The organism is Candidatus Enterococcus ikei (assembly GCF_017316105.1).
Classification (GTDB): Bacteria; Bacillota; Bacilli; order Lactobacillales; family Enterococcaceae; genus Enterococcus_L; species Enterococcus_L ikei.
The window spans coordinates 1-57,671 of the sequence record NZ_JAFLWD010000020.1 but is presented as its reverse complement, the minus strand read 5'-3'; the positions used below and the strand labels follow the sequence as shown (position 1 = coordinate 57,671).

Here is a 57,671-nt window from a genome sequence, read left to right as displayed (position 1 = left end):
TGCTACCTCTAATAAGGACACAGTCTTTGTTTCCCCCCTTTGCCTCCCAATTCAATTAGGAGGCATTTTTTGCATACAAAAAAAGGAATCTCAACTAGAAAATTCCTTTTGATTATTCGTCAATATAGTAATTGTTTGGTGTTTGTGGTTCTTCAGCTGCAGGTATTTCTTTACGCTTTCTTTGATAGATATAAACGGCTGCAGCAATAAATACTAGTACAAGCCCTGCCATCATAGGATATTTGCTGATTAATTCACCAGTAGACGGTAAATAAGTTGTCGGATCTGTTGGATTAAATGGTGCCGGATCTTTAGGTGCTGGTTTTTCTGGTACTGGTACTTTATTCACTCGTTTCTCTGTAATCTGTTTACCTTCAATCCCTTCAGTATCAGCATATTCTTGACTAGCTGTATTGATAATATCCTTACCTACTGCAACATCAGCTTTAACCGTCATAGGTGCGTCAATCTTATAGCGTTGTCCTAGCGGAATTTTTTCAGTATCAACGATTGATACCTCTTCCCCTTTTGAATTTTTCGCCTTTTTAAAGACATTAGCTGATATTGTAAGTGTGCTTTCACTATCTTCAATCTTAAAGTTGCTTGTTACGTCCTCACCTTTAGCGTTCCAAATTTTGACGTTTTTAGTATCTAAAGTCAAAGAAGCCGTATCATATTTATCAACCATGCGCAAATACGTTAGCTTGCTTGTCTCGTCAAATGGTGTAGTATCTAACCAAAGTTGATAATAAAGCACTTGTCCTGGCTTAACGTCAGCTGTGTTGATATTTTCTTTTTCATTGTTTCCTGTCTTGTCAGCATACGGATCCTTATTAGAATCAGCGTAACGATCATTCATTTCATTATCGTCGTCTAACAATTTTTCACCTGTCAGATCATAACCTGGAACCGATAAGTCAAATTTATGCGGTTGTGGTGTAGGAGTTTTTGTGTGTACTTCATTTGATTTTTCAGTGTGATCATTCGTAATTTCATCAAATGTATTCACCACTTTGTCAGAAGCTGCAAATCGATTAAAACTAGCGTAAATGTAAACTCCGACTTGTTTATCTTTGTTAGCATTTAGTAGATCTAAGAGTTCCTGTTGAGTTGTAAAAATCAAGTGACCGTCTTTCTCTTCGGCTTTAAAAAACTCTGAAGGTAACTTATCACCTTTCTTGTATTTATCAAAATCAACAGAAGCATAAACTGTATAGGATCCATTGTATTTGTCATGTGTTTCATCAAAATCATCGTCATAGATCCATTGATTAATTGTTTCTCTTCCTGGTTCTTTGATCGCTGGTTTTAATACATAATAAAAGTCTGAAGCCAACGCTACGTCTTTTCCGTTGATTGATTCGCCACCGTCAGTTTTCGCAACGTCTTTCGTTGGTTTCCCTGGCTCTTCCGGTACTTTTGGAATGGGTGGGTTGTCATTCAATCGAATGGTTGAAAGGCTAATTGTCGGAACCTCGCTTGTAACTTCGCCTACAGTTCCCTCACTATTTGGATTTTCTTCTGAAGAACTATCACGTAAGCTGAATGTTCTTGATGAAAACGGATCTTTAAAATCGGCATGACGGCTCGCACTGATTGTTACCTGATCCTTTTCAAAATCCGTTGTCATATGAATATAAATCGGCTTAACGTCTTCATAGCCTGGTATACCTTTGGTTTCTTCAAGGATCCAATCACCATAAATCAACTCTCCTGTAGCAAAGCCATCATCTCCGGTAACTGGGTTAACGCCCGTTTTAAAGAGAACCAGCTCTGCTGTTGTTCCTTCTAAAGGCGTTGCGGTGAACTCAATAAAATTGAATCCAGAGCCGCCCTGGTTATCAGGAAGAGTTAAGCTTTTATCAAGCGTAATTTTTGCTTTAATTCCTTGCTCTTCAGATCGAGAATCTTTCGTAACAATAGTTGCGGTTTTGTCGTCTACTTTTTTGATTTCAAACGTATGCTTTGTTGGATCTACTGTATATCCTTCTCCAGAATCGACCTCTAACCAAAAATATTTTCCAGCTGCAAGGTTACCAACACCAACCTTCAACGTTTCATCGTCAACGTCTAGCACCACGGAATCGCCAAATTTAAATAGTTTTCCGCCGATCAATGCTTCTGTAACCTTTTCACCAGTCAATAATTTAGGTGCTGGGGTGTCTGTCCATTTTACTGAATCGCCATTTTTATGTGGACTGGATCCCGTAGAATCATCAGCATAAAAAAGCTGATATTTAGCGTCTTTCATTACAGCTTTACCATTTTGTTCTAGCTCTGTTTCTGTATCAACCTTCTGCAGCGTATTTTCGCCTTTAACTTCTTGGTTCGTTCCTGCAGCTTCTCCAAAGACAACCTCAGTCTTGTTATCCTTGTATGAAAGAGTGACTTCTGTTTTCTTAAATGTGTTTACAAACCCTTCAGAAGCTTCAGTTTCTTCAATTGTATACACACCTAAAGGTAAATTTTTAGCAACAGCTGTACCCGTTTTATCTGTTGTCACAGTATACGTTTTACCATCAGTTTTAGAAATCAATGTAAATTTGTTTCCGGCTAAAGTATAGTTACTATTCCAAACGTCTTTTCCTGATTCAACCCCTGTTTTCTTGATCGTGATTTCACCAGTAACAGCCGTATTTTTCAATTCAATGGTTGTTGTTTGCCCAGCTTCCACTTTTACAGTCTGATCCGGACGAATGGTTTGACCACTGCTTGCCCAATTATAGGATTTTTCTTTTAAAACATAGTCGCCTAAAGGTAAATATTTACTCTTTCCTTTTCCGTTCTTGTCTAATTTGATTGTATCTACAACTTTTCCTTGCTTGTTAAGTACGTCAAATTCTAGCTTGTCAAATGAGTAAAGATCGTTCCAATGATTTTTTCCATACTGAATTGTTGACTTATCGATTTCTAAATAACCGCCAACTTTCCAACTAGGAAGTACACCAAAGATTCCTGTTATAATATCTAAGTGATTGTTTAAACCATCTGTATATTTGTAGCCAACTGTATTAGTATTCCACTTTTTGAACACTAAATATGAATTAGGTGATAATTGTGTTGTATCATTGTTAATGGCTCCACCGGGGGCTGAGACCATTCCATTTCCACTAATAGATAGTTTAGTATCAGGAGATACTATATAACCCAAGGCACCCTCACCGTCCATCGTGGCACGCTGTGACGCATCAATATCACTCATTTTAATTGGCATTAAAGTGTCATTTGGCAAAGGTTTTCCCGTATTGGAATCAATCAACATTACTTTATAGTTGATATTGTCTAAGAACATTAAAGACGATCCATCTGAAGAACCACCACCTTCAACGCCTCCACCTTCGCCTTGTCCGCCACCTTCTGTTCCACCCTGAGATAAAGTACCCCAGCCTAGAGTTAATACCCCACTTTGATTTTTAGCCACTAATAAGGCTTCATCAAACGCTGTCAAAGGGGAGTTTGCAGAACCGAAGCCTTCAGCTCCTTCAAGCTTTACTTCCATTGATAATGGAACTTCTTTACCTGTACTACTTTGAATCGCTATACCAACATTTTGAATATAAGCAGATTGTCCAACTTTCAAATTAATCCCTTTATCAGTAGGTAAATATCCATCACCACCGAATATCGTTGTTGGTGCACTTCCAAAGGAAGACAAGTCTTTTCCATTATATAAAACCGTATCTGATCCCCAAGTTACTTGTTTAATAATGTAGCTTGGTGTACCAATATCTTCAAAAAGACTTTGGGTTAATTCCTGAAACCAGAGATCGTCCATATCATTTGTAGGTGCTTTCAGAACTGGTGCATTGTTAATTTTACCTATCTCAGTTACACCACTAGGAAGTGTTAATGCTTCAGCTTCCTGCAATTTTGGTACTAATGGAATCACTGCAGCTAAGCCTAAAACAATCAATATACCTAACGAGGATAGCCTTTGTTTCCACTTTCTTTTCCATTCATTTTTATGCATAAAATGTTCTCTCCTATAATTTTTTGGCTATTTTAAATTCTAATTTTTAAGAAGGCGAACGTATACTGTGCATTTGAGCAACTCCTTTACAAACAAAAAAAGCAATCAGTTTGTATGAATAAACTGATTGCTTCTGTCATCTATTATATTTGGGGAAGACTAATTTACATCTATTTGTTAAACCATGGGCTATTTGGATCTTTTGTTGGATCTGTTTGTTCTCTTGCTGATTCGTCTAATTGATCTTGGGTCATACCTCCTGAACCTGCTCCACCTCCGCCACCATTGGAAGGTTGACTAGGCTGTGCTGGTTGTGACGGTGCTGCTGGGGCTTGGTTTTGTGGTTCTTGGTAGTCATTAGGATAATAGCTGCCTCCTCCAGTTCCAGGATCCGCTGTACCACCTGAACCAGCATATGCTCCTTCTGCAGCTGGTGCTGCTGTTTCAGTATTTACAGCTGTTTGGGCTGCTGCTGACGCTTGTTGAGCCTGGGCTGCTTCTTTAGCTGCAGCATCAGCTTTGGCTTTCTCTTCCGCTGCTTTCTTTTCCTGATCTGCTTTTGCTTTCTGATCAGAAATAGACTTTTTAATCTTACCTAATCGTTCCTGGTGAGCTTTTTTATCTTTTTCTAAGTAGTCGTCTTTTTCTCCATCGATGGCTGTTTGAGCTGCTTTCACATCATCGTCTTTCTTGCTTTTTTCAGCTGTATCAATTAGTTTAGTTGTTTCCTTAATCTGAGAAAGAAACGCTTTTAGTTTTGCAAGTTCAAGTTTAAACTCCTTTTGGTCCTTTTCTTTTAACTTGTCAATCGCTTCTTGAGCTTTGGTGATATTTTCATCTTTTCGTGTCTCAAACGCCTTATCTATAGCAGATTTAGCGTCTTTCTTTAATTGTTCATAGGCGGCTTTAGATTCTTTCTTTTTCTCAGCTGCTTGCTGCGCATAAACCTGATTATTGTGAATAACCATACCTGTTCCCCCGCCAATAGCAAGAACCCCGATAATACTTGCTGCAATAATTGTTTTCTTTGTTAGTTTCATGATTTCCTCCTGAAATAATATTCTATATAATACTAAAATAATAATTTTATCTATAAATCGTTTATCTTCTTCACTAAATCTGCATATACTGGTAAATATTTTGTCACAACTTTTCCGGCTTCAGCTTCTTCCTTTTCACCTAAGGGTATAGAATCTTTTAAGAAAGTAAACTCTGTCGTATCTTTTAATAACGTATAGTCTTTGTCAAAAACTAATCCTCCTATAACAGAAGTCTCTTGATCAGACCCAGTTGGTTTGTTCATAACATACATGACCATAAATAACTGTTTATTTTGTAAAAAATCCGTAATTAAATGAAACGTGGTTGAATATAACAGAGAATCACTTTCATCGGTTATAGGAAATGCTGGAGCAACAGTTAAGGTGATTTCTGAAGATGAATTTTTCTTTTGTTTAGCTAATAATTTTTCAAAATCATGGTCAACCTCTGTATAAAAGATAATATCTTTTTCATTTGAGGCATAAAAGCTTTTGTTTCCTACAGGAAAGCCTTGATAAAATTCTAATTTCAACTTGGGAATATCTCTAACAGTTAATCGATCTGTTAGGTTGGGAATGTCTAAAGTTTCTTCTGAAAAACCGAAATCCAATGCTAATGGTTGATAGTAACTTTGTTCATTTTTCAAATTATTTTGCTTATTCTGAGTTATTGTAAAACTCCATACCTGATAACACAAACCTAGCACAGTCAAACATGAACCTATTATCGCTACTACTACACCGATTGTCAGCGAACTATTTTTTGCCATAAACTCTATAAACTCCATTTCTTTACCTCCATTTTATCATTTATTATTAAGTTTGACTATTCCTTTTAGAAAACTATATCGAACATATGCCTATGTATATCCCTCTGTTACGTTATTATCTTTATCACCCAAACATAGATATACAAAATCGTGTGTATAATTCTTACACACGTTTCTAAGATCCTGATTGAATCAGCGATCTATAGAAATCTTCATCTGTTAACTCCTTTTCAACTAATTCATAATTTTCTATCAGCTCTTGATCATCAAACCCTAAGCCGGAAAACTCGCTATTTGGAAAACGCATTTTATGAGTTTTTTTTGTCTCTTCAAATTCCAAAATAATCTGATTTAATGTCGCAGAATCTTTGAATGACATAGCGTCTAACAGCTTAGTTGTTGTTCCTGCATCAAAATCATCTGAATGTTCATACGTCCACGGGAAATAAGCTCCTGTTTCTTTATGTTGAAATACTTTTATTTTCTTCATTAACTTTCCCTCGTTTCTTTTTTCCTTCAGCAATAAGTTTCCACAATTTACGCAACAAAGGTTCTCTCTTTTTGTTTAACCATTCATAATAAATCGTTGGATCTGTTATCAATTGAAGACTACAAACTTCCTTTTCAAACTTCTGCAGCCAAAACAACTCTTCTCTTAGTTCATTATAGGGTACGATAAATAGATTTTTACCTACCTCAACTGTTCCATGTATTAGTAAAAAATCTTCAAGAGACCTTTTCCTAATTTCCAAACCATTTGAAATTACTGGAACTTTTCTGTAACCACCTCTAATTATATTTTTCATTATTCATTCACTCCCATAAATAAGTTTCCTCTTCTTTTGTTTACTGATTTTTCTGTTTATTTTTACAGTCAAAGTTTTGATTGTAAGGTTTATAGCAACCGGAACCTCAAACTCTCCTTATCTTTTGGGTCTGTCCGACCACGGATAAATGTTTCAAAACTGCTGAAACAAGTGATAAGGTGCACGCAGCAGACGCTTTATCAGCGTAATTTACCTTTCCCCCTTTAGTAGCTGCACTGATAGAAAAAGGTTGTTGACTAAACAATTTAATTTTCAAGGATCAAACTTACTGAAAATCAGCAAGCAAAAAAAGAGGAATATTCTACAATTATTTTTCTAGCTCTTTCATGCATTCCTGGTATTCACGATCTGTAATTTCATTTCGTTTGAGTAATACCTGCAGCTTTAATTCTTGTGTATAGCCATGTTTGCTGATATGATCTTGTAGCTTTCTAGCCTCTCGTATCTTCCGCTGTTTCTTCTTGATTTTACTTTTTTTACGTCCCATTGCTTCCACCTGCCCCATCATTTTTAGAAATATCAGTGCTGCTTTCTTCACTTTCTATCGATAAATAAAGTAACATGCCTATACCAGCGACACATATAACTGTTAAAATAATCAAAACAGGTAACGATAGGCTATTAAGATATACTAGTTTTTCTAAAGGTTTACCTAGATAGAGAAGCAGACTTGTAATCACACCATTAAGCCAATCAAGAAAACCTATTAAGTAAGTTAAAATAGTATGCATTCTGTTCACTCCTTTTACTATGATTTTTTAAATCTTTAAGCCAATGTTCCATGAATAACTGTAAGGTTCATCACATAACTTATCTACAAGAAACAATACGTAATGATCTAGTTTATACAGTAATGTTCCTTTAAATCCACAATTCAAAAAATATCTATATAAATTTGTCTCAACTTCCCTTATTTTTTTATTCGATAACTTAAAATCATCATATTCTATACAAGCTAATTCAAATAAATCACGATACGAAATTTCAACTACTCCATGCTCTATATTTTCTTCTTTCTTAGCTTGATTCAAAATGAAATCATTGATCTTATTGATATTCTCGTCAAACAACTTATTGATCAACTCATTTTCTTTGTCATATTTGGCTTTTCTATACTCGCTAACATTCAACTCAACATCAGTTTTTAACTTGTTCATGTTGCCCTCCTGCTTTACAGACTTTTTGTACCTTTCTAAAATAACCTTTACCAGTAGAAAGCAAGGCGCTTCCTGCTGTTTTTCGTTCAGCAATCTTTATGCCGTGGCGATCAAAGACGTACTTCACCTGATCATAAACAACGTATAACGGTTCGTGGGTTGTTCGCTTATTCTTAGTTTTTTTGCCGTTCGTATCTATTTGTTTCCTGTATGAAACTAAATGGTTTACGACAATTCCTTGTTCACCTGTATAAAGCCGGACTTTTTTTCCGTATTTTTGAATATCCCTAATTGATACGGGCAATCCTTTTGTCACACCTTTTCCCTCCATTCTTGAAATGCTGTAACCATTTCTCCTAAAGTTGTTCCAATCTCAACAGTTTCTTTATACTGGATCCACCGGATCACTTCTTCACGATTTGTTTCTATGTCCATAAATTTCAATGTTTGGATCTCAAATTCCAGCATTTCCTCTTCAGTTAATTTTCGTTCTTCAGCTGACCAATCCGGCATTACTTCTTTTCGGATTATCTTTCGATTTCCCTTCGTACTAATTTTTCTTTCATGCTCCTTCAGCTGAGAAAATGCTTGTTCTGCGGTCATAATCTTTTTTTGTTCCCAGTCTCTTGTAGTAGTAAAAAATGTCTTGCCGCTGTGTAAATAATGTCTATTACGAACTAGCAAAATGTAATAGATTAAAACGTTGATTACTGGCTTCTGAAGTTTTGTTTCTTGTAATCGTTGCTGTAGAAAATGATCTTCTTCTGAATTTCCTGAAATCCCCTTTAGTCGCTGAACCTCTTTTAACCAATCACTACAATTTAATTCCTCACATCGCTGTAAGTAATGAATTTCTTCAGCTGAAAGTCCTATCTCTTGTATGCGTCGTTCTTTTTCTTTTAATTGTTTATCAGTTGATTCAGAAAGTTTCTGATCTATCAGACGTACTACGCTTTCAACTGTTTCAAATGTACAATGACATTTTTCACATCGATAACAGCGAATGATCTCATTTTTTAGCGTATTATTCATTTTGTACGTTGAGCAGCTGCTAGAATGACAAGCAACACATTCCATCATTTTCTCACTCCTTCTCTTAATTCATGGACGGAGGGACACAGTCCCCCGCCACCCCCGGTTACACAATATCTTATTTTTAACTGTTTATTTCGTTCAGCTATCGTTCGGCACAATCGTCAAAAATCATGTTCTGGTGGAAGGAAAGGGCGAGCTTGCTCGTGCATTTTACCCTTTCTTTCCTCCAGGTTATGATTTAGATTGTAGTAGCCGAATGATTGCTGAACAAAACTGTTGACAAGATCCCTGAGCTCCTATATTTCGGTAGCAGGAATGTTTGGCTGGGGTTTTAGGGGCAAAGCCCCTATCTCTAATTGTGCGCAGCACACCTTTTTCTTTAGATCAGTGGGCTTGCCCACTCCTTTTTAGCCGCCGGAACGGTGGGCAGGGCTCGCCCTACGCAAGTTGCAAAAAAATCAAACAAGCTGAGCTTGCAGGTTCTAACTTCCGTTTTACTTCTCTCACCCTAACCCTTGAGAAAACCTCATAGAGGCAGCTTTGCGAATACTTTCTTAAAAGGGTGTATTGTTCTCCACTCAACCCCACAAAGCGAACAGAAGCACGCACAGGGCTTCCACCACCGACCTTTTGAGCTTGGTAGTCGTCACCTATTTTACAAGGTACAGATCGCTGATCTTCTGCCCTCGGTACATTTTGGGGAGCTCCCGAAATGGCTGTACGAACCTGTCTACTTGATTCCTGTGACACTCACAAAGTTTTTCTTTATGGCAACCGGCTGAGTTAGCAACTTGTCTCTTGCTACTGTATTGTCTATTAATTTCAACAAAACAGTAAGCAAAAAAGCCATAAGATAGACTTCTTATGACTTCATTTCCATTCATGTTATTTAATCATTGTATTTAATTTCAAAGTGTTCGCATGAATTAAAATGTTCTCATTTTAATTCCAAAAACCTTCCACTACGTCAATAAACTATGGTTTTCTTTCAAATTATGTTATCATTACATTGTCAGATGAATTTAACCTACGGGAGGTCAAAATATGTTATTAAAATCCGTTGTTATCAAAAAGAAAAATCTTACAACTGTCAATGAATCTTGCACATTGGAAGAGGCTTTGAAAATCCTTGAAGATTCAGGTTATCGTTGTGTACCGATCTTAGATGAATCGGAAAAGATTTTCAGAGGAAATATCTATAAAATGCACATCTACCGCCACAAAGCAAACGGTGGAGACATGAGTTTACCAGTGACTTATTTATTAAAAAATGCGACAAAATTTATTTTTGTGAACACATCATTCTTCAAAGTTTTCTTTACGATCAAAGAATTGCCTTACATCGCTGTGTTGGATGAGAATAATTATTTCTATGGAATTTTAACACATAGCACGTTATTGAATATCCTTGCTCAGTCTTGGAATATTCAGCGTGGTAGTTATGTTTTGACAATTGCTACAACAGGTAAACAAGGAGATCTAGCCGCAATGACGAAAATTATTGCGAAACACAGTAGTATCGCCAGCTGTATTACGCTAGATATTGGTGAGGATGAATTTATCCGCCGTACCTTGATCACTTTACCTGCAGACACAACTGAAGAAACGTGTGCAGTGATTGTTGAGAATTTAGAGCGTAAGAATCTTAAAGTTGTTGAGATCGAAGATTTACAGGCAAATGCTGAATAAAATGATAAAAAAGCAGCCTTTCAACTAAAAGGCTACTATAGACAAACTATTTTTTGAGAAATCAAATGCAGAAAATAGTTTGTCTTTTGCTTTACAAAAATTTTACCCAACAATAGTTATGTGTAGTGTTTTCTACGCTACAATTTATTCTAAGTAATGAAAGCAGGTGTCTTATGAACATATCCGTTTATGTAGCAAGTGCCTTCAGCAAGGATCATAATGGCGGAAATAAAGCAGGAGTGGTACTGATGGAAAATACATTGACCACCACTCAGAAAATGGCAATAGCCAAACAACTAGGCTACGCAGAAACTGCATTTATATCAGATTCTGAAATTGCTGATTATAAATTTGAATATTTTACACCAAAAGAAGAAGTTGATTTATGTGGTCATGCCACAATTGGCTCTTTCGTGATATTGATGTATTTAAATAAAATTTTTAGGAATCACTATACGATTGAAACAAACAGCGGTGTTCTTACTATCACCATAAACGATGACAATATATTCATGGAACAAACCAAACCACTATTCTATGATACTTTATCTCCAAACGAGTTCAGTGCCTGTTTTGATAGTAAAGATATTGATCATAAATACCCGATTCAAATCGTTTCCACTGGCTTAAAAGATATTTTGATTCCCATAAAAAGTGAAACACAATTACATGCACTACAACCAAATTTTGACAAAATCAAAGAAATCAGCCAGGCTTACGATGTTGTTGGGACGCATCTATATACTTTTACTGACGATCGAATTATATGCAGAAATTTTGCGCCACTATACGATATCAATGAAGAAGCAGCAACTGGAACGTCAAACGGTGCATTAGCTTGCTACCTTTATGAGCACAACTACTTGCAAAAAGAAGTCTATGTATTTGAACAAGGTTATTCTTTAGACTCGCCTTCCGAAATATTCGTTAAATTGGCAACCAATGACCAGGATGAAATAGAAAAGGTTTATGTTGGCGGTAAAGGTTATTACTGTGAAACTAAGTATTTAAATGTTGAAAATATCCAGTGAAAATATTCTGAAGAGCATAAAAAAAGAAGCCTTCCAACTGAAAGGCTTCTTTTTTAACGTTCTTCACCAATAATACGGACTTCTGTCTCCAATGAAACATCAAATTTTTCTTTGATCACTTGCTGGATATGGGCAATCAATTCTACATAATCTGTAGCTGTCGCCTGATCAATGTTTACAATAAAACCAGCATGTTTTTCTGAAATTTGAGCGCCGCCCCATTTTAGTCCCTGCAAGCCAGCATCTTGAATCAGTTTTCCAGTAAAATGTCCTTCTGGGCGTTTAAAGACGCTACCACAAGATGGATATTCTAATGGTTGCTTGGATTCTCTAAGTTCAGTCAGCTCTGACATTTGCCCTTTTATTATGCTGTGCTCCCCTTTTTCTAAAGAAAAAGTCGCTTCTAACACAATACAATGCATATCTTGAATCGCACTGTGACGATATGAAAATGCCATCTCTTCATTTGTAAAGGTTTTGACCGTTCCATCTTCTAACAACACATCAATACTTGTGAAAACATCCTTGATCTCACCACCATAAGCACCTGCGTTCATATAAACAGCTCCGCCGATACTCCCTGGAATGCCGCAAGCAAACTCAAAGCCTGTCAGATCATGATCTAATGCAACATATGTTGTATCGATCAATTTCGCTCCTGCTTCAACAATGATCTGGTTTTTAGAAACAGAAATTTGCTTCATATTTTCTAACATGATCACCATGCCGCGAATCCCGCCGTCTCGTACAATTAAATTACTAGCATTTCCTAAAACAAGCCATGGAATTTCATGATTTTTACAGTATTCAACCAGAGTAGCCACTTCAGCTTTTGATTTTGGAAAAGCTAAAACGTCTACAGGTCCACCTGTTTTAGTAAAGGTAAAATTCATCAAAGGTTCATCAAATAGTAAGGTTATATCCGTTAATTCATTCATCATTTCAATTTTATTCATCGAAAGTCGTTCCTTTCTTTCAAACATCCTACTTATTCTAGCATGTCAAAGAAAAACTTTCTAGTCTGACTCTATAAAATATGTTCTTGATGTTTCCGTAGCATTTGCGCACATAGCTCATGACTAGTAAAGACTTTTTCTTGTTTTAAACGCGTTCCGTCATTTGTTTGAATGGCTTTGATAAATTCTTCTACCATTTGCTGGAAGCCGCGTTTTTCTAGTGTTGTTGACCAATCGCCAAAGTTTTTTTGTTGCGTTCCTAGCTGATTTTTGATGGTTAAGTTCGTTAGATTTTCTAATACTAACGTTCCTTCTGGGCTTGTTAGCTGGTAGGTTTCAGTATTTGCCCCAGCATAGAGATTCATTGAAGCGATTGCTGTTGTGGTTTCCGTTTCTACTTGGAGTAAGGCTCTTTTTAATAGGCCATTTTCCTCGATGATTTTGGTTTGGATGTGTCGAATCTCGTCATCAAGTAGATAAACAAGCGTGTCCGCTATATGTAAAAATAAATCGTAGATCACAAAATTAGCTGTGGATTCTGAGGCAATACGATTTTTTTGAATCAACATCATATTTTTATTTTCAACTGCTTTTAATTCTTCTACAAATGGAGCAAAACGGCGATTAAATCCAACCATCAACAGGAGATTTTTTTCTGCTGCTAGCGTTTGGATTTCTTTGACTTCTGCTAGGTTTTCACTTAACGGTTTGTCGACAAAAACGTGGATGCCAGCTTCTAACAGTTGTTTGACTAGTTGACCATGAACTTTCGTTGCGGCGTGGACAAAACAGGCTGATATGCCAGCTTCAATCAACTCTTCTGTCGAAGCTACTATTTCATTGAAGCCGTATTTTTCACTAATTTCTTTTCTAGTTTGTTCATTTCTGGTAGATAAAATAAACGTTGCTTGGTCTCTTAGTTGAGAGTAAACAGGTAAATACGCTTTTTGCGCAATATTTCCTAAGCCGATGATTCCAATTTTCACGAAAAGTCCTCCTTGATTTTAAAAGCTGAACAAGCTAGTTAATACACTTATTTCTTTAAGTTTAGCATATCAGGAATTGATTTAGATGTAAAAAAATAGAATTATTTATAAGGTACAGCCTTTCATAGTTGAAATCACTGACTTTCTTGTTACAATAGTAATGAGGTGAATGAAATGAAATGTATATCATGGAATGTCAACGGCCTGCGTGCTGTTGTTAAAAAGAACTTTATGGAAGTGTTTAACGAATTAGATGCAGATTTTTTCTGCTTACAAGAAACAAAATTACAAGAAGGTCAAATTGATCTAGACTTACCAGGTTATCACCAATACTGGAATTATGCTGAGAAAAAAGGCTACTCTGGCACTGCTATTTTTGCTAAAGAAGAAGCTTTAAGCGTTCGTTATGGTATGGATCTTGAAGAACATGATCAAGAAGGTCGTTTGATCACATTGGAATATCCAAACTTCTTTATGATCACTTGTTATACACCAAATTCACAAAATGAGTTAAAACGTTTAGATTACCGTATGACATGGGAAGATGCGTTTCGTGCGTATTTAAACGAATTAAGTAAAGAAAAACCAGTGATTCTTTGTGGCGATTTAAATGTAGCTCATCAAAATATTGATTTAAAGAACTGGAAAACCAATCAAAAAAATGCTGGATTCACACCTGAAGAACGTGGGAAGTTTACAGAATTATTGGATAGTGGTTTTATTGATACTTATCGTTATTTCTATCCTGATCAAGAAGGCGTTTATTCTTGGTGGAGCTATCGTTTTAATGCTCGGAAAAATAATGCTGGATGGAGAATCGATTATTTTGTCGTTTCAGATGGCTTGAAAGAAGCTTTGACTAGTGCGAAGATCCATACTGACATTACTGGAAGTGACCACTGTCCAGTTGAGGTTGACTTGACTATTGCTTAACGAGAGGTTCTTTCTCTCGTTTTTTATTTAGTTTCTGTTAATATTCTTCAATTAGACTTACTATACGCCACTTATTTTGTTATACTGCATGTATGAATTAATTTTGAACTGAAAGGGATAATGAAAATGAATTTTTATTCCATAGACTTTGAAACAGCCAGTTATGCTAAGCATAGTGCCTGTTCTGTCGCATTAGTAAAAGTAGAAAATAATAAAATCGTGGATGAATTCTATTCCTTGATTAAACCAGAAACTGATTTTTTCTGGAAAAACATTCAAGTTCACGGGATCAAACCAGAAGATGTAGCCGATGCACCTAAATTTCCAGAAGTTTGGAAGCAAATTCAAGGTTGCTTTAAAGCGAATAGTTTAGTTGTCGCTCATAATGCGCCTTTCGACTGTGGTGTTTTAGCTGGATGTTTAGATTATTATGGCATCGATCAGCCGAATTACCTTTCGCTATGTACTGTGAAAACGAGTCGTAAGTTATTTCCAGAGATGCCGAATCATAAATTAAACACCGTTTGTGAGAATCTAGATATACAATTGAACAACCATCATGACGCTCTAGAAGATAGTCGCGCTTGTGCTGAAATTCTTTTGTACCAAGAAAAACATTTTGGTGTTGAACCGCTGAAAAAACTTGTCACAATAAAATAAAAATAGCCGAATCAAGAACAAATCGTTCAGTTGATTCGGCTATTTTTTATTTTTCTAAAATTTCAATGATTTCATCCATATTCTTAGAACCAAAAACAATGTCCTTATCATCAATGATCATCGCAGGAACACTCATGATTTTCTTTTCTGTTTTCAATTCTGGGAAAACACCGATATCGATCATTTCAGCTTCAACATTATGATTGATCGAAGCAATTCGCTGACAAGCTGCCACAACATCAGGGCAATAATGACAAGTCAATGAAACGAAAATCTGTACTTTCTTTTTAGGTAGCTCTTTGATTTTATCAACGACAGGCTCTTCTATTGGCTGTCCAGCGCTTCCTACATTGTAGACCGCTAAAACGATCGAGTTGACTTCATGTCCGCTTGGAATACCGCTAAATTTGATTCCTGTGTATTCACCTTGATCATTTAAGACAACAACACTAGGTAATTTATCGATGCCATATTTCGCTTCTACGTCAGCATCTGCACCTTTTTGAACAGTTTCCAGCAAAATTTTATCGCTTAATGAGGCAAATTCAGTTAAGAAAGAATTTAATTCAAGTGATTTCTCTTCGCTACTATCCATGACTTGTAATAAGGTTACATTCTTCGTTAATTTACCGAAAATACCACCTAGTTGCTCTCTCATTGCATCAGGGAACCATGTATTATTTCCACTTGTTGCTTTAGCAGGTTTTTTCTCTGCTTTTGGTTGTACTTCTTTATTTTCAGCATGCTGTTTCGCTAAACGTTTTTCCATACGTTCATTGACGATCGGTAAGCCAGCTTTTGTTTTTTCTTCTGTGATGTATTTTTGTGCATTGGTTGCAGCGATTGCGCCATCTGCAACAGCGGTAACGATTTGACGTAATTCTTTGATACGTAAATCTCCGGCTGCATAGACACCAGGAACATTGGTTTCCATATTTTCATTTGTCGGCACATAGCCGCGATCTAATTCGACTTTACCTTCAAAAATCTCAGTACTTGGTTTATTCCCTGCAAAAACAAACATACCAAACGTGCTGTCTGCTGGCGCTTCATATGTTGTTTCTTCACCAGTTTCATTATTAACAAAAACAGCTTTACGAACAAAATCATCACCAGTGATTTCTTTTACTTCTGTATTATAGACGATCTTGATATCTGGATGTTGTTTTGCTGCTTCTGCTGTTAATTTCGCACAAGTAAAATCAGGTTCACGAATGATCATCGTCACTGATTTACCATATCGAGTTAAGTAAACTGCTTCTTCGGCTGCCGCATAACCGCCACCAAGTACGAAAATATCTAATCCTTGGAAGAATTCACCATCACAGGTTGAACAATAAGCAATTCCACGTCCTGTAAATTCAACTTCACCTGGGAAACCGATTTTACGTGCTGACGCGCCCGTTGCAATGATCACAGCATAGGCTTGATAGGTTTTAGTCACAGATTTGACTGTTTTTACAGTTTGGCTTAAATCAACATCAATGATTTCATCCGTTGTAAATTCAACCCCGAAATCCAGCGCTTGTAAACGCATATCTTCCATCAATTCAGGACCAGTTGTTGCTCTAATCGCTGGATAGTTCACGATTTCGGAAGTCGTCGTTACTTGTCCACCGATCTTATCTTTTTCGATGATCAATGTATCTAACATCGCACGACCCGCGTAAATCCCCGCTGATAAAGCAGCTGATCCGCCGCCGATTACGATCAAATCATAAATTTCTTGACTCATGTATGTTCTCCTTTTGCCGTCGCATTATTTTGATTGATAAATTTTAAGAAAGACTTCCCAAAAAGGAAGTCTTAAGGTCATCTATTTAAGGATTTAGATTTTACCAACTAGGTCTAAACTTGGTGCGATTGTTTCTTCGCCTGGTTTCCAGTTTGCTGGACAAACTTTGTCACCGTGTTTTGCTACAAATTGAGAAGCTTCTAATTTACGAACGAGTTCATCAGCATTACGGCCGATTCCCATGTCATTGATTTCATAAGATTTGATTTCGCCTTCTGGGCTAACGATAAATGTTCCACGGTATGCTTGACCTAAATCTTCATTTAAAACACCGAAGAAACGAGCAATTTTACCATTTGGATCAGCTAACATTGGGTATTTGATTTTACCGATCGTATCAGTCGCGTCCGCCCAAGCTTTATGCACAAAGTGGCTATCTTCAGATACAGAGTAAACTTCACAATTCAACTCTTTTAAATGATCATAGTGATCTTGCATGTCGCCTAATTCTGTTGGACAAACAAATGAAAAGTCAGCTGGATAGAAGAAGAAAATACTCCATTTTCCTAATACGTCTGCTGTTGATACTTTGATAAAGTCTCCATCTTGGTATGCGTCACATTCAAAGTCTAATAGTTTTGTGTTGATTAAGTTCATTTATTATTCCTCCAATTTTTTTAAATCTAGATAATTTCCTACCTTATAAGCGTATCAATTTAAAATTATTATGTCAATAGAATTATTATAGTTTAGTTATTTTATTTTTGCCATTTCCGTCTTTTCTTTGAGAAAATAGCTCTTTCATTCTCAATAACATGAAAGAACACCTTTTATGGTTTGTCTGATCATATTTACACAATAAAACAAAAACAGAACAAAGAAAAATATCTCTGTCCTGTTTCATCTTCACTCTATTCTACCAAAAGAAATCTTTCAATAATTGAACGACTTTCTGGTTTTCAACTAACTCACTGTGACTTGCATTTTCTCCTTGAATCAATACTTCTTGATACTCAGCCACTTGATCCTGATAAATATATCTTCCAGAATAAACACTTTGTACAGGCACTGTATTGTCTGATGCAGTATCATCAACTTCTCCAGCGATATTTAACATCTCAATCGTATTAGGGATATTTTCCAGATTTTTTAAATAGCCTTTGAGCAGATCGCTGGTTTCTTTTAGTTGTGTAAAGGAAGTCACAGCTTCATTGTATTTTTCTGGTGTATCATTATATGGTGTTCCTAAAGTTATCAGTTTGGCTAATTTTGGATCGGTGGCTTGTTGAAATTCTTCTAGGTAAGAAGTGATCACTAATCCACCATTGGAATGTCCTAGATAATTGTATGTTTCAAATGAATATTTTTCTTGAATATAGCTTAACGCCAATTGATACCATTTTCCTTGAACAGGTAACGTGCTGTTACTACTGTCTTTAAAGGCAATCACGATCATGGGATGCTTCGTTGAACTAGTTAGTTTTCCTTTAGAAGAAACAGTTCCGTCAGTTGCTACAGTAACTTTTAACACGTCAGCTTGGGGATCTAACGATTTGATCAATCCATTAAATCGATTGACCGTTCCATTAGTGCCCGGAACCAGAATCGTTGGCGCTTGAATTTCTACTGGTTCACTATTTTGCACAAATTTTTCGGCAAATGCCGTTAAGCTTTTTTGAAATAAAAGAAAGAGCATCAGAACAACACCTACAATCAAAAATATTTTAGGAAGCTTTCTTTTTATGTTTTTAGTATTATTCATGACGTTTTCCTCCCCCTTACAAGGAAAGTGTACGCCTCGAAACTTAAACGAAAATTAAACACAAAATAAAGAGAATGACTTAGCTTAGGAGATTAAAAATGTTTCATCCATCTTCTTATCTCTGTTAAAATTCTTGCCATGCACATCAATCACCGCATGCCATTCTTTACATAAATCATGAGGGATTGTTTCAGTCAAATGAATAAAATCCTTACGCATTTCTTCATATGTCTTATATGGACCAAAACCTAAACGATTAAACAAACGAATTGCATATTGATCTGCAATAAACACATTTCGTTCAAAGATATAAAGGAGCATCGCATCTGCTGTTTCTGGACCGACACCTTTGATCTTCAACAGCTCTTTTCTAAGTTCCTCAGTGGAGTATGCACGAAATTTATCAAAATCACTATCATAAGAAACAAACCAGCTGATCAAGGCTTTGATATAGTTACTTTTTTGCGTGAAAAAACCTGCTGGACGAATCAATTCTTGTAATGTTTCCAATTCGATTTCTTGAAGACTTTCTACGGTTAAATAAGGTTCTAAATTGGCTAAAGCTTTACGGGCATTTTTTTCGGTTGTTTGCTGGATTAGGATCATCGAAACCCAATCAGAGATACGATTCTCATCTTCCCACCAGTATTGAAAACCGTAATGCGCAACCAAGTTATTTAACACTTGTTGCTTCTCTTTATCTGATTTCATATTTATTCACTCCTTTATTATCACATAAAAAAACTTGAATCAAAATAATTAAATCCTGACCCAAGCCGTATCATTGTTATTCAGTTATTTCTCTTTCTTTCGTGATCATGATCACGCCATCACCTAATGGCAATAAAGTCGATGTTAAATCTGGATGAGTCATGACTGTATCTAAGAATTGATTCAACTTTCTATGAATCGTTCTTTGACTGCGTGGAATTTCTTCGATTGGGTCTAAAATCGTTCCTGCTTGGAAAACATCATCCACCATTAAGACACCGCCAACACGTAATAAACGTAAACATTCCGGTAAGAATTCGATATATTTAGATTTTGCGCTGTCCATAAAAATAAAGTCATAAGGACCAGTTAAAGTAGGTAAAACTTCTGCCGCTTGTCCTTCTAACAACGTTACTTTGTCTGTTAAACCTAAGCGTTCATAAGTTACTTTCGCTTTTCTGATCATTACATCAAATCGATCGATCGTGGTGACATGTCCATCTTCTCCGACGTATTGTGCCATTAAACTAGAAGAAAAACCGATTGCGGTTCCAATTTCTAGAATATTTTTAGGTTTAATCTGATCTAAGAAAAATTGCAGAAATACAACTGTTTCATGAGGAATAATTGGCACTCCAGCAACGTGTGCTTCTTCTTCGATCACACCTAATTCTCCTTGGATCTTTTTTTGTTTATTTCGCATAAAATCAACTAGTTCTTGTTTTACAACTGGTCGATGCATCATTTCGTTTCGCATAATATTCGCTCCTTTTCGCTTCTTTATTATACGAATAGAAAGATACGATGTCAAAAGAGAAAACAAGAAATTTTTACACAGTAGTAACTCCGCAGTCACAAAGCGGAATCATTTTACTTTTATTCATCACCTAATTTTTTTGCGATCCGTTCATTCATTTTTCTTTTCAATTCATTGATTCGGTTGCGTGCTTGCATTTCATCTAGCGTATTTTCTGCAAAGGAGCCAACATCTTCACCGACTAATTGCAAAACAGGAATATTATTTGCTGCACCTTCTTCGAAAAATTCTAGAAGATCCAACATTACCGGTAACATATCCATGCCGTCTCCTGCAGTAAATTCCCACAAAAATTTTTGAATTTCTTTATAAACCATTTGGTACTCATCAGGAAGTTCTCTCAATCGTGCGATTTGCTTATTGTATTTTACTTTATCTGCATGTACTTGTTTAAAATAATTGAAAATATTTTTATTTTTCATTCTCTTTTCTCTCCTTTAATTTTTCAATCTGTCCTGAAATAAATCCCCAGCGTTGCCAAAATAAATTGAGTTCTTTTTGTCCGTTCTCATTCAATGAATAAAACTTTCGCATAGGCCCTACATTGGATTTTTTCTTCGTAACAGTTACTAAATTCTTTTTTTCTAAACGTAAAAGTATCGTATAAACCGTTCCTTCAACGATATCTTCAAACCCATATTCTTGTAACTTATTGGTTATTTCATAGCCATAGGTTTCGTGCCGATCGATAATTTCCAGAATGACACCTTCTAGAACACCCTTGAGCATTTCTGTTGTCCCGTTCATAATTTTCATCACCTGTTCTTTCTTGTGATACTTAACATTTTTCTCGCTACTCATTATTATTAAGTACAGGTATATAGTATAACTTAGTAGAAAGAATGTCAACTACTATGTTTTGCTAAGTAGCCAGAGATAAGAAAAGCACCAGTGGTAAAACTATTCTCTAGTTTTACCACTGGTACCTTATTTTCTACTTATTAATAAAGCAAGCCAACCAAATCTTCTTTTTCAATATTACCAAAGTATTTTTTAATATCGATTTGATCCACCGCTGCTTCGATCGCTGCTTTTTCGTATTTTGTACCTGTCAAAATTTCTTCTACATCTTTAATTTCACCTAGCCCAAAGAAATCGCCAAAGACTTTGATTTCTTTGATCACGCCGTCTTCAACATTCATTTGTGCATCGATGGAACCAATTGGAAAGCGTTGATGACGTTCTAAGTTAAAGGCTGGTGATTTACCATAATTCCAATCCCAGTTACGGTAGTATTCGTCAGAGATTTTGTTGATTTTTTCCCAGTCTTCATCAGTTAATTCATAGGTTTTCACTTGGTCAACAGAGTCGACACCAAAGATTTTCAATAAAATATCTTCACGAAATTCTTCTGTTGTCATATCTTGTTTATCTGCTGGCAAGAATGGCTTGATATTGGTTACTCGTGAGCGAACGGATTTGATTCCTTTTGATTCGATTTTATCTTTGCGAACTTTTAATGTGTTAACTACTTCATCAATATCGCTGTCAAACATCAATGTGCCGTGAGCAAACATTCTTCCAGCCGTTGCATACATCGCATTTCCAGAAAATTTCATCCCGTCGATTACTAAATCGTTACGGCCTTTTAACTCAGCACCAGAAACCCCAAGCTCGTGCAATGCTTGAATGATTGGTTGTGTTACCTTCGCAAAATCACGGAAAGAATTCCCATCATCCGGCATAATAAAACTAAAATTCAAATTCCCATGATCATGGTACACAGCACCGCCGCCGCTTAATCGACGAACCACATGAATCCCGTGTTCATCTACATACTCTTTATTGATTTCTTCGATTGTGTTTTGATTGCGCCCGATGATGATTGATGGGTCATTGATATAAAATAATAAAATTGGTTCATCTAAAGGTTTTTCTTTTAATAAATACGTTTCGATCGCTAAGTTAACTCTTGGGTCGTTATTTTCATTTGGTACAAAAATCACAGTTCACCACTCCTTAAATTTCAATCACTAAATTTTTCTCTGCTAAACCAACGGTTACTTGACTGCCAGCGGCTTTTTCAGCTTGTTGTTTCAACTCTTCTAAAGAGCCATGTTGAGGTAAATGAGTCAATATAAGTTCTTTGACACCAGCAGCTTTTGCGATTTCTCCTGCTTCTTTTGAGGTAAAATGAGCATGATGGTTTTCATTGCCCTCAAATAGATACGTATCAGCTAAAAAGACATCCGCATTTTTGGCAAAATCAACAAAACTTTCCAAATAACCAGAATCACCTGTAAAGACAAACACTTTACCCGTTTTTTCTTCTACAAAACGCATCGCATAACAAGGTACAGGATGAATCGTTTTCATAAAAGTCACAAGGAAAGGCCCTAATTTTAATTCTTCTGCTTCAAAATAGGGAACGGCTTTTGACACATTTGGCATATTCAATGCTTCAAAATGAACCATGTCATCTGTATGTCCATAAATCGGCAACATAGGTGTCGGTTCCATCACTGGATATAATTGACGATAATACTGCAACACACCGAGATCTGCGATATGATCATAATGATAATGGGACAAAATCACTGCATCTAATGTCAGTGGATCAAGATGCTCTTCTAAATTGACTAAGGTTGTACTTCCCGCATCTAACAATAGCTTAAAACCATCAGACTCCAGTAAATAAGAACTGGTTCCTTCTCCTTTATAAGGATAAGCACCTAAACAGCCTAAAACGGTTATTTTCAACTTCATCGACCTCCTCGATTATTCTTCGCTTAATGGTAACATAAAAACGGAAAATAGAGACAATTATTTATCCTGATTTTATTTCCCTTTAACTATTTTTCGATTCATAAAAAAACAGAACATATCTGATTACAGACTGTCCTGCTTTTCTTAATATTAATCAACTGAAACAGGTGCGCCTTTTTCTTCACGGGCTGTATCATAAAAACTGGCAATCGCCACATCATGATACGGAATCACCCATAATAAACCAATTCCGAAGACTAAAGCACCAATAATAAACCAACCAATAAATGAAATTTGTAGAAGTAAGTATTGCCCAAAACGACCTTTCATTAAGAACAATGCATACTTGAGCGCATCTCCAACAGATAATTCAGGATCATCAATTTTGATCCACACGGCAAATTGAAAAACACCGCTGACAAACACACCCACAAAAATCATTAAAAATGCAAAAACAATTAATAGTATGGCTAAAACGATGTCTCCACCCATTTGAGATTGAAATTGATCAACTGAGACGGTGTTGAACATCAAACCAAAATACATAGCTGCCCCGTAAGATAAAAGGACTGGTAACAAGACTATTAAATTTAATAACAATTCAACAAGATATTGCGTAATATTAATCAATAACATCGGAATATAAAACTTTCCTTGAAAAATAGTTGTTAGCATTCCAGCCTGAACTTTTTTCCCTCGTAAAACTTGGAGTGCACAGTAATAAGTGCCATAGGTAATCGCAAAAAAGATAAAGTTATTTAATAAGAAAGACATAACATTATTTCCAGCACTCTCTTTTGGTAAATTTGCAATACCTCCAACTAATGTACTAATAATAAACCGGATAAATACAGCTAAAAATGTAATCCACGCCATAGCTCCCCATTGATTTTTCAAGGAAATTCTAGCTTGTTCTCGATGCATTGCATTCGTAATTTGACTTTTCATTTGAACTATCACCTCTTTTTTAGTAACTGCGGAGCTTATCTACTGTTTCTTGATCTAATCGCTTAACAACTTCTGTAACTAGTTTGACTGTATTTAAATAATCATCTTCATGGATCATCGAAGTATGAGAATGTAAATAACGTACAGGAACTGTGATTGCTAACGATGGTACGCCATTTCTGCTTAAGTGCATCCTGCCGGCATCTGTACCTCCACCTGTAATTACAGTGTATTGGAAAGGAATATTGTTTTCTTCAGCCACTTGAATCACAAAATCACGTAATTTTTTGTGAGGAATCATCGACGCATCAAAAATCAAGATCTGCGGTCCTTTCCCTAATTCAGAATCGGCTTCTTTCGGCGTCATTCCCGGCGTGTCACCAGCAGTTCCAGTATCTAGGGCAAAAGCAATATCTGGGTCAACTAAATGAGTACTCGTTTGAGCACCACGCAAGCCAACTTCTTCTTGTACGTCGCTTCCCGCAAATATGATATTAGGATGTTTATCTGTCGCTAAATTTTCTAAAACTTTTAAAGCTACAGCTGTACCAATACGATTATCCCAAGCTTTGGCTAACATAAATTTAGTATCATTCATCCTACGATATTCAATATATGGCGTGATCATATCACCTGGTTTAATGCCCCACTCAGCTACTTGCTTATCGCTTGATGCACCAATATCGATGAACATATCTGCAACATCATAAGGTTGTTTTCTAGCTTCTACAGACAACACATGAGGCGGTTTTGACCCAATCACACCATGAAATACATCACCTTTGCCTGTTTTGATCTGAACTTGTTGAGCTAGCATCACTTGACCCCACCAACCACCAAGGGTTTGAAATTTAATAAACCCTTTTTCTGTGATCTGAGTTACCATAAAACCGACTTCATCTAAGTGTCCTGAAAAGAACACTTTAGGACCTTCTTTATCCCCAACACGTTTGGCGATAATACTGCCTAAACCATCATACATGATTTTATCAGCAAAAGGTTCTGCGTATTTTTTAAATATGTCTCTGACTTCTCCTTCGTTGCCAGGTACTCCTTTAGCATTTGTTAATTCAATTAACATCTTCTCTTCTTTTTTATCCAAAGTATAAAACTCCCTTCCAAATATAACTCCAAAAGTATTATACCATTCCTTTCTATTAAGTCTAAAAATAAACTACTTAGAACAATTTATAAGCGTACAAAAAAAACAAGAGGGCAAGACGAAAGTATAAAATACTTTTGCCCCGCCCTCCCTAAACGAAAGCTTTAACTATTTTTTTATATCCTCTGGCTCTTTTTGTTGCCATTCTTTTGAATAAAATGAACTATCAAGCTGATACTTCGGTGTTTTAGTCGAACTATTTTCAAGAAATGGCTTGATTCGTTGATCGGCAGCTAGCCAACCTCGCCAACCTAAGTGAATTGTATCCGCCATAAAATATTTTGTATCACAATTTTTTGTAAAATCGGCAATGTTATTAAAGCCTTGACTTTCCAATTGATACTTAACTTTTTTAGCAAAACCTTGCAACATTTCTTGTGAAAGTCCTGTAAAATTCGACCAATTTTTATTAACTGGTGGAATAATAAATAAAACTTCTGCATTATCCTGAGCTAACTGACTTAAAACTAACTGTAAATCCGAAAATTCAGGAGAAAAACGATAATCCCAATTTACCTGAGAATTCTCTAAACTATTTAATTTCTTCTTTAATCGTTTATCAAAGAATGGATTGGAAATTTCAAATGAATTGTTGTTTGTTGCCTTTTGACCTATTTTTTCAGCTAGTTGATCTAACTCGTTCACATCATAGGTATCGGGCAAACGACGTTCAGCTTTTTCAATCGCTTTATCTTTGTTTATCATACCGATTTTTCCAAATAATTCATCTTCACGTGAAAACATATTAAACATCAAATCAATATACCGCTTATCCGATGCACTCGGCAAGGTTCCTGAAATAATCGATTTTAAAGCACTGTCTAAACGCTTGTCTTCTTTTACTTTGGGAAAATCCATTAAACGCGTTGCAAGGTACTGATCATCAGGCGTTATTTTTTTTAGAGCACTGACCCATTGGTAGGTTTGCAACTCAGAATAATACGCATTGAAGTAGTCATTAGTCACACCCTCTTTTACAAACCATTGTGGTGAAATAATAAAAACTACTTTTTTATGAGAAAGATTTTTCCCCATAGATTGCATCATCAAGGCCTGTGTTAAAGACTGAGTTCCTGGCGCTCCTAATAAAAATGGGCGATAATTCCGATCATATTTATCTGCTAAAACTGACGGATGAAATGGACTGATCCGACTCAGCTCAGAAGAACCAAAAAATGGAACATAGTCTTTTGAACCGATCGCTTTATTTTTGATTGCATTTCCTCTTAGCACGTTGGTTGCCATAGATGTAGACGCATCAGCTAAAACACGCTTGCTACCCATGTCTATTTTGAACGGCGCAAAGAAAAAAACAAGAAGCAGAACCGCAGAAATCAAGATCGGTCCAAAAATTCCAAAGATTTTTTTCTTCATACTCATTATTGTAATGCTTTCACTTGCTCGATGACTTTATTTGGTGTGTTCCATAAATCGCGGTCAAATTCTGAAACTGGTACTTGTACACCTAATTGTCCATCAATTTCAACTAACAACTGAACTGTAGCTAGTGAGTCCATCAAGCCTTCTTCAAATAAATCAACATCTCTATTTTCTTTGACTTCATCTGTACCAGCAATTTCTTCCAAAATATCTAAAATGGTTTCTTCTATGTTCATGTGTAGTTCTCCTCTGTCGTACAGTTTTTAGCTGTATGTTATTTTGTTTTTATTTAAAAAATAATGTATCTAAAAATCCTGAAAAAATCAAGAAGCTAAAGCAAACTGCATTAAAAGTTAAGAAAATCGCAAACGCATGGGTGAATTTGTTTGAGGGGATTTTCTCTTTATGTTTTTTCTTAAATCGTAGCCACGCATCAGTCAAACAAATCAAGAGGGCGTGATACAATCCGTAAACCAGGTAATACCATGTTAGTCCATGCCAGAGTCCCATAAGCAAGAATAAAGCAAAATACCCAACATTTGAAGCAACGATACGGCTTTTGAAAACTTTCTTTTTGATTAAAGTAAACATCAAGCGCATATAAATATAATCACGGAACCAAAAAGAAAGTGTCATATGCCAACGATTCCAGAATTCTTTAATATTCCAACTTAAAAATGGTTTGTTAAAGTTGACCGGTGTGTCATAGCCCATCAAATAACTTGTCCCAACTGCAAACAAACTATATCCGGCAAAATCAAAGAACAAATACATACTATAAATATACATGTATGCAACTAATTCCCAAGAAAAGCCACCTGTCTTTTCAGCTGCTTTTGCTACGACAGGCATCAATACTTGTCCAAAATAATAACCAATAATAAATTTATATAAAAATCCAAGGAAAAAATTATGAATTCCTTTGCCGAGAAAGTCGACATATTTTTCAGGCGTTGGCGGATTTTCTACATCTTTTTCAAAACGGCGATAACGATCGATCGGTCCAGACGATATCGTTGGAAAGAATAACAGAAATTCAATATAACGGAAAATATTGTATTCTTTGATCGAACCATCACGCATTTCCATAATGATCTGCACAGACTTGAAGGTCAAATAGGAAATACCAAGAAATCCTAACAATGAAGCATGTCCAGAAACAAAAGGCATTACCTTAACTAAAACTAATGGCAAAATTGCTAAAAATACAGCTAGATAAAAGACCCAGCTTGCGTTTTTCTTTTGCCGATAATGAAAATAAAACCAAACCAAGATCGTTTGCCAAATGACATAAACAATCAACGCTACCCCTTGTTTCCAATCTTTACCGCCAAAACTCATATACAAGAACAATAACGTGACCAACACTTGATACCATGACCAGCGTTTGCCTTTAGTTAGCAGCGTAATAATCATTGGTAATAGCGCAATCAGTAAATAAATAAAATAAATAGGATTCGCATAAGGAATCATATAAGGGAAATCGATCATGTAGCATTCACCTCATTCATCAATCCTTTACGATCGATCTTTCCATTGGCTGTCAGAGGTAACTGTTCCACATAAATAAATTTTTGCGGAATCATATAGTCCATCACTGATAGGCTTAATTCTTCTTTGATAGCTTTTGATAATTTAAATTCCTTGTCAAAATCATGCGGATTAGCAACTACAAACGCAACAAGCTGCTGCACTTTATGATTTTGGTATTTAGGCACAACGGCTGCCTGCTTCACATAAGAAACACCAGCTAAATGATGATCGATGTCTTCAAGTTCGATTCGATAACCGTGAAGCTTTACTTGAAAATCAATCCGTCCGTCATAAATCAGCATGCCGTCTTTTATTTTTCCAGCATCCCCTGTACGATAGGCTGGTTGACCTTTGTATTCAAAAAAAGCAGCTGCAGTTTTTTCCGGATTATGCAGATAGCCTTTTGAAACACTAGGACCTGCAATTACAATTTCACCAACCTCTTCAGCTGGAACTTCTTGATCATCATTCATAATATAAACATTCGTATCATTTTTGACGCGGCCAATCGGTACCCGACTATAGTTGTCCAAAAGCTCCTGCGTGACCTCTACACCAGAAATTGCCACAGTCGCTTCAGTTGGGCCATACGTATTGAAAATGTGAGCACTTGGAAAACGATCCAGTAATTTCTGTGCTGTGGATTTAGGCAACTCTTCCCCACAAAATAGAAAAACTTTCAAGCTTTCGACATGTTCTCCATCAAATGTTGGTTCCATCAAACAAATATCCATAAACGAAGGAGTAGAAACCCAAACTTCTATTTCCAATTGCGGCAAGACTGCAAACAATTGTTTAAAGTCATTGATGACTTCTTTTCGCATCGGTGTTAACGAGCCACCTGTTGTCAGCGCTGGATAAAGATCCATCACTGATAAATCAAAAGAGTACGGCGCTTGAGATAAAAAACGCATCCCTTCTGTGATTCCAAAATCAGTTAGTTCCCAGTTGACAAAACTTAAAAGATTGCCATGACTAATCTGAACGCCTTTAGGCACTCCGGTTGTTCCAGAAGTAAAAATAATGTAGTACGTTTCTGAATCAATAACAGGTTGAACAGTGTCTGAAGCTTTATATTCTGTGCAAATGTGTTGTACTTTTTCCAATGAAACTAGCTTCGCATTCGTAGAAAGCTCTGGCCATTCTTTTATAGAAAAAATCACTGCTGGTTTGGCCACATCTAAAATCATTTCTACCCGTTCTTTGGGCGTATGTGCTTCAATCGGAATATATGCGTGACCAGCCTTTGATGCGCCTAAAAAGCAGGCTAACATTTCAAATTCCAACTCTCCGTAAACCACCACTGGACGAGCTCGTTCTACATTTTCCTGTAAAAAAGCAGCAATTGCATCCGAGTTTTTTTTCAACTCTCCATAAGTATACGTTCGATTGGACTCAATATAAACGGGACGGTTTGGCTCTTTCATCCCCCAATGATCGATTGCTTCAATAATATTTAAAATCGTCATGAAGTCTTCCCTCCCTAAAACTCATTATAAATAAATGTTCCGCCGTCAATATTTTTGTAATGATATAAATAAATCAACATCAGCAAGACTCCAAAATAAAAAACGGTTCTTCCAATGAACTTCCCCCAATATTGCACATTGGGTCGATTAAAAAATTCTTTCATTTCATGCCTCCAAAATTCCGCATATTCATAATTTTAGTACTGCTATTGTAATCAAAACAAACAAGAAAAGAAACTAAATTTTTAAATAAAGCTTCCTTTTTTACTAACAGTTTTGTCACTTCACAAAAAAAGAAGACAGGACAAAAGGGAAAAGTTTTTGTTCCGCCCTCTTTATTGTAAAAAATAAGTACAAAAAAATATTTTTCTACGACCATTTACCGCGTAAAAACTAACTTAAACGATCGGTTTTTGTATTTTTAAATTCTTCGTTAACTTAAACTAACTAAAATATTGCTTATCAAAACCAACTTGGTGATTCATACTCCTCTTAAAAAAAATTTAAGCTATTGTCGGTCTTTCCCATGAATCATACGCGAATAAATTGCTGACGTTAAAAAATAATACGTCAGATAAATCAGTATCAATATCCCGCAAGAAAGATATGCGAGCCAATAACCAGAACTTGTAATAAATTTACTAAAAACATATATTGCAAACGTTGCATGTAAGACACCAATGATCATTGGTGGGAAAAATATAATACTATTTTGCTGATAAATAAGTTTTGTGATCTCATTTTTAGGAACACCGAGTTTCTTTAATAAATCATAATTTCCTTTTTCTCGTTCAGCTTCGGAAAATTGCTGCAGCATCAAAATACTTCCAGTTATGATCAAGGCTAGGATACCTAAAAACATTGCCACATAAATGAATAGACCCATTTCTCTTCTTTTATATCTCAAATCAGAAAAACGGCTAGTATAATTCAGTTGCCAGAATTCCTGTTCATCATCTTCAGAATAAACTTGGGATTTCTCTTTTTGTGGCTGTTGGCTCGTTTTCGATATGTAGCCTTGCAGCTGATTATTGACCCACTGATATTTATGATAAACAGGCGTTATCCATTTGGGTTTTACAGCTTCTGACAACTTATTTGCAAGAGCTTCTTCATCTTTGGCTTGAATATTAAAAGCACTTAACGTATAGCTTATGCCAGAATTTATCTCACCAAATTGTTTATCTGATACAACGACTGTGGGGAAATTGTATCTTAATAAATCTTGCCCTAAGTAATCTGCTCTTACATCTGCTACATGAAGCTTGATCCCTTCTGACAATATGAACGTCGAATCATAGCGAATAAAACCACCTAGAATATTTGGGATACTGTCCAAAATAACAATGTCGTGTTCCTTTTTTAGCTCGATATTTTTTAGATAAGGATTTATTTTTTGAAATTCATGATAATTAGAAAGTGATAATAAGTTGATAGGACTTAACGTCTGCTGTTTTTCTTCCTGTCCAATTTTAAGATGAAATTGACTGCCCGTCAACTTATAATTCAATTTGACTAATGAATCGATTTTTGTATCCGGTTCCTTTTCGATGACTTGTGCTATTTCTTTAAAATTCTCCTCAGCTACAATAAAATCAGTTGGTGCAGTTATATTCACTGAATTCATACCTATTGTATAAAAAGACGCTGCGCCACCGATCATTCCTAAAGCAATCGCAATAAAAATAGTAACAGCTGATAACGTATTTCCGCCTCTTTTAATATGTTGTTTTGTATTTCCCAATGCCAACATATTTAAATTTCGATAATAATGACTTTTATTTTTTCCAAAGAAAAATACCACTAAATACATCGTGTATTTAAAAAATAAATATGTCCCCACCATACAAATATACATAATCACTAAAGGAGCCATCAAAAAACCAACAATCCCCAATGATGTATGCAGAAAAACTGTGCTAAAAGAAATAACATTGTACGATAAAAAATACCCTGTACCAATAAGCACTATACCAAGAATTCCTAAACAAGTATCTAATAGAGACATTTTATTTGACTTGACCGCTTTTTTTTCAGTTGGTTTAAGTAAGTTTGTTACTTGATAACGATAAATCCGCCAGCTGCTTCGAAGAGAGACCGCAAACAACATAAATAAAAATACTAAGCTGGTTTGAATCATTGAAGGTATTGAAATAAAAAACAAACTTTCAACCTGCAAAAACATCGCTTTTGCTAAAATCATTGAAAAAAGCTTTGAAAAAATAATGCCTAAAACAATTCCAGTTACTAATGAGACTGCGCCCAAAATCAATGTTTCCACAAAAAACAAAAAAGATATTTGACTTTTCCGCATACCAATCAGATGATACAGTCCAATTTCTTTTCCTCGCTTTAATAAGAAGAAATGATTCGCTGCAAACATAAAACCTAGTATCATAATAACGATCAATATTCCGCCTAAATTCATTGCGCCGTTGATATGAATTTCTTGTCCCACTCGATTAGCCAACGATCTATTGTAAGTAATAGCGCTAAAACAATAATACACAACAACAGCAAATGTCATACTAACGAAGTAGACAAGGTAATTGAGAAATTGCCCTTTGAAGTTCTTCCAAGACAAATTAAAAATCATTGGCACGACCACCTCCGCCAATCGTTGCTTGCATATCGATCACCCGATTAAAGAACTCTTTTCTAGAACCTTGTCGGACAACTTCTGAGAAAAATACACCATCTTTAATAAATAAAATCCGATTACAATAACTTGCAGTATAAGGATCATGAGTGACCATCATGATCGTAGCATCGTCTTCTAAATTCATATTTGTCATATATTGCAGCAACTCAGCTGCTGATTTAGAATCTAGAGATCCTGTTGGTTCATCAGCAAAAATAATTTTAGGTTTAGTAATCAATGCTCGTGCTGCTGCCACACGTTGTTTTTGCCCAATCGAAATTGCATTGGGATAGGCAGTCAATAATTGTTCGATTCCTAGTATATTGGCAACATGAGTCAACCGTTGCTCCATTTCCACTAAAGGCATTCGATCAACAGCTAAAGGCAAGAGGATATTATCTTTTACGTTCAGCGTATCCATTAAATTAAAATTTTGGAAAATAAAGCCTAGTTTGTTACGACGAAAGTCACTGATTTGATTATCACGCATTTTTAAAATATCCTGCCCGTCGATGTGAACGGTTCCTGTTGTAGGTAAAGCAATCGTGGATATAGCACTTAATAATGTAGATTTACCTGCACCACTTGGTCCCATAATGCCAACAAATTCGCCTTGATCAACTGAAAAAGAAATATTATTCAAAACTTGTACCTTATTATTTCGATACCCATATGATTTACTTAAATGATTTACTTCTAAAATTTTTTTCATCGTTTTCGCTCCAGTTTATTCATTGTCCTTATTCTACCAATATTTTATGTATCTTAACATCGTTTCTCCTTACAATTAAGTAATAATAAAAAAAAATTTACTAATCATTTAGTTTTCTTAAAAATAATGTTGTGACAATTTCCACAAACCTTTTAGGGAGTTGTTTTCACTGTTTTTTCATTTCTCATAAACACTATATGTAGTTGCCAAAGCGAATTAAAAATTAAATTTCACACTACATATAGTTGAAAGATTCAACGAATTGTTTTATGATAGTGAAGGAATAAATCTATGAGGAGATGGGTAGCAAATGATAGAGATTAAGCACGCTAATAATGAAGTGAGTTCTACTGATTCAACCTTACACATGATGAAAATTGTTAAACGAGATGGTCGATTGGTTGATTTTGATGATCGAAAGATTTATGATGCTTTGATCAAAGCTGAACAAAAAATTCATGGTTCTTTGGACCCACTTGCCCATGAACGGATTCAAGATATTGTTGAAAGAATTAATCAGGAAATTTCAGATCGTTTCGCTGAAGATGTAAAGATTTATGAAATTCAAAATATTGTCGAACATATTTTATTGGCAAAAAATGAATATGAATTAGCCGAAGAATATATCAATTATCGGACTCGACGTGACTTTGAACGTAGTAAAGCAACCGATATTAATTTCACTATCAGTAAGTTGATCAATAAAGACCAAGCTGTTGTAAATGAAAACGCGAATAAAGACAGCGATGTTTTTAATACGCAACGTGACTTGACTGCTGGTATCGTTGGTAAATCGATTGGCTTAAAAATGCTGCCTCCTCATGTTGCAAACGCACACCAAAAAGGCGACATCCATTATCATGACTTAGATTATCATCCATACACACCAATGACCAATTGCTGTCTGATTGATTTTAAAGGAATGCTGAACAATGGCTTTAAAATCGGTAATGCCGAAGTTGAAGCACCAAAATCGATTCAAACAGCAACTGCCCAAATATCACAAATCATAGCTAATGTAGCTTCTAGTCAATATGGCGGCTGCTCTGCTGACCGTGTCGATGAATTATTAGCCCCTTTTGCCGAATTAAATTACCAAAAACATTTAAACGATGCAAAACAGTGGATCGAAGGTTCTGATCGTCAGGAAGCCTATGCCAAAAGTAAGTCAAAAAAAGATATTTATGATGCGATGCAAAGTTTAGAATATGAAATCAATACACTATTTACCTCTAATGGTCAAACACCGTTCACATCTTTAGGATTTGGTTTGGGCTTGAGCTGGTTTGAACGTGAAATCCAACGAGCGATTTTACAAATTAGAATCAATGGTTTAGGAAGCGAACATAGAACTGCAATCTTCCCTAAATTGATTTTTACGTTAAAACGAGGAGTAAACTTAAATGAAACAGATCCCAACTACGATGTAAAACAATTAGCATTAGAATGCGCTACAAAAAGGATGTATCCTGATGTTTTAAATTATGATAAGTTAGTTGATCTAACAGGAAGCTTTAAAGTACCGATGGGCTGCCGTTCTTTCTTACAAGGCTGGAAAGATGAACATGGAAAAAAAATCAATGTGGGCCGAATGAATTTAGGCGTGGTTACCTTGAATCTTCCACGAATTGCAATGGAAGCTCACGGTGATGTAAATAAATTCTGGACACTTCTAGCTGAGCGTTTAGAAACAATGAAAGATGCTTTGGTCTATCGAGTTGAACGTTGTAAAGAAGCAACACCTGCAAATGCACCGATTCTTTATATGTATGGTGCATTCGGCAAACGTTTATCTAGAACAGAGTCTGTTAATGAACTTTTCAAAAATAAACGTGCCACTGTTTCGTTAGGTTATATTGGTTTATACGAAGTTGCTTCTGCCTTTTACGGCGGCGATTGGGAAACAAATCCTGAAGCGAAAGACTTTACCATCGAAATTCTAAAAGATTTAAAAGCTCATGCAGATGCTTGGGGCAATCAATATGGTTATCACTTTAGCGTCTATTCAACTCCTAGTGAAAGTTTAACTGACCGCTTCTGCCGTTTAGATACTGAGAAATTTGGTGTAGTAGAAAACATCACCGATAAAGAATATTATACAAACAGTTTCCACTATGATGTTCGTAAAAATCCAACACCGTTTGAGAAACTAGATTTTGAAAAAGATTATCCACAATATTGTTCTGGCGGTTTTATTCACTATTGTGAATATCCTGTTTTACAACAAAATCCTAAAGCGTTGGAATCTGTTTGGGATTATGCATACGACCGTGTTGGGTATCTGGGAACAAATACACCAATCGACCATTGTTATGAATGCGACTTTGAAGGTGACTTCAATCCGACCGAACGTGGTTTTGAATGTCCACAATGTGGCAATCATGATCCAAAATCCTGCGATGTTGTGAAACGAACTTGCGGCTATCTAGGCAATCCCCAAGCTAGACCAATGGTTCACGGAAGACATAAAGAAATCTCTTCACGTGTAAAACATATGAAATAAAAAGCGGAATAAACCGTTTAGCTCTCGAATGATAAGAGAAAAGAATTATAGTGATGCTTTTCGTCACGAATTGTTAGCTCTTATCATTGAAAAAGTTGGTTTGTGTAGCTGGATTAGATAAAAAGCGGAACGAACCGGGTAACTCTGACAGAAAAATAGGAAATATTGATGGTGACGCTTTTCGTCACTAGCGATATTTATCTTTTTTCCGAAGAGTTGGTTCGTGTAGCTAGATTAGTTAAAAATGGAATCAATCAATTCCAAAAAAACGATGTCTCTGCAGTTTTTTGCTGGCATCGTTTTTATTGAAAGGATGACTAAAAATGAGAAATCCTAAACCACAAGAATGGTTAGCAGAAGAACTGAGCCAAAATTATATTGCTGATTATAAAGCATTTAACTTTGTCGATGGCGAAGGTGTTCGAAATAGTCTATATGTTAGCGGCTGTTTATTTGCTTGTGAAGGTTGTTTTAACCAAGCAGTCCAAAATTTTCGATACGGTAAACCATTTACAAAAGAACTAGAAAATAAAATTATCGAAGATTTATCTCATGATTATGTACAGGGACTGACTTTATTAGGCGGAGAACCCTTTTTAAATACAGAAGTTTGCTTAACCGTTGTCGACCGAGTTCATCAAGAATTCGGGCTAAAAAAAGATATCTGGTCGTGGTCTGGTTATACCTTTGAAGAACTCCTGCTAGAATCTGAGGATAAACTTGAACTATTAAATAAAATCGATATTTTAGTAGATGGACGTTTTGAATTATCAAAAAGAAATTTGAACCTTCAATTCAGAGGCAGCAGTAATCAACGGATCATAGACGTAAAAAAATCGTTGGCTACTGGACAAGCTGTTATTTGGGATAAATGTCATGATGCCGAGCAAGCTTATGAACAAATAAAAAAATCAAAATTGATTTAACTTTATATAAATAAAAATTTCAATATAATACTATTTTTTGAAGAGGTTGAGATGTGACTCGTAGAGTTATATCCAAACCTCTTCTTTTATCCAAATTATTGGCTCATCTTTTACATGTATATTACAATAAAAACTGAAATGATCCTCTATGATCTAAATAAAATCAATCGAGAATATGAAAGGATGAACCATCATGACTGCAACACATTCATTACCAACAAAAAAAGCAATTATCACAGGTGCCGCTTCTGGAATTGGGTATGCGACAGCAAAACTATTTATTGAAAAAGGATTTAAAGTAGGTCTAATCGATGCTGATTCACAAGGCTTAGAGGATATTTCTAAAGACTTTAAACAAACTGGCGCTGAATGTTATTATCGCAGTGTAGACGTGTCTGATGAAGTTCTTTTAAAAAAAGCCATTGATGAATTAACCAGCCGTTTACAGGGGTTAGATGTTTTGTTCAGCAATGCTGGAATAAATGGAACTTGGGCGCCAATTGAAACATTATCCACAGCAGAGTGGGATCAGACTATCAATACAAATCTGCGTAGCACATTCTTATGTACTAAATTTGCCATTCCTTATATGAAGGAAAGCGGAGGTTCAATCATTATTACTAGTTCAATCAACGGAACTAGAATTTTCAATAATTTTGGTGCATCAGCATACAGTGCTTCAAAAGCTGGACAAGTGGCTTTCACAAAAATGGCTGCTTTAGAGCTTGCTCGCTATAACATTCGTGTCAACGCAATCTGTCCTGGGGCTATCGATACTGCAATCAATGAAAAAACCACCTATTCTGATGAATTAAAAGAAATTGAAATCAAAGTAGAATTTCCAGAAGGTGATCGTCCATTGAAAAATGAAACAGGAACCAGTGAGCAAGTTGCTCAATCAGTTTTATTTTTAGCAACTGATGCATCAGCTAATATCTCTGGAACAGAACTTTATGTCGACGGAGCAGAATCTTTGCTTTAAAGCATACAAAAAAACAGGACGAAACTACTATTTTTAGTATTGTCCTGCTTTTTTATTTTATGAAGAAGCTGTTTTAAAAAATGCAAGAATCTCCGAACGAATTTTACTATGATCGACCATTGGCTTTGGATATTCTTTTCCAATCAAAACATCGATCGACTGTTGAAGATCTGCCGGCATCTTACTAGGCTCGTGAATATATTTATTGGGTACATCTTTTAATTCTGGAATAAATAGACGAATAAAATCACCCTGTGAATCAAATTTTTCAGCTTGTGACGTAGGATTGAATATTCGAAAATAAGGAACTGCATCTGTTCCAGTAGAAGCTGCCCATTGCCAGCCGCCAATATTACTTGCAGCATCATAATCGATCAATTTTTGTTGAAAGTATTTTTCTCCGAGCTGCCAATCAATCATTAGATCTTTCGTCAAAAATGAAGCTACGATCATTCGCAAACGGTTATGCATCCAACCAGTCTGATTGAGTTGTCTCATGCCAGCATCTACGATTGGAAAACCTGTCTGACCATTTTTCCAGCGCTCAAATGCTTCTTGATTATAACTCCAGTGCAGTTGTCTGTATTGCTCTTTGATTTCTTGTGTTTTCTGATTGGGATTCTCATAATAAATCATATTATAAAAATCTCGCCAGCAAAGTTCTGAAATGAATGTTTGCCGACCATCAGAATCCGGCTCAGCATTAAGGGCATACCAGACTTTGCGAATCGATAATTCCCCTGTCCTTAAAAATCTTGAAAGTTTACTTGTTTGATCTGAAAAAGGAAAATCTCGTACTTTTTGATAGTCATGTAAGTGATCTCTGATAAATTCTTTTAGATATTTCTCAGCTACCACTTCTCCACATTCATAATCGAATGGTAACTTTATTTTTTCAATGATCTGGTTAAACTGTTTTTCACCCTCAATAAATAATGGGTGAGTGAGTTTTGCAAACGATTGGCCACTCGTTTGTGTTCTTTCATAAGGTCGTTTGGGCATTGTTAGCCATTTTCTAAAATAAGGCGTAAATACTTTATAGCTTTCACCCGTTGGTTTTTTTATTTCTTTTACACCATGTAAATGACTATCTTGATAAGAATGTACCTGAATGTGATTGCGCTCAAAAAAAACAGTCATTTTTTGATCTCGTTCTCTACCAAAGCCACGTTCATCCACATTAAAATAGACTTTATTCCAATCTTGATACACTTTTTTTAATTCAGTAAAATTTTCTTCTAAGCTTCCATAAACAAAATGGATTGGAACGTTATTTGCTTCAGCATGCGTGTAAAAAGCATATAGACTGCTGAAAAAAGCATCGTGATTATAGCTATCTTCTATAAATTGCAAAGGATTTAATTGAAAAAGGCAGATCAGCTCATCGGCATCTTTGCTATTCTCTATCATCTTATTAAATGCTGTATTATCATCTAAACGGAGGTCTTTACGAAACCACATAATTATTTTGCTCATTGACTCTTCCCTTTCATATTCATGAATATGTAGATAATAGCATAGATACTAATTTATCACTAAAATTTAAAATTGCTGAATTTAATCCTCTACTTCTTCAACTCTTCGCTTGCTTCCTTCTTTGTTTTTTCCCATAACGGCAAAACCATATTCTCATAAGCCATTGGATCAAGATTCGTCAACGTGATCCCTAATAATCGAATCCCTTGTTCAAGTCCTAGGATTTCCTCCCAAATCAAGTTGGCTTGATAATATAATTCTTCTTTTTTAGAAATATATTCTGGAAGTGTCTGACGTTTTGTTACTGTTGTGTAATCTGCATAACGAACTTTTAAGACAACAGTTTTTCCATGCTTTTGGACCCTACCTAACGACTCTTCTACACGTTCTGCTAATTGTCTTAATTGAGCAGTTACTTGAGCTTCAGTTGTTAGCGGGGTACCATATGTATGTTCTTTACCTACTGATTTACGGTCTCTTGTGATATTTACTGGAGAATCGTGAATTCCACGAACCTTTCGATAAAGGGAATAACCCATTTTACCAAAATTACGGATTAGTTCCATCTCATCTTTTTTATATAGATCCTCGCCAGTAAAAATGCCTAAGTCATGCATTTTTGGGACGGTCTTTTTACCAACACCGTGAAATTTTTCAATCGGTAAAGCTTTTAAAAACGCTTCTGCTTCATCTGGTAAAACAACTGTCAGTCCTTTCGGTTTTTGAAAATCAGAGGCTAATTTGGCTATAAATTTGTTATAACTAACGCCAGCCGAACAAGTTAGATGCAATTCATTCCATATGTCATACTGTATCAGCTTAGCGATCTTGATTGCTGATTTGCTGTTGATTTTATTTGTTGTTACATCCAAGTATGCTTCATCGATTGAAACTGGTTCGATAATATCTGTATACCGATGAAAAATTTCTCTGATTTGCTGAGAAATTTCAGAATATTTTTCATAATTACCTGGCTTGAAAATGGCATCTGGGCATAATTCATAGGCCTTTTGAGCACTCATTGCAGAATGAATTCCAAATTTACGCGCTTCGTAATTTGCAGTAGTCACGACACCTTTACCACCTGTATCGCTAGGGTGACGCGCAATCACTAAGGGATGCCCGACTAGTTCAGGATGGTCACGCTCTTCCACAGAAGCAAAAAACGCATCCATATCGATATGAATGATCTTGCGTGAAGTATCCTTCTTCAAAGGAAAACGTAGCTCACTAATCATCCTTAACATCCTCCTTTAAATTGATGCAACGCACCATTCATTCAATTCTCAATCATTACTGGAACCACATATAACAACCAGTGATTCCCTTCGAGTTTCCATCATCTTTTATAAACATTATATACGAACGTTTGTTCATTTACAACTTATTTTACCTAAAGAAAAAGAAGCAGAACCATTTTTAGTTCCACTTCCTCTTCAATTAGAGCATCAAATCGCACCTATGCCACGTTCACCAGTTCTGATCCGAATTGCCTCTTCTACAGGATAAACAAATATCTTACCGTCTCCTACTTCTCCTGTCTGACATACAGCTAAAATCAGAGAAATAAGCTCCTCTACTTCTTCGTCCAAAATAACAAAGCTAACTTTGACTTTAGGCAATAATGTTGTGATGATTTCTTGCCCACGAACATATTCTTTTAACCCTTTTTGATTACCAAAACCTAATACTTGACTCACGGTCATCCCTAACGCTTCAAAATTATCGTCCATTTTTAACTTCAGCTCTTCTAATTTTTCTTGCTGAATAATCGCTTCTACTTTTTTCATCTATTTTCCTCCTAAGAATCTAGTCCCATAAATGTCGGATAGGCTGTTTCATCATGTTCGATTCGATCCATTCCTAGCGCCTCTTCTTTCGCTGAAACTCTGATTGGCATGAATAGTTGAATTCCTTTGATGATCAGAAAACTAGCTGCTCCAGCAAATACGATCGTAAAAGCAATACTAGCAATTTGTGCCACAAACAATTCGGTTCCACCATATAACAATCCTGTTTTTCCTCCAACTGTAGGATCTGCAAAAATACCAGTCATAACCCCACCAAAAATACCACCAACCCCATGACAACCAAATGCATCCAAAGCATCATCATATCCAAATTTATGTTTAACAAAGGAAATAAAATAATAACAAAACGGACTGACTAATATTCCAAGAACAAATGAGCTCCAAAGAGAAACAAAACCAGCTCCTGGCGTGATCGCAACTAATCCTACAACTGCACCTGTACAGGCACCAACCACTGTAGGTTTGCCAATCGCTAATTTTTCAATGAACATCCACGAAAGCATCCCGCTTGCAGCCGCCGTATTCGTCGTAAGCATTGCGTGGATCGCCAACCCGTCGGCTGCCAACGCAGATCCAGCATTAAATCCAAACCAGCCAAACCAAAGTAGACCAGCACCTAAAACGACAAACGGAATGTTATGTGGACGATACTCGGTTTGTCGATATTCGCGACGTTGCCCTAAAATAATCGCTAATACAAGACCTGAAATCCCAGAACTAATATGAACCACATTTCCCCCAGCAAAATCGATTGACCCAATTTTATCTAAAAACCCTCCGCCCCAAACCATATGAGCCATCGGATAATAAACGACGATCGACCAGACAGCGATGAATATAAAAATCGCTGAAAACCGCATCCGTCCAACAACGGCGCCTGTAATAATCGCAGTCGTAATCAATGCAAACATCATTTGAAAACCAGCAAACAATCCTTCTGGAATCTTATCACCTTTTGTCATTGATACCTGATTAAAAAAGAGCTTATCAAAGTTACCAACAAATTCATTTTTTCCACTAAAAGACATCGAATAACCTAACATAACCCAAAGAACAGACGCTAGTCCCATCACGCAAATCACCATCATCATTGTGTTGAGAATATTTTTTCTTCGTTCCAATCCACCGTAAAAAAATGCCAATGCTGGTGTCATCAAAAAGACCATTGCCGAGCAAATCATAATAAATGCAATATTTCCCGTTTCCATAACAAACCCCTCCAATTCAAAATTAAGCCAACCTTCATTTTAGCTTTGTCGGTTATTTTAGCATCGTTTTTTGAATTATCCTAGCAAAAATCCCTTGAACCAACAAAATAATTTCATTTTTCTGACAATTCACGTTATAAAAAATAACATCTATACCAATATAACGGTTTCATTCTATTCTATGGGTTCAATCGAGTAAACCGATTACCACAAAAAAATAAACTGATTTTTAAAATCAGCTTATTTTTAAACTATTCAGTTCAATCTACATGAAACTCTTTATAAACCTCTTGTTTTTTCAATCCGCGAAGCTTGGCAACTTCTTTGATTGCTTCTTTAGAAGAACTTCCGGTATTCATCAATACTTCGATATGCTCCTTGATCGAAAGTTCTAGATCGGCATTTTCAGTTACTTGTGATCCGTCAGCTCCCTCAACTAAAAGACAACATTCTCCCTTTAACGTATGCTCCGCCAAGTAATCTCTTAATTCAGCCAAAGTCCCGCGAAGATATTCTTCATGAAGTTTTGTCAATTCACGACAAATCACAGCTTTTCGCTCTTCACCAAAAACTTCTGAAAAATGTTTTACAGTAGTAGCAATTCGATGGGGTGATTCATAAAAAATTTGGGTTGGAATTGCTGTTTTCAACTTTTCTAAAACCTCAATTTGCTCTTTTTTCTTTCGAGGTAAGAAGCCATAAAATGTAAATGGCTGCGGCGTTAATCCTGAAGCTATCAGTGCCGTGATTCCAGCAGTCGGACCAGGTAACGCAACCACTTTAATGCCTGATTCAATACACGCTTCCACTAACTCATGACCTGGATCACTAATTGATGGCATCCCCGCATCGCTAACTTGAGCAATCATTTCACCAGCTTCTAAACGTTCTATAAACTGTGGAATCCGCTCCTTATAATTATGTTCATGAAAACTAATTTGAGGCGTTGCTATCTCAAAATGATTCAATAATTTTTGTGTATTACGGGTGTCTTCACTGGCAATAATCGTTGCTTCTTTCAAAATATTGATACAACGAAAACTCATATCTTCCAAGTTCCCGATTGGTGTAGGCACCAAATATAGTTGGCCTGTGCTAGATGAATCAAAACTTTTTTGTTTTTGCATAGCGACTCCTTCTCAACACTCTGATTGATAATTGTAAAAAGGCTGAGACAGATTTTGTCACAGCCTCTAAATTTGATTTGTTTAACATTTATTTGTATCGTTCACCATAAATAACATCTAAACAAAAAGCACATTCTTCATCATTTTCACGACGTGAACCATATAAAATATTGCAGACATGAAATCCTTCTTCATAAAGTTTTTCCAAATTCATTCGAGATTTAGATAGCTCTTGTTTCGCTGGGTCATTTGGATCACTAGCTAATTTAGTTAGTTCCTGTAAATGTTCCCGCAAACGTTGATTTTCGATTTCAAGTGTTGTATTTTTTTCAACTAACTCATGAAGTGCTTCTTTAATCTCTGATAATTGTCCCAAAGTTCCCTGTAAATCTGTTTCTAAAGAACTCAGACCATCATATAAAGAGCGTTTATCCATTGTGATCACCCTTTTCGGCTTGAGCTTTTTGCGTTGCTTCTTTGATTTCTTCATAATCATATTCCACAGCTATTTCACGTCCAACTAAACGGACTTTGATGATGCGACTCAATAAATTCAAACCGACTACTCGACCTTTTCCATCTGGTGTGATCACATCTTTGCCGTAATCAGGCAATTCTTTTTTCGCTGCTTCGTATTCATCATTTTCGTATTTCAAACAACACATCAAGCGCCCGCACAATCCTGAAATTTTTACTGGATTTAATGACAAGCCTTGATCTTTCGCCATTTTAATTGAAACTGGCATAAAGTCACCTAAAAATGTTGAACAGCACAATTGTCTACCACACGGTCCGATTCCACCTAAAAGCTTCGCTTCATCTCTAACACCGATTTGTCGTAATTCAATCCGCGTACGGAAAATCGCCGCCAAGTCTTTGACTAATTCACGAAAGTCAATACGGCCATCTGCTGTAAAATAAAAGATCATCTTACTACGATCAAATGTATATTCTACACGAATCAATTTCATTTCTAATTCATGCGCTCGAATTTTTTCTTTAGCTACACTTAGTGCCGCTCTTGCATCATCTACGTTCTTTTGTTCTTTTTCCAAATCAGTATCTGACGCTTTATTTAAAATGGGTTTTAAGTCCTCAGGTAAATCTTCTGGATCAATAGACTTTTTCGGTATCGCAACTGTGGCAAGCTGTTTAGACTGCTGTGATTCCACAAGGACTTTATCATTGTAAAAATACTCTGATTTTCCAGGAGCAAAATAATAGATATGACCTGCTTCACGGAAGCGAACTCCTACTACTTCTACCATTTTCATCCTCCTATTTATGTTTTAGGGTGAATCATTCGTATTACTAATTGCTCACAAACACTTTGAAAGCTAACATTGGCTTCCCACTTTTGTCTCGCTTTTAAAATCAGTTCAACTCGTTGTGCTTGTTGCTCTATCACACGTTTAAGTTGTTCTTTCGCTATACTTTCAGTGAGCTGTTTGCGGTAATAAGCAAGTAATAAATCAAAACTCAACGCTTGCTGATCTTTTTCTTTAAAGACCTTGATCATCTTTTTTTGAACATAAACAAAAGCTTGTAAATCATCTTTTATCATGTAATCAAACCACTGTTGAGTTATTTCCCTAGCTTCATTAAACCATTCATCTTGAGAGATTTCAACTGCTTTGTCAAAACTATTTGTCAACTCTGCTAAAAGACCAGCAGTATTTTTATTGATTCCTGATTCTACCAAAGCATGGACTAATTTTTCCTTAACTAAAGGTTGAAAATGAAGCACCTGACACCGTGATTGGATCGTTGGTAAAATTTTTGCAAGCGAAGTCGTCTCTAAAATCGCTAACACTTTGCCTTCTGGCTCTTCTAAAAACTTCAATAGACTGTTAGCAGCACCAATACTCATCTTATCAGCTTGCTCAATCAAAAAGACCTTTTGTGCTGTCTCCACTCCACTTTTGCTAAACTCTGCTTTCAATGAACGGATTTGATCGACTTTGATCGTTTGACCATCTGGTGCGACACGTAAGACATCTGGGTGTTCATTTTCATTGATCCGCAGACAATTATTACAATGATTGCAAGGATTGTTATCGGTCAGATTCGTACAGAAAACGTGCTTAGCCATCCATAAACCAAATTCTTTTTTACCAGTTCCTGTATCGCCTTCAAAAAGATAAGCATGGGCAAGACGACCATGCTCAAAACTTTTTTGAAGTTGCTGGTAAAGTAGCGGTTGCTGTTCATTTAAAACTTGTGCTTCATTCATCTTAATACTGATGGAATCCTTCTACAGGAAGAACAAACACTGTTGCGCCGCCTACCTCAACCTCGACAGGATAAGGAACTTGTCCATCCATCGTAATATCTAGTGTTACAGGAGTTGACACATATTGTTTACGAGATTGGCATGTTTTTTTGATCAATTCCAATGCTTCATCTACACGGTCATCGTCAATACCAACGATAAACGTACTGTTTCCAGCTTTTAAAAAGCCGCCTGTTGATGAAAGTTTTGTCGCACGAATATTAGCATCAATAAGTTCATTGGCTAAACGGTTACTATCTTTATCTTGGACAATCGCTAAAATAATTTTCATATTCGGTCACCTTCCTAGTTTCTAAAATATTCTGGATAACGTTTTACGATCGCTTGAAAGGTTGCTTCCACAACATCTTCCAAACTCATTCTGGCATCAATCTTGGTAATTCTTTCTGGGTTTTCTTCCACGAGTTTCAAATATTCGTGTCGAACTCTTTGATGAAATTCAAGTCCTTCTGAATCTAATCGGTCGATTTGTTGTTGACGATGGTTTTTGATACGATTCAGTCCTGTATCTGAATCTACATCCAAATAGATAGTAAAATCTGGAACAGTGCCTTCGATCGCAAATTCATTGATCGTCGCAATCGCTTCAACACCAATACGTCGGCCAGCGCCTTGATAAGCTAAAGAACTGTCTACAAAACGATCACACAAAACGATCTTTCCTTCTTCTAATGCAGGTAATACTTTCTCCATCAAATGCTGGCGTCTAGCTGCTGCGTAAAGCAAAGCTTCTGTCCGCTCATCCATTTCCTGATTCTTTGGATCTAAAATGATTTGACGAATTTTCTCAGCAATGGGAATACCGCCAGGTTCTCTTGTTTTGATAATACTTCTTTCTGCCGCCAGATCCAGCCTTGGATATAACTCATTCAATACACTTGTCTTTCCTGCGCCGTCTGGTCCTTCGATTGTTATAAAAATACCTTGCACTTTACTAATCCCCTTACTTACTTTGATTCCTTTTATCTATTATACTTTATCTGTCACAATCAGTCTAATTGAATTCCTTATTATTAACAAATTCCTGATGAATAAATAAAACTGGGATGAAAAGCCTAACAGACTTTACCCCAGTTTCAATGTTTTGATTATTTTTAGACTATTTAAACTTTTTTACTTCTGCTGAAAAGAATGATCGATCCCGCTCCTAAACAAAGACTACCAAATACAACTAAATAGTTTCTAGCATTTTCTCCTGCTTTTGGTAACTCTTTGTCTTTTGATTGCGTTGAACTATTTTTTTCTACATGACTTTCACTGTTGCTTACTTTCGATAACTCTGGTGTCATTTCTTTTCGATTTTCTACAACCACTTCCAAGGTCTCAACCTGTTCTGAATTAATTTCGAAGGGAATTGGTTTTTCATCTAGGATATAATCTTCTAACGCTTTCGTCTCAACAAACTGATAGTTTCCTGGTGCTAAGCCTTGAATGAGTAGTTCACCATTTTTATCTGTGATCAGCCCACTTTTCAGTGCCTTTCCGTCTTTATCTTGAAGTTCAAATACAACATCTGCCAAGGGTGATTTCGTTGCTTGATCGATCTTGATCAATCGAACTGAACCGAATGTTGGTTCAGCTTTATTAGTCACTTGTTTAAATGCAATTTTGTTTTGAAAATCGCTTGGGGAAATTTTTATTGGTGTTGCATCTAGTATAAACCCCGTAGGCGCTTTTGTTTCTATCAGTGTATAATCTTCCTGCAGCAAATTATTTATTTCACCTAAGCCCTGCTCGTTTGTGATGATTTGGCCGATACGTTCGTTCGTAGAATCCCTGAAAACATCAAATTGTGCGTCTGCCAAAACGCTGCCTTCTTCTGATACTTTCATTAATTGAATAGAAAATACTTCTCCTGTTCCCGAACCATTTCCATCAGAGTATTGTGTATTGACTTCCTTAGAGTCGATCGTCGTTTCATTACTTTCCAAGGTAGCAATATTGGAAAATTCTTCTTGATCTGTTGGTTGATGATCGATCGTTGTATCATAAGAGATAAGATAACCGATTCCTTTAGGCATGTTACCAAAATCCACTGTAAAACCATTTGGAAGATAATTGACTGTTACTTGACTAGTAATATCGGTTTTATTGATTGGATTATCAAATATTCCTTTGTCCCCATCTGGAAATTCTGCTGAAATCACTTTGATTGAGCCTGGAACTAATGTATAGTTATCTGTTTGAAACGTATCCGTAACTACAGCGTTAGGAAATTCTTGTCCGCTCGCATTCACTCGAACCTCCCAATAAAGCGTGCGGGAATCCGATGAAAACCAAGACCATTTATTGATGACTTCGTTAGGATCATCTGTTGCTTTTTCAACTTCGACTTCTGTGGAAACTTCGGTTGTTTTGTTGATGGGAAATACAAGCTTGATCGTGCCATATTCATCAATTATTTGTGTATCAAATCGACTTAAAAATTGCAGTGTACCTTTTACATTTGAATGAGTTTCTACAAAATCAGTATACGTCAGTAAAACTGTTTTTGTTTCCTTATCTGCAACCGCAGTAGCCACAACTGCACCATTTTCATCCAACACATCAAAGGTTAAACTATTCACTAAATCTAACTCCTCAGGCAACTCAATCAATGTTGTGTCCCCTTTTTGGGCGCTTCCATTTGGAATACTCCAATACATATGGACTTGGATAATGTCCCAAGATTTAAATGAGGTCTGATCTTCCCCTTTTTCATTGGTGATTTTTACACTTTGGATTGTATCATTAAGTTCTTTTGCTTCAGTTGTCATTTTAAATAGCTTCATTGAGCCAAACACGATCCCGATGAAAGCAAAACTTAAAACTAGTAATTTAATGAACTTATAAAATTTCCCCTGCATTTTCCCCACTCCTGCTATAAATTGATTTTTAGATGAACTTCTTCAAAAAGAATTCTACCTATTTTACTTGATTAATTATATAATATTTTTCCCAAATTAATGTCTTTATTTTTTCAAAAAACATTATTTTCAAAACACTTTATTTAATTAAATGCAAATAGATATTATTTACAGCCCTACAAGAGGTATAATTATTTTAGAAAGACAAATAAAAAAACTAGGAGTGAGTTATTTGGACAAATTATTTGCATCAGTTGATGAGTATTTCATTGAAAAATTAGTGGAAAAAGACCCCATTTTTGATCAAATTCTTGCTAATAACCAAAAATACCAATTACCTCCACATGATGTGTCACCTTCTCAAGGAAAATTTCTATACCTTCTTTCAAAAATCAAGGGAGCTAAACGCATTTTAGAAATCGGTACACTTGGTGGCTATAGTACACTTTGGTTTGCTAAAGCAGTAGATGATGACGGACAAGTTGTCTCTCTTGAATATGATAAAAAACATGCCGAAGTCGCTAAAGAAAATTTGAACATTGCGGGAGTTTCAGATAAAACGACTATTTTAGTAGGTGCCGCTTCCGATAGTTTAGAAAAAATGGTACAAGCCCAAACGGCACCTTTTGATTTGATATTTATCGATGCTGACAAAGAAAATAACTCCGTTTACTTAAATTACGCATTGCAACTTTCGACACCTGGAACGATCATTATTGGGGACAATGTTGTTCGTGACGGTGACGTTCTTGATTCAGCTAGCTCTGATGGCAGAGTTTTGGGTGTACGTTCATTTGTTAATGATCTAGCCATTTCTCAAACTTTAACTTCAACTGCGATTGAAACGGTTGGCATTAAAGGCTATGACGGTTTTACGATCAGTATTGTTGAATAAAAAACGGTAGAAACAGCCTCTCAGAAATAGTTTGAAATCCATAAAAATTTGAAAAACACCGAGACCGTGTAGCGAGCATTCAATTTCTGCTCGCTTCGTCCTCAGTGTTTCTGTCAATTTTTGTGGATTCCTTCTTATTTACTGTTACACATTCAGTACACTCATTTGCGAACAGTGTGGAACTATTTAGCTTCTACTAAAGTAAAATTAGTTGATCGTGCAGCTATGTCATCACTAGCGATGCTCTTACCATACACCCAGCCTTTACCTGAATTTACATAGAATTCAAAGAATCTTGGTGAAAGATGCCCACCAATGCCTACTGAATTATCCTTAGAGTTACCATATACTTCTTCTGTACAGACTTTATAATCTGATAACCAGACTCCTTTACTACTAACTCCATCAAATTTATGATGCCAGTAATTATATCCCCCCCAAGATGACTGAGTTGATTTAATCGCTACTTTGTCTCCTAAATTGATCACACCATCTCTGTTCTCACTGTTTTCAAAAACAATTGGCGTACCTAAAGAGTCTTTATCATGAGCAAATATAACGTAATCCCAACTTGCATAAGGCTCATAAGTGACTCCTCCTTTACCTGTGGTACGATCAAGTAAATAATACGGAGTGTTGTATTTTACTCGTTCTCCAGTATTCGTCACAGCATGTGTATCAGCTGCAAGAGAATTACTCGGGAATAACCCAATTCCCATAGCACATAGAATAGTTCCCATCAATAATTTTTTCACTGTAAATCACTCTCCTAAAATTTTTTTATCTAATAGTTTTTTTCAAAACTACTAAATCATAAGCAGTTAGTACTTAAAAAAATTTTAACTAGGAATTTATTTTACTTGCAAAGCTATATTCTAAACACTTAATAAATTAATACTTTCACAAAGTTAATTTTCTTGTTATCCACACTGTACCTTAAGATAATCAATAAGGCTATTTGCTTTTTGTTATATCAAAATAACTAAAATATAATGACAAATAGTAGATTTTTTATAAAGTGACTTTTAAACGAAAAAACTGAGGCTAGGATATAAACTCTACGAGTCAAATCCCAACCTCAGTCAAAAAAATTTTTATTCTAATACTTTATAGCTCTCGACGGCCTTCTACGGCTTTTAACAAAGTCACTTCATCTGCATACTCTATATCACTGCCGACAGACAAGCCGTGGGCTAATCGGGTCACTGTAATCCCAGCTGGTTTGATCAAACGAGAAAGGTACATCGCAGTCGCTTCGCCTTCTGTCGTCGCATTAGTAGCAATAATGACTTCTTTGACTTCATCATCATGCAGGCGTTGAATCAATGACGCAATGTTGATATCTTCAGGTCCAGTTCCTTCCATCGGTGATAAGACACCATGAAGCACATGATACAAGCCATGATATTCACGCATTTTTTCCATGGCCATAACATCTTTCGGTTCTTCTACAACTAAAATAATGCTGCGGTCTCTCGTTGTATCTTGGCAGATTTCACAAGGATCTTCTTCTGTAATATTCCCACAGATACTACAAAAATGTAGATCACGTTTCACACTGATCAATGCTTTAGCAAAAGCATTGACATCTTCTTCTTTCATATCAAGTGTATAAAAAGCCAAACGTACGGCCGTTTTTTGACCAATACCTGGTAATTTCATGTAACTTTCGACTAATTTTGCGATTGGTTCTGGATAGTGCATTATTTTCAAATCCTTTCAAATCAGCTAATTGTAGCTAATCTCAAACTTCTTCTTTATGGTAAGACTATTGCTCATTATACCATTTTTTATGCGAAAGTTTGTAGGATAATGATTTTTTGTTAGCATTATTAGCGAGGCTAATTCTTATTCTGAATCCAGTGCATCATTTACATCTTTGTTCCATTTCTTTTTATTCCACGTTGTGACACCTTTAAGTAATTTACTAGTATTTTGAGGTTCTGGGTAATAGTATTCTGCTGTAATATTTCGACGATGCTGATCGATCGGTATATCTAGTACGATCGATTTCTCAGCGGTTGATAGTTCCTGTAAGCCCGATGCTTTATCAAAAGTTTTATAGTCATCTCCATCGATTTTAACAACAATTTTCGTCACATTTCTATAGTAAGCTGTTAAACGTTTATTGATCACGGATAACCTCACATACGCTTTGCCATCTTCTATGACTGATTCAGGTTCATCTGTTGCTATTTTTTTAGGCATCGGACTTGTCATCGTGGCCTCGGCTGTCAATGTTTTTTGATTGTCCAGGATAAAATCGCCTGGAATAAATGGCTCTTCTTTTGGTGATTTCCCTTCTGCTTTTACAATTAAACTAAATTCTGGTGAACCTTCTGGAATGTCCGTCACTTTAGCAGAAAAGTTGAAGGTTATTACATCATCCTTTGTTAAATTATCTACATTTGCTGACAAGATTCTTGATGTCTGATCATAATTTCCAGCAATTTTTTTCCCGTTCTTCTCAAAAAAGAAAGCCAAACTACTTGATACATCATCATCCAAGTCAGTAGGAATTTCCGCTTTGAAAACAACATTTCTTATAATTTTTTTAGATGCGGAGGGATTATTGTTCGCACTTCTTATTTCTCCAGAATAAGTCAATAAGCTTCCAACTCTAGTGATATCCACCTCTTTATTGGTTGCAGGGTCTTTTTCTTTAGTACTTGATTCGACCTTCAAGTTTTCCAAAATCACCCCTTCCGGCATTATATCTTCTACAGAAATCATTTTAGCAGGCTTAAAGCGGTCATCTTTTTGGCCTGTTTTTATTGCGTCATGATAGCCTTTAAAATTTCCATAATTAATACTTGAAGGCATAACATTACCATTAATTCCGTTAGGCTCTTTATTATACGTACTTAATTGAGCTTTATCCTTTACATTGTCAAGTTCACTACGATCTTTAGCAAAAATTTCGATTTTTTCATTAGGTGCTAGATATCTTGGTAAATTAATTGTCCAATTCGCTTTAGAATCCGTGGTACTTTTCCCCTTGCTTGTTACTTCTGTCAATGTACCCTCTAGAAATTGGTTGTTTACTTTAGCAAAGATATAAACTTTATCCATCAATTGATTATCGTGTTGTTTGTCATATAAGTTGATCGTACCTTTGATTTGTTTGGTTGCGTTAGTGATTGTGTTTGCTTTTCCAGAAATTGTATCTTTTGTTATCGTCAACTCCATTGGTGGTGTAACATCTAGAGTCGTTACTGGCTTGACAAGAATACTTTGTTCTTCTAAATCATTTCGATCTCTTCTTCGAGTCGCACTGATTACTTCTATTTTATCACCAGTTTTAAGAAAATCATCTAGTTCAAGAACAAACATTCCGCCTCGTGGCTCCGTTTCGTCCCATTGCTTGACTCCGGGAAGATTTTTTGGCCCCTTATATCCTTTTGTTGGGACTTCTTTTTCCATAAATATTTTCTTATTTCTCGTAATTTTGACTTTTACCCAAGCTTCATTTTCCCAAGCATCTCGAATTTCATCTCCGTAACCGATTTTCACACTAACATGTCCATAGATTTTTTTATCTGCATTCGTTGGGATTCTCAATTCATCTACTATTGGACTAGAGCCATTTCCACTCATACGAGAATAATTATTCGCCCCTTTATATGTAGTTCGATTAAACTCATTAGGATAATCTGTATTTATGATACTCTCAAAATGTTTTCCTTTAACAGTATAAGAAATCGGTGCCCAATAAGCGTCCGGATCTTGGTCTAAATTAAGCCCGTTTTTGATCTCCCAAACAGAAAGATATGATTTTTTTGCTTTAAACACACCGTTGTTAGAACCGTTTGAGAATACTTGTCCCCCATTTTGGCGATTGTTTCTGATATCATAAAAACGTGGTTGATCTAATTCAAAATCGGCTTGCCCTGCTGATTGAATTACGCCACTATTTTGAGAATTTGTTTGTCCTTCTGCTCTAAATACAGTATCTTTTCCTACTAAAAATCTAAGACTACCATTTTGTGTCCATAATGCAGGTCCCAACGCCGCATTAATATAAACTTCACTTTCCTTACCTTCAAGAGAAAAGATTGATGTTTTGCCAGAGCCGTCTATTGGAAATTGAATACCTTGCTTTCCACCAGTATCTGAACCATTGACTGGTTTTCCATTAGTAGATTTATCTGCTTGATTATTTATTTGAAGATCTCCACCGCTTTTTACAAAAAACTGATTTTTTTGACCGTATAAGCGAACACCTGATGCTGAGCCATTTTTCTTGGTTATTGAAACTTTTCCTTTATTAGTGATAAGAAAATTTTGGCCCCCAACTAATCGAAAACGAAGCACCGCACCAATGTTGTTACTTTCTCCTTCAGAAGTCAAATTTAGTTCAGAGCCTTTTCCATCAACGTAAAAATTACCGTCTGTAACTTGATTGATCATTGCTGGTTGTGCTCGTTGCTTATTATTAGTTTGACCTAAACTATGAATATTAAGCTTTGCGCCACTCGTTACTTTTGTTATTGATTTAGTTGCTTCAGAGCTGTTATTAGATGATCCACATAAAGAGACTGTTGCACCATAATAATCTATTAGCGATCCGTTAGAGGTCGCATTAAGCACTGTGCCTTCATCTCTCGCTTCAAAATGAACTTTATTTACATAATTTTGGCTGTTTGCATAAATAGCTTGTGCTTCTCTACTGTGCAGTTTAAGAGTTGATCCTTTTTCAATCACAAAAACTGTGTTGATTCTATTTCCTGGATGCATTCTAATAACTGATGACTTACCTTCGATATTTATCTTAGCCTGTTCAGTGATCAAAATTTCCTTGGCATTTACAATATCTTGCCCTGTAGTACCTGAACTCCATTGTATTTGACCTTTCATAACTAAATAAGATTTTGATGCATCGATAAAGGTTCCCGCACTACTTGAGTAACTATTTTGAACATTCTCTGTTAAAATTGTCCAGCCATCTTGTGTGCTGCGTATCAGTCCACTGGTATTGTTACTATTAACTTTCATATTCTTTACAACAAAATATCGTTTAGCGGATCCTAAATGAAATGTGCGAGTATTTCCTGTACCAGTAGTATAAGTATAATTCTTTCCATCAATCAATAATGAACGATTAATTTCTGGCAATGCAGTAGTTCCAGAAATATTGGCACCAAATTCAATATGATCGGTCGATGTATCTTTAAGTGCCGCAATCAATTGCTGGTATGTCGTAACGACTTTTTTAGTGGAAGAGGGAGCAAAGTCTTGAATTTGTATGACTGAAGGCGAACTAAACATCTCATAACTATTGGTTGAAGCATATGAGCCTGCTGTTGCATACATATTTGGCTTAGCCGTCAATGAAGCTGTTTCCTTTTTTTCTTTAGGTGTTGTGTAATTTATATCCACTGATTTGATTTTGCGTTTTTGTCGATAAATTTCAATTTTATCTTTGCTGTCTCGAACAATCGGCAGTGGAATTTTTATGGTTGTTTTTTTGTCTGATTGTTTGATTTTGATCATTACCCCATCACCCTCTGGTACTTCTGTCGTTAAAATTTCCATACCATCTACTTTTACTGCTTCCAATGTTTCTGGGGTAATCAATTGTTTTTCCTTTGATTTTATCGTAATGGTTTCTTCTTTAGGATTATTTACTGCAAGTTCGATAACCATTCCAATTTTTTCTTTCATCTCTGGATGAATGTACTCTTCAACGTTTAAATTGTACTTATTTTTCCCAAAATCATGAAAAAAATAATAGCCTTGATAACTTAAAAAAACCATACACAAAATGAAGAATAGACTTCCTATTCCAAAACCAATTCTTTTAGTCACGCTTTTTTTCTTCATCACTTTCTCCTCCTTCCTTTATTCTTTTGATTCCTCTTTGACATTTAAATAATACATATTAAACAACAAGGTAATATCAAATGTGGTAGCACTTCCCTCTTCTGAGGAACTTTTATAGCTAAAATCAGTTACTTTAATAAAACGCTGATCATTTTCTAACGTATGGATAAAATCAACAAATTCTTTTTTCCCTGATGCACTAAATTCTAAAACGATTTTACTTGAATAGACTTTCTTTGTCTGATCACTTGGAGATGAAAACAGTAACGTATCTTCAGCCGTGATTTGTTTTAATATGATTCTATTTTTTGCTACTTTTTGTTCTAATCCTGTCAGGTATTCTTGAATTTGAATTCCTTTGGAAAATCGAGGTAGTTCGTTAACGATCGTCGAATCAAGTAGGTTTTGCTTGCCTTCCAACGATTTTCTAGATTGATGCAACGCGGTTACTTCGCTTTCTGTTTTTACGATTTCTTGTTTGATTTTTCCTATCTCTTCTTGCTTGGGTGCAATACCCGTATACCAACCTAAAACAATCAGAAGAAGAGAAAGAAAAAAGAATACTATAAACATGACAACATGCTTTTTGGTAAAGATGACCGTCTTCATTTATTTTCTCCTCCTCTATCGATTGAAGGTACTTTTTCTTTCAGCATTTGTAGTTGAATGACTGATTCAAATTTATCACCAGAATCTTCTTCAAGTGAGGAAGATAAAAAGGTTGCTTGATTCACCCAATCGATTTGGCTTAGTGCTTCTGTTAAGGCACCAATATTGGATAACTTTGGTCCCTTAATCGTTAAATCAAATTGAATCAACTCTTGCCCATCTTCTGTTTTTAACACTTCTTGAAGAGAAGCTGCAGCGGCTTCATCTCCTGTTGCTTCAAGTAAAGGAATAACAATTTGGTAAGATTCTATGGTTTGTTTATATTTTATGACTACTTCATCTAAACTTTTCGCCATATCAGCAAACAGAACTTGTTTGCCTTTTAGCTCTGTCAAATATTGTTGAACTTCTTCAGACTGTTCTTTTTTTAGGCTTGAAATCTGAGCTGTTAATTGTGCCTGCTCTATTTTTTTTGTTTGTACAGATTGTTCTAATTTTGTTGCTTCTTGCTGTGTCACTAGATACATCGTTGCAAGGCCTGCAGCACCAACTCCAGTTAACACAAGAAAAAGGATAATCAAAAAAAGTGAAGCTTGATTTTTATAAAATTTATCCGGCAATAAATTAATATTCATATGTGCTTACACTCCTTTCATGGCAAGTCCTGCTGCTAATAGGTATTTTGAAGGAATTGCATAGCGTTTTTCTGTATTGACTGCAACCACAGGAATATCGATTCTCGTTTCCATAGATTTAACAACCTGTTTAAAAAGTAAAGGATGCTCTCCTACCAGATAAATTTTGCTGATTTTTTTCCCGACGGCTAATGTATTGCTATAGTAGTAAAGAATATTTTTGGTCACATCTGCTAAATCAGATAACGCGTCATCTTCTTTGTCTTTATGAAATTCTGCCTTGTATTCTCCATTATCGTCTTCTATATATTTCCAATTGGCCACATTGTATTCTTCGTATTGGCTGTATATTGGAATATGATTTTCAAATATGGTAAAGGTTGCAACACCACAATCTACCTCAATCAATAACAAAACCTCTGACCACTTGATATTTCGGCTGATCGCGCGCGTGTATGCTAAAGAATTCAGATCCACTGCACTAGGAATCCCGCTGGCTTGCTGGATACCGTCACCTAAGCTGATCAGTGTTGGTTCAGAGGTTGCGACAAAGTATATTTCGCCATCCACAACCATACGATCGCGCCTCGTTGCTTTTACTTTTTGTTTTGCAGCTTTTTTTTGTACTTTCTTTTTCTGACGTGCTTTTTGTTTTTCAAATACTAGTAAGTCAAATGTTGGTTGCTCAAACGGAACAGAAATAGATTCTCCCAATTCCAAAAATAAATATTTTTTGACTTCTTTATCATTTCGCATCCCATTTTCTGGAATACTTCTAATCAGCAACTCATGATTACACGCTGAAAAAATCACATGTGGATTTTTGATTTTATGTTCTTTAAATAATTGCTTGATTCCTTCCAGCAGCATTTGTTTATTCACCAGTTTTCCATTTTTAAAAATACTGGATTTTAAAACAATTTCTCCTTTTTTGTGGATAACCAACGGATTAGTACTTTTTAAGATTACAAAACGGATCACATTTTTTTTAATATCCAAACCAACGACTGTTTTTAATCCTTTTTTTAAAATGATCGTCTCCTCCATTTCTGCCTCATTTATATAGATTTTTTAACCAAAGAATAGTGAAAACGCATAATTCAACTGCCCCGTCGCATAACAGTATACAAGCCAACTGCCTAGTGCGATGAAGGGACCAAAAGGAATGTGCTTTCTTAATTTTTTCTTGATAATCATCTCACTAATGCTGTAAACTAACGCTAAAACACTCGCTAAAACCAGTGTGATCAATATGTAGATAGGTCCTAAAAATAGGCCTAACACAGCGAATAATTTTATATCGCCGCCAGCCATGCCGCCTTTACTTAAAAGAGCTAGCAGAAAAAGAACACCAAAACCAACAGCAAAACCTAATGGTGCAAACCACCATGGGTTTAATTGCTGAACAGTAAATCGCTCAATGATTGCTAAAATGAAAAATGGCATCAACACCTTATTGGGAATTTTTTGTGCCGTGATATCCGTTACGGTAATAATTAGTAATAATGATAATAGCGTCCATGCAACTAAGGTTTCATTGCTCGTTTTTAATAGAAATGCAGACGATGTAAATAAGATACCGGATAAACATTCAAAACCTATGTAAACAATACCGATTTTCTTATTACAGTTGCGGCATTTTCCTTTTAAAAGAATATAAGAAAATACGGGAATCAATTCCCAGAAAGCTAAAGTGTGATCACAGTTTTCACAGTGAGAACATTTCTTTACGATATCCTCTCCTCGAGGAATTCGTTGACCGATTAATAGAAAAAAAGAACCTAGACACGTTCCTAGGATGAATATGACTATGTAGAAAAATAGGTATTCGTATGTGGAAGGTGTGGATAAAAAGCTATTTTCCATTTATAATTCACTCCTTTAATGAAATTTAAACTAGAAATCAT

Annotated in this window: 56 protein-coding genes; 8 read left to right on the top strand and 48 right to left on the bottom strand. The window is 35.9% G+C overall.

All coding sequences use genetic code 11. The features are described 5' to 3' along the window. Positions 1 to 112: 112 nt before the first annotated feature. From JZO69_RS09155 to JZO69_RS09110, 10 genes are all read right to left on the bottom strand, one after another. Positions 113 to 3,970, bottom strand: a complete 3,858-nt coding sequence (locus JZO69_RS09155) for an LPXTG cell wall anchor domain-containing protein (RefSeq protein WP_207112579.1) — start codon at positions 3,968 to 3,970, stop codon at positions 113 to 115. A gap of 170 nt (positions 3,971 to 4,140) precedes the next feature. Further along, positions 4,141 to 5,010, bottom strand: a complete 870-nt coding sequence (locus JZO69_RS09150; RefSeq protein ID WP_207112578.1) for a hypothetical protein — start codon at positions 5,008 to 5,010, stop codon at positions 4,141 to 4,143. 50 nt (positions 5,011 to 5,060) lie between these two features. Beyond that, complete coding sequence (locus tag JZO69_RS09145) at positions 5,061 to 5,798, bottom strand: hypothetical protein (RefSeq protein WP_207112577.1); 738 nt, start codon at positions 5,796 to 5,798, stop codon at positions 5,061 to 5,063. A 157-nt stretch (positions 5,799 to 5,955) separates the two neighbouring features. Continuing rightward, entirely contained in the window at positions 5,956 to 6,270 is a 315-nt protein-coding gene (locus JZO69_RS09140) for a hypothetical protein (protein WP_207112576.1), read from the bottom strand. Beyond that, on the bottom strand, positions 6,242 to 6,586 hold the full coding sequence (locus tag JZO69_RS09135; RefSeq protein WP_207112575.1) for a hypothetical protein: 345 nt from the start codon (positions 6,584 to 6,586) through the stop codon (positions 6,242 to 6,244). Before JZO69_RS09135 ends, JZO69_RS09140 begins: the two co-directional genes overlap by 29 nt. 328 nt (positions 6,587 to 6,914) lie before the next feature. Further along, complete coding sequence (locus JZO69_RS09130) at positions 6,915 to 7,094, bottom strand: hypothetical protein (RefSeq protein ID WP_207112574.1); 180 nt, start codon at positions 7,092 to 7,094, stop codon at positions 6,915 to 6,917. Next, positions 7,084 to 7,338 (bottom strand): hypothetical protein, encoded by a 255-nt coding sequence (locus JZO69_RS09125; RefSeq protein WP_207112573.1) that lies wholly within the window; start codon positions 7,336 to 7,338, stop codon positions 7,084 to 7,086. Before JZO69_RS09125 ends, JZO69_RS09130 begins: the two co-directional genes overlap by 11 nt. 27 nt (positions 7,339 to 7,365) lie before the next feature. Beyond that, positions 7,366 to 7,764, bottom strand: coding sequence for a hypothetical protein (locus tag JZO69_RS09120; protein WP_207112572.1), 399 nt, complete (start codon positions 7,762 to 7,764; stop codon positions 7,366 to 7,368). Beyond that, complete coding sequence (locus JZO69_RS09115; protein WP_207112571.1) at positions 7,745 to 8,080, bottom strand: hypothetical protein; 336 nt, start codon at positions 8,078 to 8,080, stop codon at positions 7,745 to 7,747. Before JZO69_RS09115 ends, JZO69_RS09120 begins: the two co-directional genes overlap by 20 nt. Further along, positions 8,077 to 8,844 (bottom strand): replication initiation and membrane attachment family protein, encoded by a 768-nt coding sequence (locus JZO69_RS09110; protein WP_207112570.1) that lies wholly within the window; start codon positions 8,842 to 8,844, stop codon positions 8,077 to 8,079. Before JZO69_RS09110 ends, JZO69_RS09115 begins: the two co-directional genes overlap by 4 nt. 999 nt (positions 8,845 to 9,843) lie before the next feature. On the opposite strand from JZO69_RS09110, the gene cbpA reads away from it, so the two are divergent. Then, positions 9,844 to 10,488, top strand: a complete 645-nt coding sequence (gene cbpA / locus JZO69_RS09105) for a cyclic di-AMP binding protein CbpA (RefSeq protein WP_207112569.1) — start codon at positions 9,844 to 9,846, stop codon at positions 10,486 to 10,488. A gap of 173 nt (positions 10,489 to 10,661) precedes the next feature. Beyond that, positions 10,662 to 11,519, top strand: a complete 858-nt coding sequence (locus tag JZO69_RS09100) for a PhzF family phenazine biosynthesis protein (RefSeq protein WP_207112568.1) — start codon at positions 10,662 to 10,664, stop codon at positions 11,517 to 11,519. 53 nt (positions 11,520 to 11,572) lie between these two features. On the opposite strand, the gene murB is transcribed toward JZO69_RS09100, so the two are convergent. Then, complete coding sequence (gene murB / locus JZO69_RS09095) at positions 11,573 to 12,475, bottom strand: UDP-N-acetylmuramate dehydrogenase (protein WP_207112567.1); 903 nt, start codon at positions 12,473 to 12,475, stop codon at positions 11,573 to 11,575. 71 nt (positions 12,476 to 12,546) lie between these two features. Continuing rightward, entirely contained in the window at positions 12,547 to 13,461 is a 915-nt protein-coding gene (locus JZO69_RS09090; RefSeq protein ID WP_207112566.1) for a Gfo/Idh/MocA family oxidoreductase, read from the bottom strand. A gap of 174 nt (positions 13,462 to 13,635) precedes the next feature. Here JZO69_RS09090 and JZO69_RS09085 point away from each other — a divergent pair, with 174 nt between their 5' ends. Together JZO69_RS09085 and JZO69_RS09080 are read left to right on the top strand one after the other, a co-directional pair. After that, entirely contained in the window at positions 13,636 to 14,394 is a 759-nt protein-coding gene (locus tag JZO69_RS09085) for an exodeoxyribonuclease III (protein ID WP_207112565.1), read from the top strand. Positions 14,395 to 14,520: 126 nt separating this feature from the next. Next, positions 14,521 to 15,054 carry a 3'-5' exonuclease gene (locus tag JZO69_RS09080; RefSeq protein WP_207112564.1) on the top strand — a complete coding sequence of 178 codons (534 nt, stop codon included), beginning with the start codon at positions 14,521 to 14,523 and terminating at the stop codon, positions 15,052 to 15,054. A 46-nt stretch (positions 15,055 to 15,100) separates the two neighbouring features. Here JZO69_RS09080 and JZO69_RS09075 read toward each other — a convergent pair whose 3' ends face one another. The 18 genes from JZO69_RS09075 to JZO69_RS08990 form a co-directional block, all read right to left on the bottom strand. Further along, entirely contained in the window at positions 15,101 to 16,789 is a 1,689-nt protein-coding gene (locus JZO69_RS09075) for an FAD-dependent oxidoreductase (protein ID WP_207112563.1), read from the bottom strand. Between the two features lie 93 nt (positions 16,790 to 16,882). Next, positions 16,883 to 17,446, bottom strand: a complete 564-nt coding sequence (ahpC, locus tag JZO69_RS09070) for an alkyl hydroperoxide reductase subunit C (RefSeq protein ID WP_010760552.1) — start codon at positions 17,444 to 17,446, stop codon at positions 16,883 to 16,885. A 259-nt stretch (positions 17,447 to 17,705) separates the two neighbouring features. Beyond that, positions 17,706 to 18,551, bottom strand: coding sequence for an alpha/beta hydrolase (locus JZO69_RS09065; RefSeq protein ID WP_207112562.1), 846 nt, complete (start codon positions 18,549 to 18,551; stop codon positions 17,706 to 17,708). An 84-nt stretch (positions 18,552 to 18,635) separates the two neighbouring features. Further along, positions 18,636 to 19,262 (bottom strand): endonuclease III domain-containing protein, encoded by a 627-nt coding sequence (locus tag JZO69_RS09060; protein ID WP_207112561.1) that lies wholly within the window; start codon positions 19,260 to 19,262, stop codon positions 18,636 to 18,638. Between the two features lie 76 nt (positions 19,263 to 19,338). Continuing rightward, on the bottom strand, positions 19,339 to 20,019 hold the full coding sequence (locus tag JZO69_RS09055) for an O-methyltransferase (RefSeq protein WP_207112560.1): 681 nt from the start codon (positions 20,017 to 20,019) through the stop codon (positions 19,339 to 19,341). A 119-nt stretch (positions 20,020 to 20,138) separates the two neighbouring features. Next, positions 20,139 to 20,501, bottom strand: a complete 363-nt coding sequence (locus tag JZO69_RS09050) for a DUF1048 domain-containing protein (protein WP_207112559.1) — start codon at positions 20,499 to 20,501, stop codon at positions 20,139 to 20,141. Then, on the bottom strand, positions 20,491 to 20,826 hold the full coding sequence (locus JZO69_RS09045) for a PadR family transcriptional regulator (protein WP_207112558.1): 336 nt from the start codon (positions 20,824 to 20,826) through the stop codon (positions 20,491 to 20,493). Before JZO69_RS09045 ends, JZO69_RS09050 begins: the two co-directional genes overlap by 11 nt. Before the next feature lie 194 nt (positions 20,827 to 21,020). Next, entirely contained in the window at positions 21,021 to 22,025 is a 1,005-nt protein-coding gene (gene lplA, locus JZO69_RS09040) for a lipoate--protein ligase (RefSeq protein WP_207112557.1), read from the bottom strand. A 13-nt stretch (positions 22,026 to 22,038) separates the two neighbouring features. Beyond that, a complete protein-coding gene (locus tag JZO69_RS09035; RefSeq protein ID WP_207112630.1) occupies positions 22,039 to 22,779 on the bottom strand; it encodes an MBL fold metallo-hydrolase in 741 nt (246 codons plus the stop codon). Between the two features lie 156 nt (positions 22,780 to 22,935). Further along, positions 22,936 to 23,733: a DUF975 family protein gene (locus JZO69_RS09030; RefSeq protein ID WP_207112556.1), complete on the bottom strand. Its 798-nt coding sequence runs from the start codon at positions 23,731 to 23,733 to the stop codon at positions 22,936 to 22,938. Between the two features lie 19 nt (positions 23,734 to 23,752). Next, a complete protein-coding gene (locus JZO69_RS09025) occupies positions 23,753 to 24,835 on the bottom strand; it encodes a M42 family metallopeptidase (RefSeq protein ID WP_207112555.1) in 1,083 nt (360 codons plus the stop codon). A gap of 168 nt (positions 24,836 to 25,003) precedes the next feature. Then, positions 25,004 to 26,275 carry a D-alanyl-lipoteichoic acid biosynthesis protein DltD gene (dltD, locus tag JZO69_RS09020; RefSeq protein WP_207112554.1) on the bottom strand — a complete coding sequence of 424 codons (1,272 nt, stop codon included), beginning with the start codon at positions 26,273 to 26,275 and terminating at the stop codon, positions 25,004 to 25,006. Next, positions 26,275 to 26,511, bottom strand: a complete 237-nt coding sequence (gene dltC / locus JZO69_RS09015) for a D-alanine--poly(phosphoribitol) ligase subunit DltC (protein ID WP_207112553.1) — start codon at positions 26,509 to 26,511, stop codon at positions 26,275 to 26,277. Before dltC ends, dltD begins: the two co-directional genes overlap by 1 nt. Positions 26,512 to 26,560: 49 nt before the next feature. Further along, a complete protein-coding gene (gene dltB, locus JZO69_RS09010) occupies positions 26,561 to 27,766 on the bottom strand; it encodes a D-alanyl-lipoteichoic acid biosynthesis protein DltB (RefSeq protein WP_207112552.1) in 1,206 nt (401 codons plus the stop codon). After that, the gene (gene dltA / locus JZO69_RS09005) at positions 27,763 to 29,277 is read right to left on the bottom strand and encodes a D-alanine--poly(phosphoribitol) ligase subunit DltA (RefSeq protein WP_207112551.1); all 1,515 of its coding nucleotides are present in this window, start codon (positions 29,275 to 29,277) and stop codon (positions 27,763 to 27,765) included. Before dltA ends, dltB begins: the two co-directional genes overlap by 4 nt. Positions 29,278 to 29,291: 14 nt before the next feature. Then, the gene (locus JZO69_RS09000; RefSeq protein ID WP_207112550.1) at positions 29,292 to 29,441 is read right to left on the bottom strand and encodes a teichoic acid D-Ala incorporation-associated protein DltX; all 150 of its coding nucleotides are present in this window, start codon (positions 29,439 to 29,441) and stop codon (positions 29,292 to 29,294) included. A gap of 344 nt (positions 29,442 to 29,785) precedes the next feature. Beyond that, positions 29,786 to 31,873 carry an ABC transporter permease gene (locus tag JZO69_RS08995; protein ID WP_207112549.1) on the bottom strand — a complete coding sequence of 696 codons (2,088 nt, stop codon included), beginning with the start codon at positions 31,871 to 31,873 and terminating at the stop codon, positions 29,786 to 29,788. Further along, positions 31,863 to 32,630, bottom strand: a complete 768-nt coding sequence (locus JZO69_RS08990; RefSeq protein ID WP_207112548.1) for an ABC transporter ATP-binding protein — start codon at positions 32,628 to 32,630, stop codon at positions 31,863 to 31,865. Before JZO69_RS08990 ends, JZO69_RS08995 begins: the two co-directional genes overlap by 11 nt. Before the next feature lie 310 nt (positions 32,631 to 32,940). Here JZO69_RS08990 and nrdD point away from each other — a divergent pair, with 310 nt between their 5' ends. From nrdD to JZO69_RS08975, 3 genes are all read left to right on the top strand, one after another. After that, positions 32,941 to 35,133, top strand: a complete 2,193-nt coding sequence (nrdD, locus tag JZO69_RS08985) for an anaerobic ribonucleoside-triphosphate reductase (protein WP_207112547.1) — start codon at positions 32,941 to 32,943, stop codon at positions 35,131 to 35,133. 323 nt (positions 35,134 to 35,456) lie between these two features. Then, positions 35,457 to 36,059, top strand: a complete 603-nt coding sequence (nrdG, locus tag JZO69_RS08980; protein ID WP_207112546.1) for an anaerobic ribonucleoside-triphosphate reductase activating protein — start codon at positions 35,457 to 35,459, stop codon at positions 36,057 to 36,059. Positions 36,060 to 36,252: 193 nt separating this feature from the next. Next, positions 36,253 to 37,041, top strand: a complete 789-nt coding sequence (locus JZO69_RS08975) for an SDR family oxidoreductase (protein WP_207112545.1) — start codon at positions 36,253 to 36,255, stop codon at positions 37,039 to 37,041. 57 nt (positions 37,042 to 37,098) lie between these two features. Here JZO69_RS08975 and JZO69_RS08970 read toward each other — a convergent pair whose 3' ends face one another. The 11 genes from JZO69_RS08970 to JZO69_RS08920 all read right to left on the bottom strand — a co-directional run bounded on the left by JZO69_RS08970 (position 37,099) and on the right by JZO69_RS08920 (position 47,802). Then, the gene (locus tag JZO69_RS08970) at positions 37,099 to 38,517 is read right to left on the bottom strand and encodes a cryptochrome/photolyase family protein (RefSeq protein ID WP_207112544.1); all 1,419 of its coding nucleotides are present in this window, start codon (positions 38,515 to 38,517) and stop codon (positions 37,099 to 37,101) included. Between the two features lie 89 nt (positions 38,518 to 38,606). Beyond that, on the bottom strand, positions 38,607 to 39,755 hold the full coding sequence (gene dinB, locus JZO69_RS08965; RefSeq protein ID WP_207112543.1) for a DNA polymerase IV: 1,149 nt from the start codon (positions 39,753 to 39,755) through the stop codon (positions 38,607 to 38,609). Between the two features lie 210 nt (positions 39,756 to 39,965). Beyond that, entirely contained in the window at positions 39,966 to 40,307 is a 342-nt protein-coding gene (locus JZO69_RS08960; RefSeq protein ID WP_207112542.1) for a P-II family nitrogen regulator, read from the bottom strand. Positions 40,308 to 40,318: 11 nt separating this feature from the next. Continuing rightward, a complete protein-coding gene (locus tag JZO69_RS08955; RefSeq protein ID WP_207112541.1) occupies positions 40,319 to 41,536 on the bottom strand; it encodes an ammonium transporter in 1,218 nt (405 codons plus the stop codon). Between the two features lie 260 nt (positions 41,537 to 41,796). Continuing rightward, positions 41,797 to 42,663, bottom strand: a complete 867-nt coding sequence (gene rsmI, locus JZO69_RS08950) for a 16S rRNA (cytidine(1402)-2'-O)-methyltransferase (protein WP_207112540.1) — start codon at positions 42,661 to 42,663, stop codon at positions 41,797 to 41,799. A gap of 88 nt (positions 42,664 to 42,751) precedes the next feature. Further along, positions 42,752 to 43,099 carry a DNA replication initiation control protein YabA gene (locus JZO69_RS08945; RefSeq protein WP_010773302.1) on the bottom strand — a complete coding sequence of 116 codons (348 nt, stop codon included), beginning with the start codon at positions 43,097 to 43,099 and terminating at the stop codon, positions 42,752 to 42,754. Beyond that, positions 43,092 to 43,931, bottom strand: a complete 840-nt coding sequence (locus tag JZO69_RS08940; protein ID WP_207112539.1) for a PSP1 domain-containing protein — start codon at positions 43,929 to 43,931, stop codon at positions 43,092 to 43,094. Before JZO69_RS08940 ends, JZO69_RS08945 begins: the two co-directional genes overlap by 8 nt. A 14-nt stretch (positions 43,932 to 43,945) precedes the next feature. Then, on the bottom strand, positions 43,946 to 44,896 hold the full coding sequence (gene holB / locus JZO69_RS08935) for a DNA polymerase III subunit delta' (RefSeq protein WP_207112538.1): 951 nt from the start codon (positions 44,894 to 44,896) through the stop codon (positions 43,946 to 43,948). A 1-nt stretch (position 44,897) separates the two neighbouring features. Further along, the gene (locus tag JZO69_RS08930) at positions 44,898 to 45,227 is read right to left on the bottom strand and encodes a cyclic-di-AMP receptor (RefSeq protein ID WP_069645446.1); all 330 of its coding nucleotides are present in this window, start codon (positions 45,225 to 45,227) and stop codon (positions 44,898 to 44,900) included. A 14-nt stretch (positions 45,228 to 45,241) separates the two neighbouring features. Then, complete coding sequence (tmk, locus tag JZO69_RS08925) at positions 45,242 to 45,886, bottom strand: dTMP kinase (RefSeq protein ID WP_207112537.1); 645 nt, start codon at positions 45,884 to 45,886, stop codon at positions 45,242 to 45,244. Positions 45,887 to 46,059: 173 nt separating this feature from the next. Then, the gene (locus tag JZO69_RS08920) at positions 46,060 to 47,802 is read right to left on the bottom strand and encodes a SpaA isopeptide-forming pilin-related protein (RefSeq protein WP_207112536.1); all 1,743 of its coding nucleotides are present in this window, start codon (positions 47,800 to 47,802) and stop codon (positions 46,060 to 46,062) included. 223 nt (positions 47,803 to 48,025) lie between these two features. Between JZO69_RS08920 and JZO69_RS08915 the strand changes: the two genes are divergently transcribed. Further along, positions 48,026 to 48,697, top strand: a complete 672-nt coding sequence (locus JZO69_RS08915; RefSeq protein WP_347401582.1) for an O-methyltransferase — start codon at positions 48,026 to 48,028, stop codon at positions 48,695 to 48,697. Positions 48,698 to 48,879: 182 nt separating this feature from the next. Here JZO69_RS08915 and JZO69_RS08910 read toward each other — a convergent pair whose 3' ends face one another. The 7 genes from JZO69_RS08910 to JZO69_RS08880 all read right to left on the bottom strand — a co-directional run bounded on the left by JZO69_RS08910 (position 48,880) and on the right by JZO69_RS08880 (position 57,630). Beyond that, positions 48,880 to 49,452 (bottom strand): hypothetical protein, encoded by a 573-nt coding sequence (locus tag JZO69_RS08910; RefSeq protein ID WP_207112534.1) that lies wholly within the window; start codon positions 49,450 to 49,452, stop codon positions 48,880 to 48,882. 352 nt (positions 49,453 to 49,804) lie between these two features. Beyond that, complete coding sequence (gene recR / locus JZO69_RS08905; RefSeq protein ID WP_010760516.1) at positions 49,805 to 50,401, bottom strand: recombination mediator RecR; 597 nt, start codon at positions 50,399 to 50,401, stop codon at positions 49,805 to 49,807. Between the two features lie 144 nt (positions 50,402 to 50,545). Continuing rightward, positions 50,546 to 54,520 (bottom strand): pectate lyase-like adhesive domain-containing protein, encoded by a 3,975-nt coding sequence (locus JZO69_RS08900; protein ID WP_207112533.1) that lies wholly within the window; start codon positions 54,518 to 54,520, stop codon positions 50,546 to 50,548. Between the two features lie 18 nt (positions 54,521 to 54,538). Next, positions 54,539 to 55,129, bottom strand: coding sequence for a hypothetical protein (locus JZO69_RS08895; RefSeq protein ID WP_207112532.1), 591 nt, complete (start codon positions 55,127 to 55,129; stop codon positions 54,539 to 54,541). Beyond that, on the bottom strand, positions 55,126 to 55,764 hold the full coding sequence (locus JZO69_RS08890; RefSeq protein WP_207112531.1) for a hypothetical protein: 639 nt from the start codon (positions 55,762 to 55,764) through the stop codon (positions 55,126 to 55,128). Before JZO69_RS08890 ends, JZO69_RS08895 begins: the two co-directional genes overlap by 4 nt. Before the next feature lie 6 nt (positions 55,765 to 55,770). Beyond that, entirely contained in the window at positions 55,771 to 56,811 is a 1,041-nt protein-coding gene (pilM, locus tag JZO69_RS08885; RefSeq protein WP_207112530.1) for a type IV pilus biogenesis protein PilM, read from the bottom strand. Between the two features lie 24 nt (positions 56,812 to 56,835). Next, positions 56,836 to 57,630, bottom strand: a complete 795-nt coding sequence (locus JZO69_RS08880) for a prepilin peptidase (RefSeq protein WP_207112529.1) — start codon at positions 57,628 to 57,630, stop codon at positions 56,836 to 56,838. Positions 57,631 to 57,671 lie beyond the last annotated feature (41 nt).

Excerpts from the sequence above, each read along its gene's own strand:
- JZO69_RS09155 (WP_207112579.1), bottom strand. The coding sequence starts at position 3,970 with ATGCATAAAAATGAATGGAAAAGAAAGTGGAAACAAAGGCTATCCTCG.
- JZO69_RS09150 (WP_207112578.1), bottom strand. The coding sequence starts at position 5,010 with ATGAAACTAACAAAGAAAACAATTATTGCAGCAAGTATTATCGGGGTT.
- JZO69_RS09145 (WP_207112577.1), bottom strand. The coding sequence starts at position 5,798 with ATGGAGTTTATAGAGTTTATGGCAAAAAATAGTTCGCTGACAATCGGT.
- JZO69_RS09140 (WP_207112576.1), bottom strand. The coding sequence starts at position 6,270 with ATGAAGAAAATAAAAGTATTTCAACATAAAGAAACAGGAGCTTATTTC.
- JZO69_RS09135 (WP_207112575.1), bottom strand. The coding sequence starts at position 6,586 with ATGAAAAATATAATTAGAGGTGGTTACAGAAAAGTTCCAGTAATTTCA.
- JZO69_RS09130 (WP_207112574.1), bottom strand. The coding sequence starts at position 7,094 with ATGGGACGTAAAAAAAGTAAAATCAAGAAGAAACAGCGGAAGATACGA.
- JZO69_RS09125 (WP_207112573.1), bottom strand. The coding sequence starts at position 7,338 with ATGCATACTATTTTAACTTACTTAATAGGTTTTCTTGATTGGCTTAAT.
- JZO69_RS09120 (WP_207112572.1), bottom strand. The coding sequence starts at position 7,764 with ATGAACAAGTTAAAAACTGATGTTGAGTTGAATGTTAGCGAGTATAGA.
- JZO69_RS09110 (WP_207112570.1), bottom strand. The coding sequence starts at position 8,844 with ATGATGGAATGTGTTGCTTGTCATTCTAGCAGCTGCTCAACGTACAAA.
- cbpA (WP_207112569.1), top strand. The coding sequence starts at position 9,844 with ATGTTATTAAAATCCGTTGTTATCAAAAAGAAAAATCTTACAACTGTC.
- JZO69_RS09100 (WP_207112568.1), top strand. The coding sequence starts at position 10,662 with ATGAACATATCCGTTTATGTAGCAAGTGCCTTCAGCAAGGATCATAAT.
- murB (WP_207112567.1), bottom strand. The coding sequence starts at position 12,475 with ATGAATAAAATTGAAATGATGAATGAATTAACGGATATAACCTTACTA.
- JZO69_RS09085 (WP_207112565.1), top strand. The coding sequence starts at position 13,636 with ATGAAATGTATATCATGGAATGTCAACGGCCTGCGTGCTGTTGTTAAA.
- JZO69_RS09080 (WP_207112564.1), top strand. The coding sequence starts at position 14,521 with ATGAATTTTTATTCCATAGACTTTGAAACAGCCAGTTATGCTAAGCAT.
- JZO69_RS09075 (WP_207112563.1), bottom strand. The coding sequence starts at position 16,789 with ATGAGTCAAGAAATTTATGATTTGATCGTAATCGGCGGCGGATCAGCT.
- ahpC (WP_010760552.1), bottom strand. The coding sequence starts at position 17,446 with ATGAACTTAATCAACACAAAACTATTAGACTTTGAATGTGACGCATAC.
- JZO69_RS09065 (WP_207112562.1), bottom strand. The coding sequence starts at position 18,551 with ATGAATAATACTAAAAACATAAAAAGAAAGCTTCCTAAAATATTTTTG.
- JZO69_RS09060 (WP_207112561.1), bottom strand. The coding sequence starts at position 19,262 with ATGAAATCAGATAAAGAGAAGCAACAAGTGTTAAATAACTTGGTTGCG.
- JZO69_RS09055 (WP_207112560.1), bottom strand. The coding sequence starts at position 20,019 with ATGCGAAACGAAATGATGCATCGACCAGTTGTAAAACAAGAACTAGTT.
- JZO69_RS09050 (WP_207112559.1), bottom strand. The coding sequence starts at position 20,501 with ATGAAAAATAAAAATATTTTCAATTATTTTAAACAAGTACATGCAGAT.
- JZO69_RS09045 (WP_207112558.1), bottom strand. The coding sequence starts at position 20,826 with ATGAACGGGACAACAGAAATGCTCAAGGGTGTTCTAGAAGGTGTCATT.
- JZO69_RS09030 (WP_207112556.1), bottom strand. The coding sequence starts at position 23,733 with ATGAAAAGTCAAATTACGAATGCAATGCATCGAGAACAAGCTAGAATT.
- dltD (WP_207112554.1), bottom strand. The coding sequence starts at position 26,275 with ATGAGTATGAAGAAAAAAATCTTTGGAATTTTTGGACCGATCTTGATT.
- dltC (WP_207112553.1), bottom strand. The coding sequence starts at position 26,511 with ATGAACATAGAAGAAACCATTTTAGATATTTTGGAAGAAATTGCTGGT.
- dltB (WP_207112552.1), bottom strand. The coding sequence starts at position 27,766 with ATGATCGATTTCCCTTATATGATTCCTTATGCGAATCCTATTTATTTT.
- dltA (WP_207112551.1), bottom strand. The coding sequence starts at position 29,277 with ATGACGATTTTAAATATTATTGAAGCAATCGATCATTGGGGGATGAAA.
- JZO69_RS09000 (WP_207112550.1), bottom strand. The coding sequence starts at position 29,441 with ATGAAAGAATTTTTTAATCGACCCAATGTGCAATATTGGGGGAAGTTC.
- JZO69_RS08995 (WP_207112549.1), bottom strand. The coding sequence starts at position 31,873 with ATGATTTTTAATTTGTCTTGGAAGAACTTCAAAGGGCAATTTCTCAAT.
- JZO69_RS08990 (WP_207112548.1), bottom strand. The coding sequence starts at position 32,630 with ATGAAAAAAATTTTAGAAGTAAATCATTTAAGTAAATCATATGGGTAT.
- nrdD (WP_207112547.1), top strand. The coding sequence starts at position 32,941 with ATGATAGAGATTAAGCACGCTAATAATGAAGTGAGTTCTACTGATTCA.
- nrdG (WP_207112546.1), top strand. The coding sequence starts at position 35,457 with ATGAGAAATCCTAAACCACAAGAATGGTTAGCAGAAGAACTGAGCCAA.
- JZO69_RS08975 (WP_207112545.1), top strand. The coding sequence starts at position 36,253 with ATGACTGCAACACATTCATTACCAACAAAAAAAGCAATTATCACAGGT.
- JZO69_RS08970 (WP_207112544.1), bottom strand. The coding sequence starts at position 38,517 with ATGAGCAAAATAATTATGTGGTTTCGTAAAGACCTCCGTTTAGATGAT.
- dinB (WP_207112543.1), bottom strand. The coding sequence starts at position 39,755 with ATGATTAGTGAGCTACGTTTTCCTTTGAAGAAGGATACTTCACGCAAG.
- JZO69_RS08960 (WP_207112542.1), bottom strand. The coding sequence starts at position 40,307 with ATGAAAAAAGTAGAAGCGATTATTCAGCAAGAAAAATTAGAAGAGCTG.
- JZO69_RS08955 (WP_207112541.1), bottom strand. The coding sequence starts at position 41,536 with ATGGAAACGGGAAATATTGCATTTATTATGATTTGCTCGGCAATGGTC.
- rsmI (WP_207112540.1), bottom strand. The coding sequence starts at position 42,663 with ATGCAAAAACAAAAAAGTTTTGATTCATCTAGCACAGGCCAACTATAT.
- JZO69_RS08945 (WP_010773302.1), bottom strand. The coding sequence starts at position 43,099 with ATGGATAAACGCTCTTTATATGATGGTCTGAGTTCTTTAGAAACAGAT.
- JZO69_RS08940 (WP_207112539.1), bottom strand. The coding sequence starts at position 43,931 with ATGGTAGAAGTAGTAGGAGTTCGCTTCCGTGAAGCAGGTCATATCTAT.
- holB (WP_207112538.1), bottom strand. The coding sequence starts at position 44,896 with ATGAATGAAGCACAAGTTTTAAATGAACAGCAACCGCTACTTTACCAG.
- JZO69_RS08930 (WP_069645446.1), bottom strand. The coding sequence starts at position 45,227 with ATGAAAATTATTTTAGCGATTGTCCAAGATAAAGATAGTAACCGTTTA.
- JZO69_RS08920 (WP_207112536.1), bottom strand. The coding sequence starts at position 47,802 with ATGCAGGGGAAATTTTATAAGTTCATTAAATTACTAGTTTTAAGTTTT.
- recR (WP_010760516.1), bottom strand. The coding sequence starts at position 50,401 with ATGCACTATCCAGAACCAATCGCAAAATTAGTCGAAAGTTACATGAAA.
- JZO69_RS08900 (WP_207112533.1), bottom strand. The coding sequence starts at position 54,520 with ATGAAGAAAAAAAGCGTGACTAAAAGAATTGGTTTTGGAATAGGAAGT.
- JZO69_RS08895 (WP_207112532.1), bottom strand. The coding sequence starts at position 55,129 with ATGAAGACGGTCATCTTTACCAAAAAGCATGTTGTCATGTTTATAGTA.
- JZO69_RS08890 (WP_207112531.1), bottom strand. The coding sequence starts at position 55,764 with ATGAATATTAATTTATTGCCGGATAAATTTTATAAAAATCAAGCTTCA.
- pilM (WP_207112530.1), bottom strand. The coding sequence starts at position 56,811 with ATGGAGGAGACGATCATTTTAAAAAAAGGATTAAAAACAGTCGTTGGT.
- JZO69_RS08880 (WP_207112529.1), bottom strand. The coding sequence starts at position 57,630 with ATGGAAAATAGCTTTTTATCCACACCTTCCACATACGAATACCTATTT.